This is a genomic window from Actinomycetospora lutea (assembly GCF_028737205.1).
Lineage (GTDB): Bacteria > Actinomycetota > Actinomycetes > Mycobacteriales > Pseudonocardiaceae > Actinomycetospora > Actinomycetospora lutea.
Window position 1 is genome coordinate 111,702 of record NZ_JAQZAL010000010.1, and the last position, 56,292, is coordinate 167,993.

Genomic DNA, 56,292 nt, shown 5'->3' on the forward strand with positions numbered 1-56,292 from the left:
CGGTGGCTCTGCTCGTCCGCAGGGCGGGGGCTCGGTGGCGCCGTCGTCTCCGTCCGCACCTGCGAGCTCGACGGCGCCGTCGTCCAGCGCCGACCCGGCACCGAGCTCGCCGTCCGCCGCACCGACCCGCGACGACCCGCCCCCGCGCGCGAACGCCTCGACCGGAGGCCGCGGCGGCGGTCGCGATGACCGTGGCGAGGCCGGACGCGAGCAGGGGCGCGGCGGGGGCGACGCCGGCCGCGGCGAGGGTCGCGGTGGTGGCCCGAGCGGCGAGCGGAGCGGCGGTCGCTGAGTCATCGTCCGGGGCGCCGGTCGACCACCTCCTCCCCGGCGAGGGACGGTGGCGAGACGTCGTCGACCAGGCGGAGATCGGCCACGTAGATCGCGTCGTCGGTGACCTCGGCCGGCTCGGGCACCGCGTCGAGGCGCATCGCGTCCGCCGGGCGGTGGGTCGTGCGCCGGTACCGGCGGATCTCGCGCACGCGGTAGCGACGCCGGCACAGGGCCACGGCCTCGCCGTGCTCGGTGCCGGCCGCCAGCTCCGGTTCGAGATAGAGCGCGCCCTCGATCCACAGCCGCCCCTCGCCGGGCTCCGCCGCGGCCCAGTTGACGGGAAAGAGCCTGCCGTCGACGTCGAGGACGTCCACCCGGCAGCTGCACAGGTCGCTCTCGAGCGGGGCCGTGAGCAGCGAGCCGCGGCCGTCGAAGCACCCGAACTCGTCGACCTTCCACGTCTCGGTCTCCGAGAGCGCCGGCAGGTACCCGGCGGCGTAGATCGCGGGCGCGACCTGCAGCTCCTGCCCGACGGCGATGGTCGACAGCTCCCCGGCCGCGAGGTGGTGCGGGAGGAGCTGGACCGTCACCTCGCCGTCCCACCGCTCCTCGCGCACCGCCCGCCGCCCGAGCGTGCGGCGCACGAAGTCGTCGCTGCCCTCGTGGTGGCGCCCGGCCACCGTCCGTTCCCTGCTCCGCCGCGTCCGCGGGGGTTTCGCCATGTCTGCCTCCTCGGCTCTCCCTGAATTGGAGAGCGGGGAGGTCCGATCGGTTCCCTCGGCATGGGGGCCTGTGGACAACTCGGGGCCTCAGGTGGTGCGGACCTCTTCCGGCAGCGCGAAACTGCAGGGCTCACCGGGTACGAGGACGAGGTCGCCGTCCAGCGCGCGGCGCACGTGGTCCTCGACGACGGCGGCCGCCTCGTGGGCGCCGGCGGACCAGGGCGTGAAACCACCCTCGGCGTCCGGCTCACCGCAGACCAGTCGGCCCTCGCGCACCAGCCCGACGAGCAACGGTCCTGCCCGGCGGAGGAGCGGCAGCCGACCCTCCCCTCCCTCGACGATCTTCACCACGGCGATCGCACCGAACAGATCGAGCCAGTCCCCGCGCGCTTCGTCGAGGAGGTCGCTCTCGAGCTCGCTGTCAGTGGCCATGGGGCGACTACGCGTCGAGACGGTCGAGCAGCTCCGGAGCCGCGAACCAGCACACCTCGCCGAGTGGGATGTACCCGTGCTCCCGAATGACCTCGTCTGCGGTCCGGCGGACACGGAGCGCCAGCTCGCCGCCCGCGCCCTCCCACCTCAGGAACCCACTCGTCGTGAGATCCCCGGCCACCAGCCTGCCGCTCGCCACCAGGTGGGCTGCGACCTCCACGGATCGTCGGGACCGGGCGGGCTCCCCCTGCTCGAACCCCTCGTACACGCCGACACACTGATTGATGAACGCGAAGCTGACCCAGTCGCCCCGACCCTCCTCGAGGATCTCCGTCTCGATCGTCATCTCCGTCAGGAAACTCACCTCTTCGGCAGATGGACCTTGAAGGACCCGTTGTCGGGACTGTGGACCTCGGTGACGGGCAGCTGGGTCGAACCGGCCACCGGTCGGTACATGACCCGCGTCCCGTCCGGCAGCAGCACCATCTCACCGGGCAGTGACGTGTCCTCGATGCGCTGGCCCCCCGCCGACAGCTCGTCGAAGACTTGACGCACCTCTTCGGGCGTGTCCATCTCGCGCGGCACGATGCGCCGCCCGGGCGAGACGCCGGGCCGGCCGATGTGCGCACCGCCGGTAGCCGCATGCTCCGCCGCTGTGCGCCCTCGGTAACGGCCTGACGAGGGCGTCGAGCCTTCGACAGAGTCGGGTGCGCCCGAGCCCACCGCATCGGCCGCGTGGACGGTGCGCTCCACGCGCCCCGCGACACCAGCTCCACCGACGGCGGAGAGACCGGCACCCGTGAGCGCCTCGCCCGCCCAGCGCGTCGGGTTGGTGGCGGCCTCGCGCGGGCTCAGGGCCTGGGCGATCGTCTCGACGGGATGCGTGACGGTGTGGGCGACGCCGGTGGCGAGGTCCCCCCAGCCCTCGACGGCGGTCGCGGGCTCGACGAGGAAGCGGGTCGGGTTGACCTGCCACAGGAACTGGCCGGTCGACGAGAGCTCCGACCACACGCCGCCGGCGAAGTCGCCCAGGAAGCCGCCGACCTGCTGCGCCACCGACGGCGCGGGCGGCGCGAGGTCCCGAGCGTGGCCGACGATCGGCGCGGCCCGATCACCGGCCTCGACCACCGCCGCCCGCGCCGCGTGCAGGCGCTCGACCGCCGCCGCCCGCCCCATCTCACCGGGATCGGCCTGATCCAGGGGGCGTGGGTGCGCACTCAGCGCCTGCGCCGCTGCCCAGTCCGCCGCCGCGACCTCCGCCTCGCCCCGGGCCCACTCGAGGACCTCGACGTAGTCGCCGATCGCGTCGGCGGCCCGGAGGAACGCCTCGCCGGTCCCGGTCCACTGCACCGGTACCGGCGCGAAGACGCGACGGAAGGACTCGGCGGCCTCGCCCTGCCAATCGCCCGTGTCGATGCGGCGCAGGCCGTCCCCCGCCCCGACGAGCGCCGCGCCGAGTCGCGACACGGCCGTCCGGGTCGCCCGCACGGCGTCCGGGTCGCCGGGGACGAGCGCCGTCGGGTCGGCGGTCTCTCCCAGCCCCGGCACGGGTCGTCACCGCCCCCACCGGAACTCGTCGACGACCAGACCCTCGGCCTCCGCGTACGCACGCGCCGCCTCATCGAGTCCCCGGGCCAGGGCGTTGCCGTCGTCGGTGAGGTTGGCCAGACCGTGCGACCAACGCTCGCCGAAGTCGGCCGCGACGGCTCCCAAGGACCGGTGGCCGAAGGACGACCGGGACGTCACCAGCTCGTCGACGTCGTGCGCGGCGAGCTCCGCCATGACCGCGTCGACGCCGTGGGCGGCGTCCAGCAACGCCTGGAGCACCACCCGCACGTCGGCCACGGGCGCGACGGTAGGCAGTCCGCGCGTCGTCGAGGTGCGGTTCCGCGCAGAATCGCGTCCCGATGAGCAGAGCCGCGCGGACCGAGGACTACACGCGCGCGGTCCTGCGCGTCCCCGACCTGTCCCTGACCCTCCGACCGCGCCCGGCGGGCCACCTCGCCGGGACGTTCCCCTTCGAGGCGCCGGTCCACGTCGTCACCGCCCACAACCCGGGCGCCGAGCGTCCCGGCGCGACGGAGAACGCGGCGCGGCAGGCCCGTCTCGAGGAGGACCTCGATGCGCGGGGCCTGCGGTGGTGGCGCACGGTCGCCGGCGCCGAGGACGGATCGCACGCCGAGGAGGGCGCGCTCGTGGTCGGACTCGACGACGTGGCCGCGTGCGCCCTCGGCGCGGCGTGGGGCCAGGACGCCGTGTTCCGGTGGAGCAGCACCGCCTGGACCGTCCTCGCCTGCGACGGCTCACCGCCGGTCGATCTCGGGTGGGCGACCGCATCCTCGGCCCGAGCACCCCGCCCAGGGGCAGGATGGTCGTCGTGAGCGACTGGAATCAGCAGATCATCGAGGAGTTCCGCGCCAACGAGGGGCGCGTCGGCGGACCGTTCGAGGGTGCGCCGTTGCTGTTGCTGCACCACACCGGCCGGAAGTCCGGAGCCGAGCGCGTGACGCCGATGATGTACCAGGCCGTCGGCGACGCCTACGCGGTCTTTGCCTCCTACGCCGGCGCCGACGTCCACCCCGCCTGGTACCACAACATGCTCGCGAACCCCGACGTCAGCGCCGAGATCGGCACCGAGACCGTGGCCCTCCGCGCGCGCGACCTGCCCGCCGACGAGCGCGATCCCATCTGGGAGAAGCAGAAGAAGGACTACCCGGGCTTCGCCGACTACGAGACCAAGACCGACCGCACCATCCCGGTCGTGCTGCTCGAACGCCGCTGATGACGCGCCCGGTGTGGAACAAGCTCGCCCACAAGCGGGGCGAGCTGCTCAGCCGCGACCTCGCCCCCGAGGTGCACGCCGAGCGCTGGGCGCAGCGGTTCGACGGCATGGTCGGCGAGCTCAACCGTTGGGTCGACCATGTCCGGGACACGACCTACGAGAACCTCCCCTACTTCGACCCGGCAGGCGGCGGCGCGGGAGCGCGCGTGCTCGTGCTTCTCCAGGACCCGTCGGGCGAGGCGGAGGAGGGCTCGGGGTTCGTCAGCAAGCACAACAACGACCCCACCGCGCACAACACGTACATCGCCGCCGAGCGCGCCAAGCTCGGCTACGACATCTCGCTGCACTGGAACGTGGTGCCGTGGTGGGTCGCGAACCCGGCGAAGCCCGTGCGATCGCTGGAGAAGGAGGCCGTCCGGGCGCAGCCATATCTCGTCGCGCTGCTCGAGATGCTGGATCCGCCGCCGTCGGAGGTCGTGCTGCTCGGCAAGCCGGCCGCCCGGGCCTGGACGCGGCTGGTGCGGGCCGGACTGCCGGAGAGGTTGCGCGACGCAACGGTGGCGCGGGCTCCGCACCCGAGCCCGCTGGTCTTCCCGCGCGTCGACCCCGCCACCGGGCGGGGCAACAGCGACATGATCGTCGAGGCGATGCGGCTGGCCGGCCAGCGCGCCCGCGGGGAGAAGGTGCGGCCGGCGGCGGGCGGCCCGGCGGGGCGGCGGCGTCCGTTCTGAGAGGGCGGGGACTCTCCGTGAGGATGCTTCGGTTCCCGAAGCACGTCCACCGACGTCGCCCGGTTCTCGCGTCCCGCCCCTACGGCGGCGGAGATCTCGCTAGCGTCTCGGCGCGAGACGGTCGGGCGAGCGGGAGGACGGCGCGATGACCGAACAGCCCCTGCCCCCGCCGCTGCAGGCGGACTCGCCGGTCACGCTGCCCGATGGCCGCACCGTCCCGCGCTACCGGCCGCCGGAAGTCGGGGGCGGCTCGTTCACGGTGGACCTGGCCCGTGCGCCGGAGGCGATCCGGGAACTGGAGACGGCACGGGACGAGCTTCTCGACATCAAACGCGAAGCCGAGAGGCTCGGCCGTGTCGAAGCGCCCACGAGGGACCTGGTGAGCATCGACGCAGCACAGCTCCTCGGCACCGTCGCCGTCGGCGGTCCGGGTTCCCTCCTGGTCGCTCTCGACCAGGGCATCCAGCAGATCGAGCTGATGCTCGAATCCCTGCGATCGAGCCTCGAGCAGTATCGGGACTCCGACGACCACGTGCGTGCGGACCTCAGCTGACGATGAGCCTGCGACCCGCGGCGCCGGCGCTGCTGCTGGCGATCGTCCTGACCTCCTGTTCCGCGCAAGATTCACAAGTACCCGCTCCCCGACCGATGAACGAGCGCCATGGCGCCCCGCCGATCTCCTCGCCGAGAGACGTCACGGGCTTCACGACTGACCCGTGCAACGCCCTCCTGACCGAGGCACAGCTCGGGGCACTCGGGTTCGATGACGTGGGCCGCACCTCGGCGGTCGAGTCCACCGGCGAGCCGTCGTGCGAGTGGGGCGGGAGGAACTCGAGGCAGGCGCTCGACGTGGTCGTCGTGAGCAGGCGAGACGTCCTGGTCGATACGTATCGTGTCCGGCTGTTCGCCGTGTTCGAGCCGGTCGAGATCGGCGGTCTGCCGGCCGTCCGCGAGCAGTCCTACATGGGTTCGATCTCTTGCACGATCACCGTCGGAACAGCTGACGGGCAGGGACTCGTGACGAACTACTCGGAGCTCGACGGAGGGCAGGCCGACGACCCGTGCGGACGAGGCCAACGCGCCGCGGAGCAGATGGTCGCGAACCTCCCGCCCCTGCAGAAGTGACATCCATCAGCATTTTCACCTCCACCCTGACCTCGCTCCCCGCGTCGGTCGGGTCCACCGTGCTGGTCGGGATCGACGGGTTCTCCGGCGCCGGGAAGACCGCGCTGGCCGAGGACCTGGCCGCGCACGACGACATCACCGTCTTCTCGATCGAGGAGTTCTACCTCGGGTGGGCGGGTCTCGCGGAGGGTCCGGGGCGGGTGGTCGCGGGGCTCGTCCAGCCGCTGCGCCGCGGCGAGCAGCCGCGGTGGCGGGCGTGGGACTGGGAGCGCGGCGCAGAGGGCCCCGGGCGGGAGCGGCCGGTGAGCACGCGCGTCGTCGTCCTCGAGGGGTGCGGCGCCGGAGCGCGGGTGCTGCGTGGGCACGAGGCGCTGACCGTGTGGGTCGACGCCGACCCGCAGGAGCGGGAAGGCCGGCTCCGGCGCCGCGAGGATTGGCCGCTCTACGCGCCGCACCGGGACGCCTGGCGACACACCGAGCACGCGCTCGCCGAGCGTGAGGGGCTGCCCGGTGCCGCGGACCTCGTCGTGCGACGTCACGCGGACGGATCGCTGGAATCGTCTCCGTCACCTCGTCGATGAGACTGTGTGTCCTCGCGGTGGGTACCGTCCCGGCTGTGAGCACGACGACGGACGATCCTGCACCGACGACGCCGGACGTCTCCCCCGCCGACGCCGAGCGCTGGCGCGAGGTCGTGCAGTGGAAGGACCGGGAGCTGCAGAGCTCCACCGGGATGTTCAGCCCGGTGCTGAGCGGTCTCGCCGGGGTCCGGTCCGAGGTCACGTCGTTCCTGCGCCGCGTCCCCGGTGTCTCGCAGGTCGACGACGGCGTGCAGACGGCGCTCCACCAGCTCGCGGCCGCCGGCGCCGGGGCGGGCGCGGCGACCCTGCGGCGCGACGCGGTGTTCGCCGACTTCCGCGCGCAGGGCCACGACGTCACCGACTTCAAGGACATCCGCGACCTCGACATCACCGACATCGAGACGGCGATGCCGCGCCTCGACCTCGGCTACACGGTGTTCGCCGGGGTCCAGGGCGGCGTCACCGGCATCCTGACCACGACGGGCGTCACCGCGGCGGCCGGCGGCACGGGCGGCGCCGGGCTCGGCAGCCTGCCGGGGATCGCGGTGATGGTCGCGGCGCTCACCGGCGACACGCTGCTCACGGTCGCATCGTGCACGCGGGCCGTCGCGCACGTCGCCGCCTACCACGGCTACGACGTCACGAAGCGCTCCGAACAGATCATCGCGCTGGCGGTCCTCGCGGTCGGGCTGTCGTCGGACGAGGACGCGCCGCAGGCGTACCAGGACCTCTCCGAGCTGATCACCGCCAAGACCGAGGAGAACCAGAAGCGCAAGCAGCAGCAGGCGCAGATCAAGCGGCTCGGCCAGGCGGTGTACCAGCGTCTGCTGGGTCAGATCGGGCAGCGGGAGCTCGCGCAGCTGGTGCCGGTGCTCGGCGTCGGCGTGGGCGCGGTGCTGTCGGCGCGGCTGCTGGCGAAGGTGGTCGACACCGCCGAGCACCTCTACCGCGAGCGCTTCCTGCACGACAAGTACGAGCTGCCCTTCGGCGTCGAGCTGCCGTTCGACCCCGCGCACTACGCGCCCTACGTCGACGGTGAGCCCGACGACGGCGGCGACGACATGGACGACGAGGGCGACGAGATCTTCGCGGGCGCCTGAGCCGGGCGCCGGCGTGCCGCGCCGGCGAACATCAGCCCTCCCCGGACTCCGCGAGGTGGGCGCGGACGTCGGCGACCGAGGTGAGCACCTTGTAGCCGAGCTCGCGGAGGCGGTCGCGGGCCGGGTCGGCGACGTCGGGATCGAGCACGACGGGCGGGGCGAGGGCCCGGCGGCTGATCCCGGTCGGCCAGAGCGCGGCGGCGTCGGTGAGCACGCCGCCGCCGCGCGGGTCGTGCACGCGGGCGTCGCGGCGCGGGGGCGGGAAGCCCTGGGCGGCGAGGTCGGCCACGAGGTCGTCGAGCGTCTCGGGCACCGCACCCCCGAGCACCGCGCGCCCCGAGCGGCCGCGCCGCGGGCGGTACTCGGTGTGGTCGCCGGGCGCGGACTCGACGACCGCGAGCGGACCGGTCGGCGCCTGCGGTGTGATCCCGGCGGCCGACGCCGCGTCGAGCACCGGGGTCAGCGCGCCCTCGGGGTCGGCGACGTACCGGGACTCGGCGACACGCACCACCGGCCAGCCGCAGCGGCGCAGGTCGTGCTCGGCCTCGACGTCGGCGCGGGTCACGGCCCGGCGCTGCTCGTCGCCGTCGCAGAGCACCGCGAGCCTGCCCGTCGCGCCGGTGACGACGAGGTCGAGCACGCGCCCGTGCACCTCGACCTGCGGGACCACCGCGAACCCCCGCTCGGACAGGTCGGCGAACACCCGCTGCGCGAACAGGCTGCCGAACGCGGGGTGGCGGTGCTCGCGGTCGACCTCGGCGGGCGCCGGACGGTTCTCCGGCGCGCCCGCGGACCCGACCGGTTCCACCGCCGTGACGTGCTCGAGGAGCTTGCGCCGCAGGTCGGCCTCGCTGAGCTCCTCGGCGCCCACCGAGTGGAAGAGCCACATCTGGTCGCGGGCGCGCGAGGCGGCGACGTTGAACGCCTGCCGGTAGCGCTCGGCGGTCAGCGCCACGAGCCGATGGCCCGGCGCCACGACCATCGACAGCCACACGACGTGGCGCTCGTCGCCCTGGAAGTCCGCGGCGACGCCGACCCGCAGGCGGCGGCGCTCCCACTCCGGCACCGGCAGGCGCGCGCGGAGCATCCCGTCGATCAGCTCGACCTGCCCGTGGCCCTGCAGCACGACCACCCCGAACGTCGCGCCCGCGTAGGCCGGGTCGTCGGCGCAGCGCGCCACGGCGTCGACGAGCGCGCGCGCCTCGGCGTCGTTGGCCAGCGACGACCCCTGTCCGCGCACCGCGGCGTCCGGCACGAACGTCGCGCGCAGCGGCGGCAGGCGGTCGGCGCCGAACTGGCGCAGCGGCACGAGGGGGGCGTCACCGTCCCCGGGCCCGCGGTAGAACTCCCGCGACGACCAGCCCACGATCTCGGGCATCGAGCGGAAGTGCTCGCGTAGCCGTATCGGCGGCCCGAACGTCGCGCGGAACACCGAGAACACGCTGGCCCGCGGCGTGAACTGACTGCGCAGGTAGAACGGCACCTCGGGCAGGTCGGTCTCCAGCCGCGCGAACGCGGGCTCGAGCGAGCCGACACCGACGTCGGCGGGGGTGCACTGCCGGTCGTCGCCGACGACGATCACGCGCGGCGCCAGCCAGAGCAGGAACAGGCTGGTCAGGTCGGCCTGGCTGGCCTCGTCGACGATCACGACGTCGAACGCGTCCGGGCGGGCTTCGACGGCGGCGAGCACCTCGCGGATCGGCATCACCCAGGCGGGGACGGCGTCCCGGGCGACCTCGACGGCCTCGCGGGCGGCGGCGCGGTAGCGGTCGGCGTGGCGCCCCGTGCCCTTCCCCACCGCGGCGACCGACGCGCGGTGGCTCTGCAGCGCGCGCATCTGCTCGGCGGTGATCCGGGTCAGCGTCGCCCGCCACGCCTTCGCCGCCGCCAGCCGGGCCGTCACGCCGGCGAGCTCGACGTCGAGGTCGGCGAGCCGGTCCGGCGCGTCCTGCACGGCCGCCCACCGCCGCGCCCGCGCCGCCGCCCGCGCGTACGCCCAGGCCTGCTCGAAGCGCTCCTCGCGCTCCGGCCAGGGCTCGCCGGCGTGGGCCCGCAGGAGCGCGGCGGCACCGGGCGCGGCCTGGTCCAGACGGTCGCCGAGGGCGTCGGCGCGGCGCTGGTCGCGGGCCTGCGCGTGCGCGGTCTCGACCGCGAGCACGGCGTCGGTGTAGGCGTCGGGGTCACGACGGCGCAGGGCGTCGAGCACCGCGACGAGCTCCGGGGCCTGACGCGCGGGCGGCACCCCGGCCTGCACGCGCTCGACGACCTCGTCCAGCTCGCCGCGCGCGAGCTCGGCGGCCCGGGTGTCGTCGACGTCGAGGGTCAGCGTGGTGAGCACGCGCAGGCGGGCGAGGGAGTCGATGCGCGGGCGGTCGTCGGGCGGCAGCGCGGCGAGCAGCCGGCGCACCCCCATCGCCGCGGTCAGCACCCGGCCCACCGCCCGGCACGTCGCCCGCAGCGCCAGGGCCTGCTCGACGAGCAGCGCGCGGTGCTCGGCGCGGCGCAGCGGGTGCCCGAGCGGGCCGAAGCCCTCGGAGAGCCGGTCGGTGAGCTCGAGGATGCGCAGGTGGTGGGCGATCGCGGATGCCCCGGAGACGGTGGCGGGGTCGGCGCCGTGCACGTGGATGCCCGCGAGGTGGGGCTCGACGGCCTTCTGCTCGTCGGGCTTGAACACCCGCCGGGTCGTGCCGCCGTCGGCGAGGAAGGCCGCGAAGCGCTCGACGACCGGCGCGGCCGCGGCGACGTCGACCCCGTCGTCGACGCGGACCTGCGCGGGGCCGGCGCGCCGGTCGTGCTCGAGCACCGCGTCGACCGCGCGCAGCCCGTCGGTCGCGCGCGCCCACAGGTGCCCGGCGCGCCCGGAGAGCACGGCGTCGGCGACCCCGTGCGCCCACCCTCCGTCGACCCCGGCCTCGTCACCGGTCTCGTCGAGCTCGGCGAGCGCGTCGGCCACCCGCCGGCTGACCTCGGGCAGGTGCGCGGCCGCGTCGGGGGGCAGGCCGCCGAGCGCGGCGACGATGTCGCCGACGTCGCCCGAGGTGGCGTCCAGGCCGCGCAGGACGGCGACGGCGAGCTCGGCGACGTGGTCCTCGGGCGGCAGCTCGACCGGCTGCGGCAGCACCAGCCGCGTCCGCTCGCGACGCTCCGGGGTCTCGCTCGCGAGCAGGCCCCGCAGGGTGCGGAACTCGGCGGTCGACAGCGGCGGCGCGGCCGGCAGGTCGACGTCGGGGCCGACGACGTCGGCGAGCCACCCGTCGCGCCCGTGCGCCGACCGCAGCCGGCGGGCGACCTCGGGGCGCGTGCCGGTCATGCCGGGACCGAGGTCGCGCTGGACGGCGGTCTCGGCGGCGCGCTCGGCGACCACGGCTTCGAGCGCCGCCTCGCGCTCGGCCCGCAGCCCGTCGCGGCGCTCGACGAGGTCCGCGATCGTGCCGTCGGTCTCGTCGGGGTCGACCTCGGTGCTGCGCGCGGCGAGGCCGGCGATGCCCGGGTCGTCGTCGTCCGCGTCCGCCAGGGAGAGGCACAGGTCGCGCATCTCGGCCGGCAGCTTGTCGCGCAGCACCCGCAGTGCCTGGGCTTTCTCGCTGGTCACGAGCACGCGACGGCCCTCGGCGAGCAGGGCGCAGAGCAGGTTGGCGATCGTGTGGGTCTTGCCGGTGCCCGGCGGGCCCTCGACGACGACCCCGGAGTCGCGGCCCAGCCGACCGAGGATGCGGCCCTGCGCGGCCCCGACGGGCAGCGGGAACAGGGGGTCGGTGACGGGCGGCTCGTCGTGGCCGGTCCGCGCGAGCCACGCGGCGCGGTCGGCGGGCTCGATCGCCGCGACGAGCTGGGCGAGGCCGACCGGGAGCGGGCGTGTGTGCTCGGCGAGGTCCGCGACCATCGCGTCGTAGAACGTGCGCAGGGCGGCGGCCCCGCGGCGCCGCGCGACCAGCGTCGGCGCGGGCACGAGGACGGTGCCGGGTCCGGTCGGGCCGATCCAGTCGTCGCCGCGGCTGTGCTCGACGCGCAGGCGGCGGTCGGCCCACCCGGCGAGGACGTCGACGAGGTCGGGGTCGAGCGGCGAGGCGGGCGCGGGCGCGTCGGCGGCGACGGTGTCGTCGACGAGCCCGGTGCCTGCGAGCAGCTCCTCGTCCTCCCAGACGGTCGCGTCGCCGGCGAGGGTCACGACCATGTCGTCCCCGTCGTGCGCGATGCGCACCGGGCGGGACAGGAGGTGCACGCGGACGTCCTGGTCGGGGGCGTGCAGCAGGCCGCCGGCCAGGACGAGCTCGACGGCCTCGGGCTGGTCGGCGGCGGCGCGCATGAGGTCGAACAGCGCGTCGAACGTCGCCCGCATGGGGCCTTCGGCGGGGGCGCGGAGGATCTCGTCTCCGGCCGCGCGGGGGCGGCGGACCGCGGACTGGTCGGCGACGTCCACCAGCGCGAGCTCGCCGACGTGATGGCGGGTGTGCCGCACCGGACGGGCGCGGGCGAGCGCCACGCGCCGCAGGACGCCGACGAAGCGCTGGACGCGGTCGCGCAGGGCGGGGTCGTGCTCCGGGGTGGTCGAGGCGGGCACCTCGGCGCGGCCGTTGGTGCGGGCCGCGTCGTGCGGGCGGGCGGGCGGTGCCTCGACCGGCTCCTGCGGCACGCCCACGCGCACGCTCCCTTCCTGGCCCTGCATCAGCCCCCGCTGCGACGGACCACGATCGCATCCCGCCCCCGGCCCGACCACGCACGCCCGGGCTCGACGAGGATCCGACCGGGGGAAATCCGTCGGCTCCCGGGTGGAACCGTGCGGGACCCGCGCCCGTCGAACACCCTGACGGACCGGGCAGGGAGGGCGGATGGTGACGAACGCAGGGTCGGACGACCCGCAGGAGGCGGCGCGCTTCCTCGCCGGAGTCGCGGCGGCCGGGGGACGCGGCGAGCAGGTCACGGCGGTCCTGCGGGCGCGCTACACGTCGCGGACGCTGCTGGCGGGCGCCGAGCTGGCCCTGCTCGACGCGGCGGACGCGCTGCACGCGCGGGGGTGGGGCCCGCGCGACGTCGGCGAGGTGGTCCGCCGCCGGCTGTCGGCGGGGCGGGTGGTGCTGGCCGTCGACGTGCTGAGCGCGGCGGCCGCCCGCCGTCCGCGCGGTGACGCGGCGCTGGACGCCGACCTCGCGGACCTCGCGGCGACGCCGCCGGCGCGCGACGTGCCGCTGGTGGCGCAGTGGAGCTCGGTGCGCGGCCTCGACCCCGACGACGCGCTGGCCGCGAGCGTCGCGCTCGTGGGCCTGCTGCGCTCGCTGCCGACGCTGCCCTGGCTCGGCGCCCAGGAGCGGGCCCCCGAGGGGGTCGACGCCCGGGTGCTCGCGCGGGTGCGGGCGCTGCTGGCCAAGGCCGAGTCCACCGAGTACCCCGAGGAGGCCGAGGCGCTCTCCGCCAAGGCCCAGGAGCTGATGGGCCGGCACGCGCTGGAGCAGGCACTGGTCGCAGGGCCGGCCGAGGCGGAGCCCCGGGCGGCGGCGCGGCGGTTGTGGCTCGACCCGCCCTACGCGAGCGCCAAGTCCAGCCTCGTGCACCAGGTGGCGGGCGCCAACCGGTGCCGGGCGGTCAGCCTCGCCGCGCTCGACATGGTCACCGTCATCGGGCACGCCGCCGACCTCGCGACGGTCGAGCTGCTGGTCACGTCCCTGCTGGTCCAGGCCGACCGGGCGATGCTGGCCGCCGACGACAGGTCGGTGCCCCGGTCACGGACGCGCTCGTTCCGCCACGCCTTCTTCCTGGCGTACGCCACGCGGATCGGCGAGCGCCTCACCGCGGCGGCGCACGAGGCCCAGGCCCACGCGCGCGCCGAGCTGGGCGAGGGTCTGCTGCCGGTGCTCGCCGCGCGGGCCGAGGTGGTCGAGCGCACGGTCGGCGAGCTCTTCCCGCGGCTGACCCGCCGGCGCTTCAGCGTCGGCAACGGCGCGGGCTGGGCCGCCGGGCGCGCGGCCGCCGACGCCGCCAGCCTGACCCCGGGCCGCGACGCGCTCGCCGAGCGGTAGGCGCGAGGATGCACCCGTGCCCGGCAACCGCGAACGACGCGCCGCCAAACAGCGTCGCCGCGACGCCAAGCGGGGCTACACCCCCGACGCCGGGTCCGCCGCCGGCCCGACCGACCCCGGACTGCCGCCCGAGACGCTGCAGGCCCTGCTGCGGCGCGCGGCGGCGGACCTCGCCGCCGGTGACGAGGGCGCGCTCACCGAGCTGCGCCGCGTCCTCGCCGAGCACCTCGCACGCCGCCGCGGCCGCGTGCTGGCCGCGTGCGACGTGGTGACCGCGGAGGTGGGCGGTCCTCCGGACGGCGACCTCGGGACCGCGCTCGCCGCCGGGGAGACCGTGTCGGCGTGGGCCGAGCGCACCGGCGCGCGCACCGAGGAGGCGGCGGTCGCGACCGTCCGCCTGCTCGCGTCCTTGACCTGAACAATGGTCGAGGTTCTACCGTCGACGACATGACCGAGACCGTCCGCCTCGCCGTGGTGATCGGCAGCGTCCGCGAGGGCCGCTTCGGTCCCGTCGTCGCCTCCTGGTTCGCCGAGCTCGCGCGCCGGCGGCCCGCGTTCTCCGTGGACGTCGTCGACCTGCTCGAGACCGGCCCGGACACCGGCTTCGCCCCACGGATCGGGGCCGCGGACGCCGTGGTGATCGTGACGCCGGAGTACAACCACAGCTTCCCGGGCCCGCTGAAGACCGCGATCGACGCGACCGGCGGCGAGTGGCGCGACAAGCCGGTCGGGTTCGTCGCCTACGGCGGGCTCTCGGGCGGGCTGCGCGCGGTCGAGCACCTGCGCCCGGTCCTCGCCGAGCTGCACGCCGTCGGACTGCGCGACACCGTGAGCTTCCACGGCGCCGCCGGGGCCTTCGACACCACCGGGCGCCCGCGCGAGGAGGTCGCCGACGCCGCCGCGACCGTGCTGCTCGACGCGCTGCAGTGGTGGGCGGGCACCCTGCGCCGCGCCCGCCTCGACCACGCCGCCGGGAGCCCGACGTGACCGACCACCAGCACCCCCGCCCCTACCCCGGCCAGGAACTCTCGGTCGGCGAGGTCGCCCAGCGCAGCGGGGTCCCCGTCTCCGCCCTGCACTTCTACGAGCGCGAGGGTCTGATCCACAGCCGCCGCACGCCCGGCAACCAGCGCCGGTTCCGCCGCGAGGTGCTGCGCCGCCTGTCGTTCATCCGCATCGCCCAGCGCGTCGGCATCCCGCTGGCGGAGATCCGCGCGGCGCTCGACGGCCTGCCCGACGGGCGCACGCCCAACCGCCAGGACTGGGAGCGGCTCTCCGCGCAGTGGCGCGAGGAGCTCGACGACCGCATCCGCCGGCTCCAGCAGCTGCGCGACGACTTCACCGGCTGCATCGGCTGCGGGTGCCTCTCGCTCGACCGCTGCGGGCTCGCCAACCCGCACGACCGCCTCGCCGCCGACGGGCCGGGCCCGCGCAAGCTGGTCAGTTGAGCGCGCGTATCCGGCCCGGCGGGGGCGCCGGCACGGCGCTGTCGGGGTGCAGGGCGTGCGCGATGGCCTCGACCCCGTCGATCAGCCGCGGACCGGCGCGGACCACGTAGGACGCCGAGTCGACGGCGATCAGCGGGACGCCGGGCAGGCGCTCGCGGACCGTCGCCGCCTGGGCCACGGCGTCGTCGAGCCCGAAGCCGCAGGGGGCGACGAGGACGACGTCGGGCGCCTGCTCGGCGATCTGCTCCCACGTCGTCGCGACGCTGCGCCCGCCGTCGATCCCGGCGAGCGGTTCCCCGCCCGCGCGCCGCACCATCGCCGGCACCCAGTGCCCGGGCTGGAACGGCGGATCGACCCACTCGAGCGCGAGCACGCGGGGGCGGGGGCTCGCCCGGACGGCGCGGTCCACGGCGTCGAGGCGTCCGCGCAGGGCGGTGACCAGGCGCTCGCCCGCGTCCGGCGCGCCCGCCACCCGCGCGACGGTCCCGATGGCGCCGAGGACCTCGTCGAGCGTGTGGGGGTCCACGGTCAGCACGGTGGCATCGAGGTCGAGGGTGTCCAGCGCCTCGGCGACGGTGGCGGCCGGCAGCGCGCACACCCGGCACAGGTCCTGGGTGAGCACGAGGTCGGGCGCGGCGCCGCGCAGGGCGTCGCGGTCGAGCTCGTACTGCGGCAGGCCCCGGGCGGCGCGGTCACGGACGACGGCGTCGATCTCACCGGGCGTCAGACCGGCCGGCAGCGCGGTGTCGACGACGACCGGTCGCGTCGCCCGGATGCCCTCGGGGCGGTCGCACTCGAAGGTGACGGCCACGAGGTCCTCGGCGAGCCCCAGCGCGCCGACGATCTCCGTGGCCGCGGGCAGCAGCGACGCGATCCGCACGTGGTCGACCCTATGTGAGCGAACTTCGGGGCTATAGCACCGAAGATCGCTCACGTACCCAGCAGCGGGCGCGGATCGAAGATCGCGCGGATGGTCCGCGCGCGGCCGTCGACGACGTGCGCCCAGTTGACCGTGAGCATCGGGGCGTCGGTCGCGGTGGTGTGCAGGTCGTAGACGGTGCAGACGTCCGGACCGTCGACGAAGACGTGCTTCACGTCGACCCCGGTGACGGTGCCCAGCAGGCCGTGCAGGCTCGCGACGTTGTCGTCGACGCCCTCGACGTGGCCCATCGGGCCGTCGAAGACGACGTCGTCGGCGAGGACGTCGCGCAGCGACTCGGCGTCGTGGCGCCGCCAGCCCTCGAAGTAGGCGGTCATGGTCTCGGCGGGGGTGCGCATGCCGTCCACCCTGGGCGCGGCGGCGACAGAAGTCGAAGAGCTGATGGGCCTCGCTGCTACAACTGAAGGTTATGGAGCTGCACCAGCTGCGCTACCTCGTCGCGGTCGCCGAGGAGGGCGGGTTCACGCGGGCGGCGGCGCGCGAGCACGTCGCCCAGCCCGGCATCAGCGCGCAGATCGCCCGGCTCGAGCGCGAGCTCGGCCAGGTGCTGTTCGACCGGTCGGCGCGCGGCGTGCGCCTGACCCCGGCCGGCGAGGCGGTGCTCCCCCACGCCCGCGCGGCGCTCGCCGCCGTCACCGGCGTCCGCGACACCGCCGACGAGCTCGCCGGCCTCGTCCGCGGGCGCGTCTCGGTCGGAATGGTGCGCGGCGGCGGGGTCGTCGACCTCCCCGGTCTGCTCGGGGCGTTCCACCGCGACCACCCGGGCGTCGAGATCCGGCTGGTGGAGGCCGCGACCGACGCGCTGCTCGACGGCCTGCGCGCCCACGACCTCGACCTGGCGTGGGTCGGCCGCGACGGCGACCCGCCCGCGGATCTCGACGTCGACGTCGTGCTCGACGTCCCGCTGGTCGCGGCGATCCCGCCCGACGGCCCGCTCGGCGACACGGTCACGGTGGCCGAGCTCGCCGAGCACCCGGTGATCGCGCTGCCCGTCGGTGCCGGAGTGCGCGCGGCGCTCGACCGGGCGGCGGCCGACGCCGGGGTGACGCTGCGCCCCGCCCTGGAGGCGGGCTCGCCGCCGGTGCTCGCCGACCTCGCGCGCCACGGCCTCGGGATCGCCGTCGTCCCCTCGCCGGCCCTCGCCGGTCGCGACGACCTGCGGCCCGTGCCCCTCGTCCCCGAGGTGCGCGCGCAGATCGACCTCGCCCGGCGCCGCGACGCGCCGCTGAGCCCGGCCGCGCGCGCCCTGCTCGCCCGGGCCCGGGCCTGGATCGCCTGATCCCGCCCGGCCGGGACAATCGCGACCGTGGACCTGGTGCTGGGGCTCCGGCTGTTCGTGCGCGGCACGGTGACGGTGCTGCGCTCCCCGCGCCTGCTGCTGCTCGGCGCGATCCCCGCGCTGATCGTGTCCGTGCTCTACCTCGGCGCGCTGGGCACGCTCATCGCCTGGCTGCCCGACATCGCGGCGACACTGACCCCGTTCGCCGACGGGTGGTCCGAGGCGCTGCGGACCGGCGCGCGGGTCGCCGCGGGCGCGGCGGTCGTGGCCGCCGCCGCGGCGGTCGCCGTCGTCACCTTCGTCGCCGTGACGCTCGCCGTCGGCGGCCCGTTCTACGAGAAGCTCGCCGAGACCGTCGACGAGGCCGTCGGCCCGGTACCGGGCGCGGTCGAGCCGTCCTGGGTGCGCTCGGTGCTCCGCGGGGTGCGCGACGGCCTGCTGCTGATCGGGCTCTCGCTGCTCGCGGCGGTCCCGCTGTTCGTCCTCGGGTTCGTGCCCGTCGTCGGGCCGGTGCTCGCGCCCGTGGCGGCGGCGCTCGTCGGCGGTCGCCTGCTGATGATCGAACTCATCGCGCCGGCGCTGCAGCGCCGCGGCCTCGACTTCGGCGCCCGCCGCCGGGTCCTGCGCACCCGACGCCTCGCGACCTGGGGCGTCGGCGTCCCGACCTACCTGCTCGCGGCGATCCCGTTCGTCGCGGTCCTCGCCATCCCCGCGGCCTCGGCCGCCGCGACGCTGCTGGCCCGCGAGCTGCGCGGCGAGCCGACGAGCGCACCGGCCCGTGATCGTGGGGTCTGTCCGGACGCCTGACGCCCGACGTCGGTCAACCGCCTCCGGCGCGGCAGCTCCGCGTCGCTGCGTGCCGCAGGTGGCCCCCAGGCCGGCTCACCCCGTGGGCTCGGGCGCGTAGGCGGACCAGTCGGGCATCGGGGTGCCGGCGAGGGTCGCGCCGAGGCGGTCGAGGTACCAGCGCCAGCCGGCGTCGACGTCCTCGGACGACTGGCCCTCGACGAGACGCTGCGCGAAGACGAGCACGGCGCCGGTGGCCCGTGGTTCGACGGTGAGGTCGAGGTACCAGGACTGGTCCTCGGTGGCCGGGAACTCGATCGCGAGGTGGCGGGGCGGCTCGCAGGCGAGGATGCGCACCTCGGTGGGCTCGTCGACCTCGCCGCCCGCGTCGACCTCGCCGGTCATCGTGAACGTGACCGTGCCGCCGACGCGCGGCTCGCCGGTCCAGGTGCCGATCCAGCGCCCGAGCCGCTCGGACTCGGTGATCGCGGCCCAGATGTCCTCGACAGGATCGGGGTACTCGCGGCGCCACACAGCGGTCGTGGCGCCGTCGGGGTCGGTGCGGACCTCAGCCGGCGGCGTGCTCATCGGTGTCTCCGTTCTCGGCGGCACGGCGGGCACGTCGGCCCCGCGCCATCTCGGTGTCGAGGGCGTCGAGCCGGCTCGCGGGACCCGGCGGCGACGAGGCGGGCAGCGGCCGGAACCGCTCCAGCCAGGCGTCGAGCTCGGCGAGCGGGCGGCGGTCGAGCGCGTAGATGCGGTGCTGGCCCGCGACCCGCGAGGTCACGAGCCCCGCCTCGCGCAGCACGCGCAGGTGGCGGCTGATCGCGGGGCGGCTGACCGGGAAGCCGGCGGCGATCTCGCCCGCCCCGACCTCGCCGTCCGCGAGGCGCTCGACGATCGCCCGGCGGACCGGGTCGGCGAGCGCCTCGGCGGGGAACACCCGTGCTATGTAACCAGAGCTTTCATTAACCGGCAAGTTATAGGAGCGTCGGCTGCTCGTCCTCGTCGTCGCCCTCGGCCACCGTGACCGCCGGCGCGTAGCGGGCGGCCGCGGGCAGGACGCGCAGCGAGCCCTCCGCCTCGCGCGCCACCAGGCCCATCGCCTCGAGCAGCCCGACCACGTCGGCGGCGAAACGCTCGGCGTCGGCGATCGCCGCTTTGGACCAGTACCGCCCGTACTCGCCGACCAGCTCCGCGAGCACCTCGCGCACCGACGGCCACGGGATCGGATCGGGGTCCTCGGCCGGGCGGAACTGGTAGATCAGCTCGCTGACCAGCAACAGCGCCCCGTGCGCCACGGTGCCGCTGCCCGGGAACGCGAGGTCCGAGCAGCCGCCGTCGACATCGAGCGCGGCGAAACCCTCCTCGCGCGCCTCGACCACGAGCCCCGTGCGCGCCTCGATCCGGCGCGCCTCGTCGCAGGCATGGCGGCGGAGCTCGGCGAACCGTGCGGGCTCGAGGTCGCCGGCGAGCACCACGGGATCCTCCACCAGCCGCCGACGCGCGGCCGTCGACGCCGACCCGCGCTCGCGCGCCCGGACGAGCAGATCGTCGGCGGACTCCGCGCCGACCACCGCACCGGTCGGCAGCAGCGCCATCCGGTCGTTGCGGACCTCGAGCAGCGCGTCGGCGTCCGCGTCGTGCTCGTAGAGGCCGACCCCGCGGTCGAGCTCGCGGACCATCCCGTGCGCGATCAACCAGCGCAACGCGGTGACCAGCGCCCGGCGCGAGGCCGTGTCGGTGTCCATGACGATGCCCGCCTCGGCCGCCGCGGAGTGCACGGCGTTGACGAGGTCGCGCAGGCTCGTGCGATCGGGGCCCGACGTCGTCGCCGCGAGGACCAGCGCGAGTGCGGTGTACTCGGCGGGCGTGAACGCGCGCGGCGTCGTCGCGACCGTGCGCAGCGGCCGGTCGGCGGGGACGTGCCCGACCTTGACCAGGCGCGCCGTGTCGGCGGTGACGACCAGGCGGTAGTTCAGCTCCTGCGTGAACCACGCGTCCAGCGCGTCGGCGTGCCGGCGGACCAGCGCGACGATCTCGGGGTCCTGCTCGACGGTGCGCCAGGGTCGCGTCAGCAGCGCCCGCGTCGCGGTGACGAGCTCGCCCTCGCGCTGCGGATCGCTCCGGGCGGCGCTCACCGTGTGCGCCCGCCCGACGAAGGCGATCACGGCGCCGGCTCCACGGTCAGGGTGAGGTCGCGCACGCGCAGGGCGCCGGCGTGGGTCGGCACGGTCGTCGACGTGCCCGGCGCGCGGGCGACGGTGCACCGGACGCCGTCGAGCGCCACGGTGCCCTCGGCCGCCGCCGGCCCCAGGTCGGCGACCGCGCGGGCCAGCACGCGCTGCAGCTCGCGCAGGGCGGGTTCGGACAGGCGCGCGGTGAAGCCCTCGGCGCCCGCCTCGAGCAGTTCGGCGCGGGCGGCGGCGGCTCGCTTCTCGGCCTCCGCGCGCCGGGCCAGCAGGTGGCGACGCTCCTGGCTGCGGTCCTGCACGCGGCTGGTGCGCCCGCGGCTGGTGGCGTCGCCGCGCTCGCGCAGGCTGATCGGCACCTGGGCGCTCGGCGCGTCCCACCACGACACCGACGCGTCGACGGGGTCGGTGTCGTCGCCGCCCGCGCCGCCGAGGTGCCGGGCGCCCGCCAGCCCGAACGCCGCCGCCGCGAGCTCGTGGGTCGCCGAGGGGGCCGACCGGTCGAAGAACAGCGCCAGCCGCAGGTAGTCGGCCCGGCGCGAGGCGCCCGCGGTGCCGGTGCGCGAGAGGCGGGTGAGGTTCTGGGTCAGGGTGCGCACGGCGTCGACGGCGTCGCGCTCGAGCACCTGGATGCGGCTCGGGCGCCCCGTACCGCCGACGAACCACGACGCGAGGTTGGCCCAGTCGGCGCTCGACGCACCCGGCTCCCGACGCACGCGCACCGACGACAGGCCCGCCGCCGCGACCCGCGCCGCCAGCCCGTCCGCCGCCCGCTCCACGATCACCGGCACGCGCGGCAGCACCGTCTCCAGCAGCGCCGCGAGCGGTCGCGCCCGCCGGCGCAGGGCCTCGAGACGCTCGCCGACGTAGCCGACGAGCACCTCGGAGAAGAACGCGAACTCGTCCTCGTCGAGGTCGAAGCGCGACTGCCACTGGTTGATCGCCGCGAAGAACTGGGTGATCTCCGCGGAGAACGCGACGTGGGGGTCGAACACCGCCCGGACCGCCTCGGCGAGCCGGTCGGGGGGCGCGGTCGCGGGGTCCAGGGCCACGACCGCCTCGAGCCCCGCCCGCAGCTGGTCGAGCCGGCCGAGCGACACGTCGCGGACGTCGTCGACCTGCGCGAGCACGCCCTCGACGAGGTCGTGCACCTCCTGGCCGACGCGCGTGATCAGGTAGCGGTTGCGGCGCCGGTAGTAGTCCTCGACGGTGCCGACCTGGCCCACCGACGCCGACACCTCGAGGTTGCCCCAGCCCCGCAGCGCCTCGAGGCGGGCGGTCACGGTGGCCTCGTCGAGGTCGCCGTCCAGGCGCGCCGTCACCTCGGCCGGGGTCAGCTCGGCGAAGAACGTCCCGGCGAACACCGCGAGGATCGCCCGGTACTCCGGGGACTCGGTGACGTAGGCGAAGACGCTGGTGCGCACGCCGGCTCGATGGGTCGAGCTCCGCTGCTCGTCGTCTCCCGTCACGCGCGCACCTCGAGCGCCGCGCCGTCCCACCGGTACTGCACGAGCGCGATCGCGCGCAGCTCCGGGTCGCGCAGCACCTCGGTGATCGCCAGCGCGGGGACCGTCGGGGTGCGTGCCCCACAGCCGCTCCGAGGTGACGACGAAGTCGACGTCGAGGTCCACGAGCAGCCCGAACAACTTGGCGTGGTTGTCCTCGGACACCTTGGCGAACGCGTCGTCGAGCAGCACGAGGCGCGGCGCGCCCACGTGGTGCGGGTCGTGCGCGGCGGCGCTGGCGGCGGCCGCCGCGGCCATCGGCAGCACCGTGACCAGCTTCTTCTCGCCCTCCGACAGCGTGGTCCGCCGGGTCAGCAGCTCGTCGCTGCGCCCCGGGCGGCGCAGGTAGAGGCGCATCTCGTGCCACGTGCGGTAGTCGAGGACCTCGCCGATGACCGACCGGTACGACGCCTCGGGGTCGCGGACGCGCGCCTGCTCGACGAGCGTCTTCACCGCCTCGCGGACCTGGTCGTCCTGGTCCGCCGACCGGAGGTCCGGGTGCACGCCGAGCAGCTCCAGCGCGGTCGCCGTCGACGGGTCGAGGTCGCCGCGGGGGCGCCAGTCGAGCCGCACGCCGATGCCCTGGCTCGACGTCACGCCCTGCAGGATGCGGTTCATCCGGTCGACGAGCTCGCGCGCGGCGAACAGGGCGTCGGCCACCTCGCGGGCGATCCGGCCGTGCAGCAGGTTGCGCAGCGCCTGGTCCTGCTGCGCGGAGAGCAGGCTGGTCGCGCGCCGGCGCTGGACCGCGACCCGGTGCACCATCTGCGCGAGCACCGCCCGCGACGGTCCGCTGACGTGCACCGCGAGCGGCATCCCGTCGGCGCCGCGGCGGCTCTCGATGTCCCAGCCGCTGGCCAGCTCGTCGCGCGCGGCGCGCAGGGCCTTCTCCAGCGCGTCCTCGCTGACCGCTCTCCGCGGCGCGGGCAGCCGCTCGCGCAGCGCGGCGACGAGCTCCTCGGCGCCCTCGACGGTGTCGGCGACCGAGGGCAGGGGCTCGGGCGCGGCGTCCTCGTCGTCGGGGTCGTCCGCCGGCTCCGCGGCCTGCAGCAGCCCCGGCACCGCGGCGGCGTCGGCGAGCCGGGCGCGCGCCGACCGCGCCGCGTGCTGCTTGTCGTCGAGGGCCCGACGGGTCTCCTCGAGCGTCATCTCCGCCTGGGACAGCGCCACCGCCGCCGCGGTCTGCGCCTCGCGGGCCTCCTCGAGGCGCCCGGCGATCGTGCGCAGGCGCTCGTCGAGCTCGCCGACGCGCGCGGCGACCTTGGCGGGCTCCTCGCCGAGCGACTCCTCGATCGTGGTCAGCTCGGTGCGCACCGAGGCCGCGCGGCCGCTCGCCTCGCGGTGCTCCGACACCGCGGTCGTGTGGTCGGCGGCGTCGCGCTCCCACGCCGCGATCGCCTCGCGCCACGACCGGGCCGTGCGGGTCACGCGGTCGCGCGCGGAGTCGACGGCGGCGAGCCCGCGCTCGGCGTCGACGACCGCCTCGAGCAGGCCGTCGAGCCGCTCGGGGGCGGTCGGCACGCCGGCCTCCGAGGCCGTGCGGGACAGCGCCGCCCAGGCCTCGTCGGCGCGGCGGCGGGCGTCGGCCGCCGCGGTCGTCAGCTCGCGGTGCCGGGCCTGCGCGCCCTCGGCGTAGCGGACCGCGCCCGTCGCGGCGGCCACCGCGTCGTCGACGCCGCGCGTGCCGGGCAGCTCGGCGACCAGCCGGCGCCACGCCGCGGCGTGGGTCTCGAGCGCCTCGGCGACCGCGCCGGCGCCGTCCCGCCGGGCCTGCGCGTCGGCGATCCGCGCGGCCAGCTCCGCGAGGCGCCGCTCGCGGGCCTGGGCCCGTGCGCCCGCGCCGACGTGCTCGGCCGCCGCCTTCGCGTGCCGGCCGCGCAGCGGGCCGGCGGCGAAGCTTCCGTCGGTGGCGACGCGGACGGGACCGGCCGTCGTGCCGAGGGACGACAGCACCCCGGCCACCGCGTCCACCGGCACCGCCCCCGTGTCGACCGGCGCGAGCAGGGTGTCGAGGGCCGGACCGGCAGCAGGGTCCGACGCCGCCACGACGAGGTCCCCGACGCGCAGCGTCCCGTCCCCGTCGACGTGGGCGGTGAGCAGGCCCGACGCCTCCAGGGCGGCCTCGAGCCCGGCGCGCTCGGCGTCGTCGAGGTGTTCGCGGAAGTCGACGAGCGAGGCCAGCAGCACCCCGTCGGCGGCGTCGTCGTCGGCGCGCCACGACGCGCGGGGCAACGGCAGCTCGCCGGCGGACGCCACGCGCGTGTGCTCGGCGCGACGGCCGGTCAGCTCCTCGTCGATCTCCTCGAGGCGCGCGGCGGCCCGCCGGCGGGCCGCGTCGAGGGTGCCGGTGACGTCGTCGGCCACTTGGTGGGCGCGGGCGCGTCGGGCGTCGGCGGCGTGGCGCAGGTCGTCGCCGGGCTCCTCGCCGGTCGCGGCCGGCACGGTCAGCCAGCCGAGCGCGCCCCCCGGCTCGGCGGCCGGCGCGTCGGCGACGTGCGCGGTCAGGCGCCGGGTCCAGCCGGCGATCGCCTCGGCGTGCTCGTCGGCGGCGGCGCGCGCGGCGCGGCGGGCGGCGGCGGCCTGCTCGGCGGCGGCCTCGTGCGCGGCCCGCGCGTCGCCGGCGGCGGACTCGGCGGCGTCGGCGGCCTCGGTCGCCCGGCGGACGCCGCGGGCGTGCTCGGCGACCTCGCGCACGGTCCTGCGGTGGGCGCGCAGGGCGTCGCCGGCGGAGGTCGGGTCGAGGTCGCCGGCGGGGTCGTCGTCGGGGTCGGCCGGCACGTCGACCGCTGTCTCGCCGGCCTCGTCGCGGCGGGGCTCGGTGGCCGGGACCGGCGGGTCGGGCAGCTGCGCGACCACCCCGGGCGCCGAGGCGGCGCGGGCCGCGTCGGCGACCGCGCGGAGGTGCTCGGTGACCCCGGCGAGGTCGGAGTCGAGCTGCCCGCGCGCCGCGGTGACCGCGGCGGCGGCCGCGACCACGCGCTCGCGGGCCCGGGTGCGGTGGCCGTCGAGCGTGGCGACGTGGGCGCCGGCGCGCGCCACCTCGTCACGGCGTCGCACCAGGTCGGCGTGCGCGGTGTACTCGGGCAGCGCCGCGAGGCCGGCGCGCTCGGCGGTGGACTCGGCGTGCTCGTCGGCGAGGTCGGCCACCGCGGCGACGGCCGTGTCCCGGGCCGCGGCGGCCTTGTCGACCCCGCCCCGGTCCCGGTCGACCCGCCGGGCCGCGGTCCGGGCGGCGTTGACCGCGCCGGCCGTGTCGTCGACGGCGGCGGTGAGCACGCGGCGGGCGTAGTCGGTGTAGACCTCGACGGCCCCGTCGAGCGCCTCCGCGGTGCGGGCGAGGTCGGTGACGTTGCGGCGGTGGTCCTCGAGGTCCTCGAGCGGCTGGGCCGCGTCGTGCACCGCGTCCTCGGGCACCGGCGGCAGGGCCTCGCGCAGCGTGCGGGGCAGGTCGGTGTCGATGCGGTCGCCGACGCGGGGGTTGCGGACCTGGTGCAGCAGCCGGAAGTACGCCGTCGGGTCGACGCCGCCGAAGAAGCGGCGGGCGATCTCGGCGCAGTACTCGGCGGTGGACGTGAACACCTGCCCGCGGGTGCCCAGCTCGGAGCGCAGCACGTCGACCGAGAACGGGATGTCGGCCTCGGTGAGCCGCAGGTCGATCCGCACCCGGCGGTCGGTGGAGAACCACCAGGTCGCGACGCGGTCGGTGCTGCGGTTGGCGCGGATGCCGCAGCCGACGGTGCGGTACTCGCCCGCTCGTTCGAACTCGATCCACAGGTAGCCGGTGCGCTGGGTGTCGTCGTGGTCCGACAGCATCCAGCTGCGCAGCACCCCGCGCTGCTCGCCCGCGGCGTCGATCTTGCGGACGTCCGCCTCGAGCAGGAACGGCAGCAGCATGTTCATCGCCGTCGACTTGCCCGACCCGTTGACCCCGCGCAGCAGCAGGCGTCCGTCGGCGAAGTCCAGCACCTCGTCCTGGTACTGGTAGACGTTCAGGATGCCGGCGCGGGAGGGCTTCCAGCGCTGCTGGTCCTCTCCCTGATCCACTCCTGGCACCCGGACGAGGGTACGGAGCGGGGTTCAGGTGCCCGCCAACCAGTCGGGGTCGCCCACGAGGCCCAGCACCTCCCGGGGCGTGTCGGCGAAGCGCGGGTCCGCGGCGGCGCGCTGCCACGTCAGCGCGCGGGCCACGACGCCGGCGCGGCAGGCGGTCCGGGTCCAGCGGACGAGCTCGTCGTGCGGGGCGAGGTCGTCGAAGACCTCGAGGTAGGCGTCGCGGGGCCGGGTGATCGCGGGGTCCTCGGCGTCGACCCCGAGCGTGCGCCGCAGCGACCCGAGCGCGACGAGCAGGCTCGCGAAGGGGTGGGCGAGCACGGCGTCGCCCCAGTCGGCGAAACGCCCGTCGCGCAGGACGTTGCCGACGTGCAGGTCCTGGTGGTCGACCGTGCTCGGGACGGTGCCGGCGAGCTCGTCGGACCAGTGCTGGACGAGGTCGCGGCGAGGGTGAGCGCCGATCGTCGCCAGGGCCTCCTCGTAGCGCGCGGGGAGCGCGGGCGGGGTGGCGTCGGGCACGCCGAGCTCCCGCATCGCGGGGAGGTGGGGCGCCGCCCGGCGCTGGAGATCGGCGTAGCGGGGCAGCGCCGCGGTCAGGGCGGCGGAGGGCTCGTCGCCCTCGTCGCGGACGCTCGGGCCGGTGTCGGGCAGCAGCAGGCGGTGCTGCTCGACGTCGACGGCCAGCGGGATCGCGACGGCGTCGGGCGCGATGCGGGCGAGCAGCGCGTGCAGCCCGACCTCGGGGGCCATCCCGGCCGTCGGCTCCTTGAGCCACACCGGCCCGTCGGCGGTCGGCACGCGCAGCACCGTCGACCAGGCGCGGTGACGCTGGACGACCTCGCCGGTCGGGTGGCGCCCGGTGACCGCGGCGATCCACGCGAGCACCTCGTCGCGCCAGGCGTCGGTGCCGCGCTCGCTCACCCGGCCATGGTGGCCGACTACCGTCGCGGGCGTGCTCGTCGTCCTGCCCCCGTCCGAGACCAAGGCGCCCGGCGGTCGCGGGCGTCCGCTCGACCTGGACGCGCTGTCGTTCCCGTCGCTGAACGCGACGCGCAAGGTGCTGGTCGACGAGGTCGTCGCGCTGGCCGCGGACCTGCCGGCCTCGCTCGCGGCGCTGGACATCTCCGAGCGCCAGGACGACGAGATCGCGCGCAACGCGGCGCTGTGGACCTCGCCGACGGCGCCGGCGCTGCGCCGCTACACCGGCGTGCTCTACGACGCGCTCGACGCCCGGTCGCTGACGCCCGCGGCCCGGCAGCGGCTGGTCGTGTGCTCGGCGCTGTTCGGCCTGGTCGGCGGCACCGACCCGATCCCGGCGTACCGGTTGTCGGGGACGAGCGCGCTGCCGGGGCGTGACGGGCTGCGGGTCACGTGGCGCCCCGAGCTCATGCCGCTGCTCGCCGACGTCGACGATCTCGTCGTCGACCTGCGCTCGGGCCCCTACATGGCGCTGGGGCCGGCGCGCGGTGCCGTCACCCTCGACGTGCACAGCGAGGCGGCCGACGGTGCGCGGACGGTCGTGAGCCACGCGAACAAGTCGCACAAGGGCCACGCGGCGCGCCTGCTCGCCTCGTCGCGGCGGCGCCCGAAGGACGCGAGCGGGGTCCAGGCGCTCCTGCGCGACGCCGGTCTGCGCGTCGAACAGGCCGGGGAGAACGCGCTCGTCCTCGTCGTCCCGCGCTGACCCCGGCGTGTCGCGCCGGCGAGGATGTGGCGATCCTGGCGTCAGACGCCAGCGATGCCGCATCGCTCGCACGAGCGCGCCGGTTGAGAACCGCTAGCGGTCGGCGAGGACGGCGTCGGCGAGCGGGGGCCAGGCGGCTTTGGCCCAGTCGCCGAAGTCGCGGTCGGCGAGGGCGACGCAGGCGACACCGGCGTCCGGGTCGACCCACAGGAAGGTGCCCGACTGGCCGAAGTGGCCGAAGGTGCGTGCCGAGTTGGTCGCGCCGGTCCAGTGCGGCGACTTGCCGTCGCGGATCTCGTAGCCCAGGCCCCAGTCGTTGGGCTTCTGGTGCCCGAAGCCCGGGATCGTGCCGTCGAGCCCGGGGAACTGCACCGAGGTCGCCTCGTCCAGGGTCGAGCGGTGCAGCAGCTGCGGGGTCTGCAGCTCGGCGGCGAGGCGCAGGAGGTCGTCGACGGTCGAGGTCGCGCCGTGCCCGGGCGAGCCGTCGAGCGTCGTCGCCGTCATCCCGAGCGGCGCGAGGACCGCCTCGTGCAGGTAGTCGGCGAACCCGATGCCGGTGGCCTCCTCGATCGTCGCCGCGAGCACCTCGAACCCCGCCGACGAGTACAGCCGCCGGGTCCCCGGCTCGGCGACGACGCGGTGCTCGCCGAACGCCAGCCCCGAGGTGTGGGCGAGCAGGTGACGCACCGTCGACCCCTCGGGCCCGGCGGGCTGGTCGAGGGTGATCGCCTCCTCCTCGATCGCGACGAGCGCCGCGGTCGCCACGATCGGCTTGGTCACCGACGCGAGCGGGAACCGGCGGTCACTCGGCCCGTGGGTGCCGCGCACCGTGCCGTCGGCCGCCACCACCCCGGCGGCGGCGTGGTCGACGGGCCAGTCGTCGATCTGGGCGAGGCTCTGCACCCCCGCGACCCTAGGGGTCAGCCGCCGAGCGCATCGCGGGCCGCCGACGCCGCGTCGTCGAGCAGCGTGCGGGCGGCGTCGTACCCCCGCGGCTGGTTCGACAGCAGCACCACGACGTAGCGCCCGTCCGCGTCCGGGAAGCCCGCCGAGTGCAGGTCGACGCTCGACCCGAAGCAGCACAGCCACCCCTGCTTCGCCGCCGCCGTGCCGCGCCGCGACGGGTCGAGCAGGCCGAAGCCCTGGTCGAACCCGTCGGCCGCGGTGGCCGGGGCCGCCGCGAGCGCCTGCAGGAGGAAGTCGCGGTCGGGAGGGGCCAGCTGGGTGGTGACGTAGCCGTAGAGGGTGGCCACGTCCTGGGCCGAGGTCCGGACCTCGCCCCACTGCGACGAGTCCGGGGGCGGGCTGGTCTGCGCGAGCCCGAGCGCGGCGGCCACCCGGCGGATGCCCTCCGGCCCGCCGTAGCTCGACCACAGCGCGTTCATCGCCTCGTCGTCGGACAGGCTCAGCGCGCGACGGAACCGCTGCTCGTCGGCCTCGGTCGTCTGCAGCTGCCCCGCCTCACGCCGGGTGAGGATGTCGACGATCGTGAAGAGCTTGGCCACCGACGCCGCCCGCAGCGGGGTGCCGCCCTCGTCGTTGGCCACCGTCTGCCCGGTGGTGCGGTCGAGGACGGCCACCCCGAGCGTCACGCCGCTGCGCTCCTGGGCCGCCGGTGCCGTGGCGTCCACGGCGGCCTGGGCCCGCGACGGCTCCGGCGCCGGCGCCGGGGCCGGGGCCGGCGCCGGGACCGTCGTGGTGGTCGGCGCCGCGGTCACCGGCGGGGGTGCCGGCGCCGGGGCGGGCGCGGAGCCGCCCGTCGAGCAGCCGGCCACCAGGGCCGCGACGACGAGCGCGCCGGCCAGGCGGCCGCGACGGGAGATCACGTCTCGATCGTGCGCCCGCCGGGACGGGATCCGCGCGACGGAAGGCCCGTCTCCGGCTGACGTCACAGCGGCGATCACGCCGCCAGCATCACCTCGTCGGCGCGCAGCGCGGCGACGACACGCTCGGTCATCGCGCGCTGGACGGCCCACTGGCGACCCGGCTTCGTACGAGCCGTCAGTCGGAGGGTCATACCGGACGCGGACAGCGACTCGACGCCGAGGACCTGGGGCTTGTCCAGGACGTCGCCGCGGTGGCCGTTCTCGTCGATCGCCGCGTCCGCGGCCTCCTCGGCGAGCGTGGCGGCACGCGTGACGTCGGTGTCGAGCGCCAGCGGGATGTCGAGGACGGCCACGGCGTGGTCCTGCGAGCCGTTGCCGACGCGCTCGATCGTGCCGTTGCGCACGTACCAGACCATCCCGGTGACGTCGCGGACCGTCGTGGTGCGCAGGCCGACGCGCTCGATCGTGCCGACGGCGTCGCCGAGGTCGACGTGGTCGCCGACGCCGTACTGGTCCTCGAGGAGCATGAAGATCCCGGACAGGAAGTCCTTGACGAGGTTCTGGGCGCCGAACCCGATGGCGAGCCCGACGACGCCGGCCGAGGCGAGCACGGGCGCGAGGTTCACGCCGAACTGGCCCAGGACCATCATGAACGCGGTCCCGAAGATCAGGATGCTGGCCGCGTTGCGGATCACGGAGCTCACCGTGCGGGCCCGCTGGGCGCGCCGGGCGGAGCCGAACGCCTGGATGCGGTCGGCGTCGGTCACCCCGCGCCTGCGGCGCAGCAGCGAGAGCAGGCCCGGCACGCCGGCGCCGTTGGCCACGTGGCCGATGACGCGGTTGATGACGAACCGCAGCAGGACGGCCACGACCACGATGACGGCCACGGCGACGCCGGTGTGGACCAGGGCGTCGAGGGTCAGGGCAGGGGTGAAGGGCACGGCAACCACCTCGGGGAGCGGGGAGCGGTGAGCGGGGTGACCGGCGCGCCACCGTGCCGGATGATCCGGACCCCTCGCAAACCCCCTGGGCACGCGCCCGACGAGCGGGCCGCGTCGACGGCGGGGGCCGGGCGGGTGTGCAACCCGGATGAGGGGTAGACAACCGGGCATGGCGACCTCCAGCGCTGGCACGACCCGGCGCGGCGACCGTTCCCCCCTCGTGGTCGCGCTGGCCGTGGCCGTCGCGGTGCCGGGTCTCGTGCTGCGCGTCGGCGGCCTGCACATCTCGCCACCGCTCGACGCGCTGCTCTTCGGGCTCGCGATCGTCGGCGCGGCGTTCCTGCTCTCCTGGGCCGCCGAGGCCGCCCAGGTCGACATCTCCGCCGGGCTCGCGATCGCGCTGCTCGCGCTCGTCGCGGTGCTCCCCGAGTACGCCGTCGACTTCGTCTTCACGATCCAGGGCGGCAACGCCTACGCCCAGTACGGGCCGACGTGTCTGCCACCGGGCTCCACCGAACAGTCGCCGTGCGGTCTCGCGCTGGCCAACATGACCGGCGCCAACCGGATCCTCGTCGGCGTCGGGTGGGCGCTGGTCGTGCTGCTCGCCGCGATCCGGCTGCGCCGCGGGGGCGCCGACGCGGGCCGGGAGGGCGGGGCCGGGACCTCGCACCAGCCGGGCCGCCCGACGCGCGTGACCCTGCAGCGCACCGACTCCGTGCCGCTGGTCTTCCTGCTCATCGCCACGCTCTACTCGTTGACGCTCCCGCTGCGGGTCAGCATCACGCTCGTGGACACCGTCGTCCTCGTCGGGATCTTCGTGGCCTACAGCATCCGGGTCGCCAAGGCCCCGGCCGAGGACCCCGACCTCATCGGCCCCTCGGCCTGGGTCGGGCGGATGGACGCCCCGAAGCGCCGCACCGGCTACATCGGGCTCTTCGTCGTCGCCGCCGTGATCATCGTGCTCTGCGCCGAGCCGTTCGCCGAGTCGCTGGTCGAGACCGGCACCGAGCTCGGCATCAGCCAGTTCTTCCTCGTGCAGTGGCTGGCCCCGCTCGCCTCCGAAGCCCCCGAGCTGCTCGTCGCCGGCCTCTACGCCTGGCGGCTGAAGACCACTGACGCGCTCGCCACCCTCGTCTCGTCGAAGGTCAACCAGTGGTCGCTGCTCGTCGGGACGCTCCCGATCGTGTTCGCGCTGTCCGCGGGCTCGCTCAACGGCCTGCCGGTGGACGCCATCCAGCGCGAGGAGCTCCTGATCACGGCCGCGCAGTCGCTGTTCGCGGTCGCGCTGCTCGTCACGCTCTCGATCAACGTGATCGGGGCACTGAGCCTGTTGCTGCTGTTCGTCGGCCAGTTCGTCCTGGCCGCCGTGCTGCCGCCCGCCCTGCAGGAGGCCGAGCTGCTGATCCTCTCCGGCGTCTACATCGTCGCCGCGCTCGTGATCTTCGTCCGGAACCGCCACGAGCTCGTCCGGCTGGTGCGCGACGGCCTGCGGACGCCCTACGACGAGCTCGTCGAGGCGAAGTGAGCGACCGCAAGCTCGCCGTCATGCTCGTGCACGGCGTCGAGAGCGCGGGCGACCAGTACGCCGCCCGCGCCATGACGCTGCTGCGCGAGGAGTTCACCCGCATCGCCGGGGTGCCCGGTGAGGACGCCCTGGTGATCAAGCCCGCCTTCTGGGCGCCGGTGTTCGAGCGCGGGCAGGAGGAGCTCAGCGACCGGATCACCGGACGCGGCGCGCGCTGGCTGGTCGAGATCCTCGACGGCCTCGCCGCCCGGGCCAGCCAGGGCTCCACGCCCGCCCTGCTCGCCGCGGCCTCCACGGCCGGCCTGCGCTGGCTGCCCGGCCTCGGCGACGCGCACTTCCCCACGCTGCGCTGGCTGATCGTCCACTACCTCGGCGACGCCGTGGCCTACCAGTCGGGCGCCGACGGCACGGGGCACTACCAGGAGGTCCAGGGCGTGCTCGCGCGCACGCTGCACGAGCTCGCGGTGGAGGCCGGCGGCGACGCGCCGCTCGCCGTGCTCGGGCACAGCCTGGGCAGCGTCGTCTCCAGCGACTTCCTCTACGACCTGCAGGGCGGTGCTCCCCTGGCCCCGCCCGCCGCCCGGGCCCTGGGTGACACGCCGATCGAGCGCGGCGAGACGTTCGGGTGGTACTACACGCTCGGCAGCCCGCTGGCGCTGTGGGCGCAGCGCCACCCCGACTTCGGCAAGCCGCTGACCGTGCCCCACCCCGGATTCGCCGACCGGCACCCGCGCCAGCGCGGGGAGTGGGTCAACGTCTACGACCCCGACGACGTCATCGCCTCGCCCCTGCGCCCCCTCAGCGACGCCTGGGCGGACGCGGTCCACGAGGACCGGCGCGTCCGCGTCGGCCCCTGGTGGCTCGGCTGGACCCCGCTCGCGCACCCCTACTACTGGAACGACCGCCGCGTCGTCACCCCGATCGCGTCGTCGCTCGCCCAGGCCTGGCACCGGCTCTGAGCAGCGACCTCCCTGGGGTGTCGCCGGGACACCCCGGGGAGCGCGTCAGACCTTCGCCCGCTCGACCTGCTCGATGCGGTCCTCCGCGGCCATCTCGGTCAGCTTGCGGCCGGCCTCGGCGTCGCGGGTGAGGTTCTCGCCGGTCTTGGGGTCGAACACGTGCACCTTGCGGGTGTCGAGCCAGAACTCGGCCTCGTGACCCTCGCGGATGCGGCTCGTGGAGTCGATCGACACCACCGCCTGCGTGCGCAGCTGGTCGGAGTCGAGCTCGCGCGAGAGCTGCTTGAGCTGCTCGGCGATCTCGGCGGGCGCCTCGTACGGGATGTAGGCGTACTGGGCGTCGCCGAGCCACTCGGTGACGTCGACCCGCGCGGTGAACGTCGACCCGTACGGCTTCTTGGCCTCGTCGACCAGGCTCGCGTCCTCGAAGTACTCGGGACGGATGCCGACCAGCAGCAGGTCGTAGCCCTTGACCTTCTCGGCGCGCTCCTCGCCCAGCTCGACCTTGCCGAAGGGCGTCGAGAGGCTGGTGCCCTCGACGCTCGCGGGCAGGAAGTTCATGGGCGGCGAGCCGATGAACCCCGCGACGAACAGGTTGACCGGCTGCTCGTAGAGCTCGCGCGGCGAGGCGACCTGCTGGATCACGCCCTTGCGCAGCACGCAGACGCGGTCGCCGAGGGTCATGGCCTCGGTCTGGTCGTGGGTGACGTAGACCGTGGTGATGCCGAGCCGCCGCTGCAGGCGCGCGATCTCGGTGCGCATCTGGCCGCGCAGCTTGGCGTCCAGGTTGGACAGCGGCTCGTCGAAGAGGAACGCGTCCGCGGCGCGCACGATCGCCCGGCCCATGGCGACGCGCTGGCGCTGCCCGCCCGAGAGGTTGGCGGGCTTGCGCTCGAGGTGCTCCTGGAGCTCGAGGACCGAGGCGGCCTCCTCGACGCGCTTGCGGACCTCGCTGTCGGGCACCTTCGCCAGGCGCAGCGGGAACGCGATGTTCTCGTACACGCTCAGGTGCGGGTAGAGCGCGTAGTTCTGGAACACCATCGACAGGTTGCGGTCGCGCGGGGCCTTGTCGTTGACCCGGTCGCCGGCGATGACCATGTCGCCCGAGGTGATGTCCTCGAGGCCGACGATCATGCGCAGCAGGGTCGACTTCCCGCACCCCGACGGCCCGACCAGGATCATGAACTCCCCGTCGGCGATGTCGAGGCTCACGTCGTTCACGGCGGGGTAGCCGTCGCCGTACTGCTTGACGATGTGGCTCATCTCGATCGAGGCCATTGGTTATCCCTTCACGGCGCCGTTGGTGAGACCGGCGACGATGCGCCGCTGGAAGAGCAGGACGAGGAGCACGACCGGGATCGTGACGATCACCGCGGCGGCCGCGATCGGGCCGTTCGGTGACTCGAACTGCGAGGCGCCCGAGAACAGACCGAGCGCCGCGGGCACCGGGCGGGCCGCTTCGGTCGATGTCAGCGAGATGCCGTAGACGAAGTCGTTCCAGGCGAGGAAGAACGCGATGATCGCGGTGGTGAACACGCCGGGCGCCGCCAGCGGCACGATCACCTTGCGGAAGGCCTGCCACGGCGTCGCCCCGTCGACCTGGGCCGCCTGCTCCATCTCCCACGGGATCTCGCGGAAGAAGGCCGACAGGGTCCAGATCGAGATGGGCAGCGTCAGCGACAGATACGGGATGATCAGGCCGGGCCAGGTGTTGTAGAGCCCGATCTGCCGCCAGAGGTTGAACAGCGGCGTGACGATCGAGATCACCGGGAAGATCGCCACCGCCAGCGCGGTGCTCAGGATGAGCTTCTTGCCCGGGAAGTCCAGGCGGGCGATCGCGTACGCGGCGAACATCGAGAGCAGGCACGAGATGAACGTCGCGATGAGGCAGATGCCGAACGAGTTCACCAGCGCCGGCAGGAAGAGCCCCGCCGCGTCGCCGACGAGGATCTGCTCGTAGTTCGCCCCGGAGAACACGGTGGGCAGGAACTGCCCGTTCGAGATGTCGTCCGAGGACTTGAACGACAGCGAGATGATCCACGCCACCGGGAAGAGGCAGTAGATGATGATGATCAGGCCACCGATACCCCAGCCGACCTTTTCGCGGGTGGACACCGGCTACTCCCCTCGCGCCTGGGACAGGTCGACCTTGAAGCCCTTGATGAACAGGGCACTGATCAGCACCACCGACAGGAACAACAGCACCGACACCGCCGAGCCGAGCCCGATCTCGACACGTTCGATCGTCTGGCGGTAGGCCAGGAACGACACCGTCTCGGTGCCGTTCGCCCCGGCCGTCATGACGAACACCGAGTCGAAGACGCGGAACGCGTCCAGGGTGCGGAAGAGGACGGCGACCATGATCGCGGCCTTCATGTTCGGCAGCGTCACCCGGCGCAGGCGCTGCCACCACGTCGCGCCGTCGACCTTCGCCGCCTCCTGGAGCACGTCGGGCACCTGGGCGAGGCCCGCGAGCAGCAGCAGCGAGATGAACGGCGTGGTCTTCCAGATCTCGGCCAGGCAGATGACGAACAGCGACGCGCCCTGCGTGCCGAACCAGTCGGTCTCCGCGGTGACGCCCGGGATCCACGAGAACCAGGAGTTCACGAAGCCGGACTCGACGCTGAACGCGAACTGCCAGGCGAAGGCGGAGACCACGGTGATCACCGCGTACGGGATGAGGATGACCGTGCGCAGCACCGGCCGCAGACCCCGCAGGGCGTTGAGCATGACCAGTGCGAGCGCGAAGCCGAGGACCAGCTCGACCGCCACCGTGACCACGGTGATGAAGACGGTGACGCCGAACGAGGTCCACCACACCGGGTCGGTGAGGATCACGCCGTAGTTGCCCAGCCCGACGAACGAGGAGTTCTCGGGGTCGGTGAGGCGGTAGTCGAACAGCGAGTCGTAGACCGCCTGGATGATCGGGTAGGCCGTGACCAGCAACATCACCGCGAACGCGGGGCCGGCCAGGTACCACCCGAGCCGCCGCTCGGCCCGCACCTTCTCGTTCAGACGGGCGCCGCGGGTGGGGTCGATCGCACTGGTCGGTCGATCGAGAGTGGCACTCATCAGAGAAGTGCCTCCTTCCTCAGCACCGCGGTGATGAGGGCCGTGGCGGCCTCGTTGGTGGCGCCGGGCACGACCGCGTCCGGCGGGTGGAAGGTGCGCTGGATGCCGCCGGAGACCTCCGCGTAGTACGCGGTCTGCGGCCGGGGCGCGGCCTGGTTCAGCGAGTCACGGATGGTCGGCGCCATCGGGAACTCCGCCAGCACCTCCGGGTCGGAGAACACCGAGATCCGCGAGGACGGGTTGCCGTTCGACACGAAGTAGTACGCCGAGTTCTCGGGGTTCGAGATGCAGGTCGTGGCCTCGTAGGCGAGGTCCGGGTGGTTGCTGAAGGCACCCACGCCGAGGTTGATGCCACCGAGCGGCGGAGCGCTGGGCCGGTCCGGCGTGACGCGCGGGTAGGGCGCCCACCCGTAGTCGTCGGGCACCGACTGCGGGAGCGTGCCCTCCTCGACCGCGGACTTGGCCTTCCCCCAGATGAACGGGTAGTTGACCATGAACGCGGCGGAGCCCGACTGGAACGACTCGGCGTTGGTGTCCTCGTCGGCGGTCGGGAAGCCGGGCGGGGCGACCCCGGCCTGGCCGTAGGTCTGCAGGACGCGGGCCGCCTCGATGCCGGGCGGTGCGTCGAGCCCGAGCTGGACGAGCGCCGGGTTCTCCTCGCCGACATTGGTGATGATCGAGCCGCCGGCCGACTCGACCAGCGCGTTGACCCACACCGTGAGCGACTCGCCCCGCACGCCCTGCGCGGCGATCTGGGTGCGGTTCTGCGCGGCGGCCCGGATGATCTGGTCCCAGGTCACGGGCTGGTTCATGTCCAGCCCCATCGCCGCGACCGCGGACTTGCGGTACCAGAGCAGCTGGGTGTTGGCCCAGAACGGGACGACCACGAGGCGGCCCTGCCAGGTCGAGGCCTCGATCGAGCTGGGGACCCGGTCCTCCCGCGCCGCTGCCTCCACGGCCGGCGGCATGGGGGCCAGGAAGCCCGCCTGCGCGAACTCGGGCACGTAGGGCGGGTCGATGCTCATGATGTCGATCGACGAGTCGTTCGCCGCGAGGCGCCGCACGAGCTGCTGGCGCTGCTCGGAGGCCTGGCGCGGCAGCGTCGAGGTCGCGATGGTGTACCGGCCGCCCGCGGCGGCGGTGCAGCGGGCGGCGATCTCCGCCTGGCCGCCGTCGTCCGGGTTGATGTACCAGGTGAGCACCGGCGGGCCGGGCGGCGCCGAACTGCACGCAGCGGCCAGTGCCGCGATCACCGCGACCGCGAGGGCCGCCGCGGTGAGCCGCCGACGGTGGTGGCGCATCGCTCTCCTTTCGGACACCCACAGGTGAATGGAAGCGCTTGCGGCGTGAGCGTGGTGATGGAGGTCTCACAAGTCAAGCACGAAGAGCGACGGATCGACCGCGCTGGGACGCCGGGAGGCAATGTGTGCGTCCTCCGGAGCAGCCCGCCAGTCGGGCGTTGGAAGCGCTTGCGGAGCGGTGTCATAGTTCCGCTGTGACCGGGGACACGCAGAGTGGGCGTCGGGCCGCGCCCGCGTCCCGGGTCACCCTCGACGACGTCGCGCGACGCGCCGGCGTCTCCCTCGCCACCGCGTCGCGGGCCCTCGGCGACCACCCGCACGTCGCCGCGGCCACGCGCGCCCGGGTCCGCGAGGCGGCCGAGGAGCTCGACTACGTCGCGTCCCCGGAGGCGACGCGGCTCGCCGGCGGGCCGACCGGGCGCGTCGCGCTGCTCGTGCCCCACCCGTCGCGGTGGTTCTTCGGCGAGCTCATCGAGGGCCTCGAGGCCGCCCTGCGCGCCGCCGACCTCGACCTCGTGCTGTTCCGCGTCGGCGGCCCCGAGGAGCGCGCCGCGTTCTTCGACCGCCTGCCGGCGCGACGCAAGGTGGACGCCGTCGTGGTGCTGGCCTTCACCGTCGACGAGGCCGAGCACGCCCGGCTCGCGTCGCTGGGCGTCGACGTCGTGGTCGCCGGGGGGCGGGTCGCGTCCTACCCCTCGGTCGGGATCGACGACCACGCCGCCGGCCGGCAGGCGGTGGACCACCTGATCCACCTGGGGCACCGGCGGATCGGGATGATCGCGGTGGAGGACGACGGGCGGCTCGCGCCGGACCCGGACGGGCGGACGTCGGCGTGGCGCGCCGCGCTCGTCGACGCCGGGATGGAGCCCGCCGACGAGCTGCAGGTCACCGTGCCGTGGGGCGGCGAGGGCGGCGCCGACGGGATGGCGCGCCTGCTCGGGCTGCGCACGCCGCCGACCGCCGTCTTCGCCCACGACGACGAGACCGCGCTCGGCGCGATGCGCACCCTGCGCCGCGCCGGGCTGCGCGTGCCCGAGGATCTCTCCGTGATCGGCGTCGACGACCACCCCCTGGCCGCGCTCACCGACCTCACCACCGTCGCCCAGCCCGTGCGCGAGCAGGGCCGCCGTGCCGGCGAGCTCGTGGCGGCCGCCCTGCGCGGGGAGCTGCGGGAGCGGGTGCCGCCCGCGGAGCTCCTGCCCACCCGGCTCGTGCTGCGCGGCACGACCGCACCCCCGGGAGCACCACGATGACCGCACCGGACCTGCGCCTGCGCGTGCCCTCCCCCGGCCTGCTCGCCCTGCCCTGGGACCGGCCGCTCGGCGCCTGGGACCCGGCGACCGTGCCGCTGCGCGAGCTGCCCGTCGGTCCGAGCCGCCACCTCGTGCGGTTCGTCGAGGTCGACGGGACGCTGTGGGCGCTCAAGGAGCTGCCGCCGCGGATCGCGGGCAAGGAGTTCGACAACCTGCGCCACCTCGAGTCGGCCGGGCTGCCCGCGGTGCGCCCGGCCGGGCTCGTCACCCAGCCCGACCACGACTGCTCGATCCTGCTGACCCGCTACCTCACGGGCTCGTGGCAGTACCGCCGGCTCATCGCGCGGCTGCCTCCGAACCGCCCCGCCCAGCGGGCGCGGCTGTTCGACGCCATGATCGGCCTGCTCGTCGAGCTGCACCGCCACGGCGTGTACTGGGGCGACTGCTCGCTGGCGAACACCCTGTTCTCCCGCGACGGGCAGCTCTTCCAGGCCTGGCTCGTCGACGCCGAGACCAGCGAGGTGCACCCGTCGCTCTCCGACGGCCAGCGGCAGATGGACCTGGAGATCCTCGTCGAGAACGTCGCCGCCGGGATGACCGACCTCGCCGCGAGCCTCGGGCGCCCGCGGGAGATCGAGCCACAGCTGATCGCCGAGGCCATGGAGCTGCCCGAGCGCTACGAGGCGCTGTGGAGCGTGCTGCACGGGCAGGCCCAGTTCGCGTTCGGCGACCGGTACCGCGTCGAGGCCACCGTGCGCGAGCTCAACGACCTCGGCTACGTCGTCGACGAGGTGAGCCTCGCGCCGACCGACGACACCGCGGGCGGGGTCGTGCGCCTGCGCGTGGCGGTCGGCGAGCGCAACCACCACGCGCGCTACCTGCGCGAGCTCACCGGCCTGGAGGTCGGCGAGGGCCAGGCGCGCATCCTGCTGGGCGACCTGCGGGCCCACCAGCGCGCCATCGCCCGCGAGCACCCGCAGCGCCGGGTCACCGAGGAGCAGGCCATCGCGAGCTGGCGCCACGACGTCCTCACGCCGGGCATGCGCCGGGCCCACGCCGCGGTGCGCCACGTCGGCACGGCCGTGCAGGCCTACTGCGACCTGCTCGAGGTCCGCTGGCTGCTCTCCGAGCAGGCCGGGGCCGACGTGGGCACCGAGCGCGCGCTCGAGGCCCTCGCCGAGCGCGCCCCGACCGACTCCGCGGCGCGCTCGGTGGTCGCCGACACCGCCTCGGACATCCCCGTCGTCGAGGCCGACCCGGCGGTGCCGGACGTCCCGCCGGAGTGGTGACCGGCGTCAGCCCACCGCGAGCCAGACCGCCGCGTCGGTCCCCAGCCGACCGTCCTCGAGCGGCACGCTCGTCTGCAGGACCTCGTCGTGCGGGGGCAGGTCGACGGGCTCCTCGCCGAGGTTGACCAGGCAGGCGAAGCCGGGCTCCCGGCGCAGGTGCAGCAGGGTGTCGCCGGGCGCGGAGATCCAGGTCATCTCGCCGTCGCCCAGCGCCGGGTGGGCCCGCCGGCGGTGCAGCACGGCCCGGTAGAGCTCGAGCACGGCGTCCGGGTCGCCCTGCTGGCGGTCGGCGGCGTACGCGGCCCACCACGACGGCTGCGGCAGCCACGGCGCGTCGGCGCCATCCGGGCTGAAGCCGGTCGACGCGCCCTCGGTCGCCGACCACGGCAGCGGCACCCGGCACCCGTCGCGCCCCCGCACGGTGTGCCCCGACCGCTCCCAGGTGGGGTCCTGCAGCGCGGACTCGGGGATGTCCTCCACCTCGGGCAGGCCCAGCTCCTCGCCCTGGTAGACGTACATGCCCCCGGGCAGCGCGGCCTCGAGCAGCAGGGCGGCCCGTGCCCGGCGCAGGCCGAGGGCGAGGTCCGGCGGCGCGTCCGCGCTGGGCGGCACCGCGGAGGTCGGGACCTCCTCGCGCTCGCGCGCCGGGCGGCCGTAGCGGCTCGGGTGGCGCACGACGTCGTGGTTGGACAGCACCCAGGTCGCCGGCGCGCCCGCGGCCCGCAGCAGCCCGCTGGTGACGTCGATCGTCTCGCGGAGGGCGGCCGGGTCCCAGGGCGCGACGAGGTAGTCGAAGTTGAACGCCGTGTGCAGGCGCCCGGCCGCGACGTAGCGGGCCAGGCGCTCCGGCGCGGGGGTCCAGGCCTCGGCGACGAACATCCGGTCGCCGGGGTACTCGTCGGCCACCCGCCGCCAGGCCTCGTAGATGTCCTGCACGCCGTCGCGGTCGACGAACGGGTGCGTACCCGGCTCGTACGTGTGCCCGATGAGGTCGCGGTCGTCGGCCAGGTCGGGCAGCGCCGGGTCCTTGACCAGCCCGTGCGCGACGTCGATGCGGAACCCGTCGACGCCGCGGTCGAACCAGAAGCGCAGGACCGCCTCGAACTCGGCCGCGACCTCCGGGTTGGCCCAGTTCAGGTCGGGCTGGCCGGGGTCGAACAGGTGCAGGTACCAATGGGCCGTCCTCCCCGGCCCGTCGGCGACCCGTGTCCACGCGGGGCCGCCGAAGTGCGAGCGCCAGTTGGTGGGCGGCTCGGCGCCGTCGGGGCCGCGGCCGGGCCGGAACACGTACCGGTCACGCGCACCCGGCTCGTCGGCCAGTGCCGCGACGAACCACGCGTGCCGGTCGGAGGTGTGATTGGGGACGATGTCCGGGATCAGCCGCAGACCGTGCTCGTGGGCGTCGACGATCAGCTTCTCGGCGTCGCTGACCGTGCCGTACGCGGGCTCGATCATCCGGTAGTCGGCGACGTCGTAGCCCGCGTCGGCCTGCGGGGACAGGTACCAGGGGTTGATCCACAGCGCGTCGACCCCGAGCTCGGCGAGGTAGGGGAGCTTCTCGCGGATGCCGGCGATGTCCCCGATCCCGTCGCCGTCGGCGTCGGCGAAGCTGCGGATGTAGACCTGGTAGATGACGGCCTCGCGCCACCAGGCCACGGCGTTCTCGGGCGTGTCGGTCACGCCTCCACGATGCCCGATGACACCCGGCTCAGACGCCGGCCGTGGCGCGCCCCTCGTCCTCGTACTCGTCCTCGAGGTCGTCGTCCTCGTCCTCGTACGCGTCGTACTCGTCGTACTCGTCGTCGAGGTCGTCGTCCTCGAGGTCCTCCGGCGGGCTGATCTCCTCCGGCGCGGGCGCCTCGTCGATGCCCTCGGGCGCGCGGCGCTCGCGCAGGCGCTCGGTGGCGCGGCGCAGCATCTCCAGGGCCTGGGACGCCAGGCGCACGACGAACGCGAGGAACAGGCGCGCCTGCTCGACGAGGAACGCGAAGGCCGCGCCGACCCGGCTCTCGCCCTCGGCGGGGGCCGGGGTGCGCGGTTCGCCGCCGGTGCGCTCCTGGAGGCGGTCGGCGAGCTCGTCGACCTTCGCCACCGCCCGGTCGGTCACGGCGGCCAGCACGCGGCCGGCGAGGACGGGGAGCATGCGCCGGGCGGCCTCGCCCAGGATCGGGCCGGTCACCTGACCGGCGACCTGGGAGGGACGGGGGACGGTGCCGTTGGTGGTCATCGCACCTGACGCTAGGCGTGGATCACCGCCGGGACACTCCGCCGTCGGCACCCACCCCGGCGGGCACATGCCGGGCCACCGTCCGCATCCGGTGGCATCCTGGACAGGATGCGACAGCCCGGACGCCGTGAGCGGCTCGACGCCGCGCGCGACCGCGACGGCGACACCTGCCTGTGGTGCTCCCGCCCGCTCACCGGTGCCGTCGCGGCCACCACCGACCACGTCGTGCCCAAGGTCAAGGGCGGGCCGTCGTGGCTGGAGAACGAGGTGGCCGCGTGCCGCCGCTGCAACGGCGAGCGGGGCCATCGCGGCGCCGTCGAGTGGCTCGAGGAGTGCGAGCGGCGCGGGTGGTCGCCCGACGCGCGGCGCCTCGAGCGGGTGCTGACCTCGCTCGTGGCGGCGATCGCCGAGCGCGGCGGCCAGCGGCGCGCGCGGCCCCTCCTCCACGCCCAGCTGCGGCGGCTGCGCAAACGCCTGCCGGCCGCGGCCTAGGGAGACGCCTCGGAGTAGGCGGCGTCGAAGAAGGCGAGCTCGAGGTCGACGGTGCGCCGGAACAGCTCGCCCATGCGCTCGCGGGTCGCGGCGTCGGCGTCCTGCGCGACCCGGTCGGTCTCGGTGCGCAGCAGCTCCACCCAGGCGGCGAAGGCCGATCCCCGGTGCAGGTCGATCCACTCGCGGTGCAGCCAGTCGCGGGGCGAGGGCTGCGGGCGGGCGGCCCAGTCGAGGTAGAGCCACTCGGCGACGAGCAGCACGGTGAGCACCTCGGGGTACGACCCCGAGCGCCGCGCCTCGTCCATGATCTCGAGGAAGCCCCGGGTCGGCGCGAGCGGCTCGACCGGGGCCGTGGCGCCGAGCCGGTGGAGCGCGCGGCCGAAGTAGTCGTCCTCCTCGCCCGCGACGGTCCCGAGCTGGCGGGCGATCGCCAGCCGCGGCCCGGTGCGGTCGGCGGACGCGACGGCCGCGCCGAGCAGGGCGACGAAGCGGTCGAGGAACAGGGCGTCCTGGACGAGGTAGCGGGCGAGGACGGCGTCGTCGATCGTGCCGGCCCACAGCTCGGCGACGAACCGGTGCCCGGTCGCGGCCTCCCACGTCGGCGCCGTGGCGGCGCGGAGGTGCTCGGAGAAACCCACGGGACCTCCTCCTGCCCTCGGACGTGGCGCGGCCCGGTCATCGGCGGGCGGGGGCTTCCGCCGATGACCGGGCCGCGTTCGGGCATCCCGGTCGCGCGCGGGGTGCGCCGGCCGGGAGACGTCGATCAGCGCGCGAACGTGTCCGGGTCGGGCCCGAGGCGCTCCGCCTTCTCCATCCCGTCGATCTTCTGCATGTCCTCGTGGGACAGCTCGAAGTCGAAGATGTCCATGTTCTCGCGGATGCGCTCGGGCGTGACCGACTTCGGGAAGATGATGTTGCCGATCTGGATGTGCCAGCGCAGCACCACCTGGGCGGCGCTCTTGCCGTGCGCCTGGGCGATCTCGCCCAGCTCCGGGGCGTCGAGCAGGCCCTTGCCCTGGCCGATCGGGCTCCACGCCTCGGTGCGGATGCCGTGACGCTCGTGGTACGAGCGCAGCGCCGCCTGCTGCATGTGCGGGTGCAGCTCGATCTGGTTGATCGCCGGCACCGTCTCGGTCTCCTCGAGGAGCCTGTCGAGGTGGTGCGGCTGGAAGTTCGAGACGCCGATGGTGCGCGCCTTGCCGTCCTGGTGCGCCTTCTCCAGGCCCTTCCACGTCTCGACGTAGAGGTCCTTGCCGGGCAGCGGCCAGTGGATGAGGTAGAGGTCGACGGCGTCGAGGCCGAGCTTCTGCAGGCTCTCGTCGAGGGCGCTCCGCGCGTCGTCGTAGCCGTGGTTCGAGTTGTTGCACTTCGTCGTGATCCACAGCTCGTCGCGCTGCAGGCCCGACTTCGCGATCGCCTCGCCGACCTCGGCCTCGTTGCCGTACATCTGCGCGGTGTCGATGTGCCGGTAGCCGGCCTCGAAGGCCGTCAGGACCGCCTCCGCCGTGTCCGACGGGTCGATCTGGAACACGCCGAAACCCAGCTGCGGGATCACCGTGCCGTTGTTCAGCTCGATACCGGGGACGTCGCTCATGGCAGGCGGTTTCCCCTGTCGTCCCGCCCTCAACCTCTCGGCGAGCCGCCGTGTGGGCGCCGGGGCAGCGGCGCCCACACGGCGGTCGGATCGTGGGTCAGGCCGTCGCGAACGCGCCCAGCGTGCGGTCGGGCCGGACGCCGGAGAACGACCGGTGCCAGGTGCGGTAGTACGCGATCTCCTCGTCGCTGCGCAGCTCCCAGCCGTGCTCGACCGTCGGGGGCTCCGCGTCCTGCGCGCCCTCCTTGGCCTTCTCCTTCTCGACGAGCGCGGAGAGCACGTCCTTGGCACCGGAGCCGTCGCCGAACTGCTCCTTGCCACGCCAGATGATGTCGTAGGGCACCATCCCGTCGAACGCCTCGCGGAGCAGCTGCTTCTCCACGCGGTCGTGGATCTTCAGCTTCCACTCCGCGGGCAGCGCGAGCAGCTCGCGCATGACCGTCGCGTCGAGGAACGGGACGCGGGCCTCGAGGCCGTAGTTCATCGTGGTGCGATCGCAGCGCTGCAGGTTGAGCTCGTGCAGGCTCTCGATCGACCGGACGAGCTCGGCCTGCAGGGCGTCCGGGGTCGAGAACTCCTCGGCGTGCACGTACTCGTAGCCGGCGAAGAGCTCGTCGGCACCCTCGCCGGTGAGCACCACCTTGACGTGCTTCACGGCCTCGCGGGCCAGCAGCAGGTTGGGCACCGCCGAGCGCACCAGCGCCGGGTCGAAGTGCTCGATCACCGTGACGGCCTCGTCCAGCGCCTCCTCGAGGTCGTCCGCGGTCGGGACGATCTCGTGGTGGTCGGTGCCGAGGAACTCGGCGACGGCGCGCGCGGCGAGCAGGTCGGCCGAGCCCTCGGTGCCGACCGCGAAGGTCGGCAGGCGCTCGCCCTTCTCGTCGGCCACCTTGGCGGCGACGGCCGCGACGATCGCGGAGTCGAGCCCGCCGGAGAGGAACACGCCCACGGGCACGTCGCTCATCATGTGGCGCCGGATCGAGTCGGTGAGCACGTCGCGGATGTGCCCGAGGTCCTCCTCGGTCCACTGCTTGTCCGGCGCGTTGCGCGCGGGCCGCACCTCGACCGGCACCGCGTCGGCGAAGCGCACCATCGCGCCCTCGGCGACGTCGGTGCCGGCGATGCCGGGCGTCCACACGTGCCCGGGAGGGAAGGCCTCGACGAAGGGCTGGTCCTCGACGTCGAAGGCGCGCAGCTCGCTGGCGAAGATGGTCACGCCGTCGAGGCGCGCCCAGTACAGCGGCTTGATGCCGATCGGGTCGCGGGCGACCGCGCCGCGCCCGTCGGTGTGGGCCATCGCGAGCGCGAACATGCCGCGCACCTCGTGCAGCGCGGCCGAGCCGTCGCGCAGGACGAGCCGGAAGGCCGATTCGGTGTCCGAGTCGGTGGCGAACCGGACCTCGGAGAGGACGTCGCGGATGTCCTCGTGGTTGTAGATCTCACCGTTGCCGACCACGTAGGCCGAGTCGGTGTCGTCCGCGATGGGCTGCTTGCCACCGCTGACATCCATGATCGACAGGCGCTGGTGGCCGAGCCACGCGTTCTCCAGCTGCACCCGTCCCGTGTCGTCCGGTCCGCGGTGGTGGATCCGGGCGAGCATCCGCTCACACTTCTCGGGGTCGATGACGCCATAGGCGGCGACGATTCCGCACACGTGTGTTCACGTTCCTCGTATCGGGGTCCTTTCCAGGTAACCACGATGGATGCAAGGCACGCACCGTAACGGGGTCTGCGTCACGTGCCCTTAACGGTCAAGCACCGCGATCTCCACGCGCCGTGTTTGATCCGTCACTTCCAGGCGAAGAGCGGTTGCTCGAGATCGTCCACGCGGGTCGAGCGGCCGTGGAGGGCGACCTCGCGGAACTGGAGCAGCACCGCACCGGTCGGGGCGTGGATGAAGTGACCGACGAGCGGCATCTGGACCACGGGCCGCGGCGACTCCTCGATCGTCAGGTAGCGCGGGTCGACGTCGAGCTCGGCGAACGTGACGTGGAAGAGCTCCGACACCTCGTCCGGCGAGGGCACGAGGTCGGCGAGCGCGCCGGTGGTCGCCATGACGACGGGCGTGATCACGAAGCCGGAGCGGGTCGGGTAGTCGTCGAGCAGCCCCAGCACGGCGTCGTCGCCGAGGCGCAGGCCGAGCTCCTCGTCGAGCTCGCGGCGCGCGGCCGTGACGACGTCCTCGCCGGGGTCGACTGTCCCGCCCGGCAGGGCGAACTGGCCGGGGTGGTCGCGCAGCCGCGACGTCCGCCGGGTGAGCAGCACACCCGGGCCGAGGTCGGGGTCGTCGAGCACGACGACGGCGACGGCGGCGGCCCGCAGGTCGGGGCGCTCGGCGACGCGGCGCTCGTCCCGGTCGTGGTCGCGGACGCGCGCGGCCACGTCGGCCGCGGTGGCAGGACTCATCGGGTGGGCTCATCCCCAGAAAATGCCCGTCGGGTCGGCGTCGACGATGTCGAGCAGCGGGGCGGGGGAGCTCGCCTTGGTCTCGTCGGGGTAGCGGTGCCATCGCCCGCTGGAGTCCGGCCAGAGCAGGATCCAGCGCTCCTCGTCGGGCACGAGGCGCAGCTGCGCGATCGGCTCGGTGGTCCAGCCGGTGCCGAGCTCGGGGAACACCGGGGCGCGGCGCGCCGAGATCGTGATGCGCCCGGCCCGCTCGGTGTAGGAGATCCGGACCTGGTCGCGCTGCCCCTCGGGCACGCGACGCGCGCACCACTGGCGCACCAGCGCGCGGTGTTCGTCGGCGACCTCCACGTCCCTCACTCTGACACGCGGGGCCCGCGGGCCGGGAGTGCCCCGCGCCACGAAAAGTCCGATGGCGTCCGACCACCACCCGGTCCGGGACCGCGCGCCGGGTCCTGCCAGCATGCTGACGAGCTCGGGGGCCGGATCGGGATGAGGGGGCGATCAGTGATCGCGGGAACAGCGGGACGGGCCCTGGCCGGGACGGTGGCGGGCATCGGACTCGTGCTCGGTGTCGCGGCGTGCGGCGGCGGGTCCTCGGAGGCCCCGGCCCCGGCGGGCGCGAGCGTGCCGGCCGGCTCGGGCGCGCCCGCCACGCCGGACCCCGCGGTGAAGCCCTACTGCGACGCGATCACGCGCGTGCAGGCCGAGCAGACCGCACCCGGGGCCGGCGGGGCCGGTGTGCACCCGTCCTCGGAGGAGGCCCGGCGGCAGGTCGCGGACCTCGTCCGCACCGCGCCGCCGGAGATCGCCGCCGAGTGGCGCACCGTGCAGGGTCTCACCGAGCAGGCGCTCTCGTCGCTCGCCGAGACCGGCGGCGACCCCTCGCGCATCGACCGCGCCGAGCTCGAACGCCTGCAGCGCGAGGCCCAGCCCGCGGTGACCCGCATCCAGGAGGTCACCCAGCAGCGCTGCGGCATCTCGTTCCGCCCGCCGGGCTGACTTCGGTGCCCGGAGCAGCGAGGGCGTCCCTCGCTGCCTCCCACGCGGCCGGGGAGTCCTTCGCACCACCACGACGCGCACCACCGACGACGCGGACGCTGGCCGCGCGGGCGTGCTGGACCTAACGTGCGCGGGCGTGACCGACTCCGTGAGCCGCTTCCCCGTCGTCGAGCTCGACGACCTCCCCGACGACCTGCGTGAGCGCGTCGGCGCGATCGCCGAGCGCTCGGGATTCGTGCCCAACATCTTCCGGGCGCTCGGGCACCGCCCGGCGGAGCTGCGGGCGTTCCTCGACTACCACGACGCGCTCATGGAGCGGGAGTCGCCGCTGTCGAAGGCCGAGCGCGAGCTGGTCATCGTCGCGACGTCCGGCGCCAACCACTGCACCTACTGCGTCGTCGCGCACGGCGCGATCCTGCGCATCCGCAGCAAGGACCCCGAGATCGCCGACCAGGTCGGCATCAACCCCTACGGCGCGGCGCTCGACCCCCGCCGCCGCGCGATCGTCGACCTCGCGCTCGCCCTCGCGCTGGACTCCGCGTCGCTGTCCGAGGACGACCTCGAGGCCGCCCGCGACGCCGGCCTGTCCGACGAGGAGATCTGGGACGTCGGCGCGATCACCGCGCTCTTCGCCATGTCCAACCGCCTCGCACACCTGACCGCGCTGCGCCCCAACCCGGAGTTCTTCGGCATGGGCCGCGAGCCGCGGGGGTAGGCGGCGGGCATGACGTCCGTCGCAGTCCTCGGCACCGGGATCATGGGCGCGGGGATGGCCCGCAGCCTGCTCCGCGAGGGCCACGAGGTCACGGTCTGGAACCGCAGCACCGACAAGGCGAAGCCCCTCGCCGACGACGGCGCCCGCGTGGCCGAGACGGCCGCCGACGCGGTCGCCGGTGCCGACGTCGTGATCACCATGCTCTTCGACACCGACGCGGTGGCGCAGACGATGGAGCCGGTGCTCGCCCAGGTCCGCGACGGCGCGGTGTGGGTGCAGGCGAGCACGGTGGGCATCGAGGGCACCGACCGGCTGGCCTCGCTGGCGCGCGACGCCGGCGTCGCCTTCCTCGACGTCCCGATGCTCGGCACCAGGGCGCCTGCCGAGAACGGGCAGCTCGTGGTGCTCGCGTCCGGCCCGTCGTCACTGCGCGAGCGGGTGCAGCCGGTGTTCGACGCGATCGGCACGCGGACCCAGTGGGTCAGCGAGACCGTCGGCGACGCGAGCCGGCTCAAGCTCGCGATCAACGCCTGGATCGGCGTCATGGTCAACGGCATCGCGCAGTCGGTCGCGCTGGCCCGCGGGCTGGGGCTCGACCCGCAGCAGTTCCTCGACGCGGTGGACGGCGGCGCGGTGAACGCGCCCTACGTGCAGCTCAAGGGCAAGGCGATGATCGACGGCGACTACACGCCCTCGTTCGAGCTCGACGGTGTCATCAAGGACACCGACCTCATCACCGCGGCGCTGCGCGAGGCAGGCGTCGACACGACGCTCGCCACCGCGGTCCGCGACCGCCTCGCCGCCGCGTCCTCCGACGGCCACGGGAGCGAGGACATGGCCGCGGTCGTCCACGCGTACTGGTCGGCCTCCATGTGAGCGAACTTCGGGGCTATGGCCCCGAAGTTCGCTCACATGGGGTCAGGCGCCGGGCGTGTTGTTGGCGAGGTCGAGGGCGTACTGCGGCCAGAAGTCGCCGGCCGCCGGGGCGCCGCGGCACTCGCCGTCGGAGTCGCCCGGCTCCTTGACCCACAGGTACGCGGCGACCTGCGGCGAGCCGGTGTCGCGGGTGGGCGGGGTGCCGAGCGCGCGGCCCGGCGGGTTGCACCACGACGGCTGCTCGGGCCCGTCGTAGCTGCCGTTGCCGTTGCGGCTGGTGTCGATGACGTAGCGGGCACCGCCGAGCTGGTCGGAGACGCGGTCGCCGTAGGCCTGCACCTGCTGGGTGTTCATGAAGTTCGAGACGTTGAGCGCGAAGCCCGCCGCCTGGTCGACCCCGGACTTGCGCAGCCCGTCGACGAGCTTGCCGGTGTCGGTGACGAAGCCGGGGTTGCCGGCGTCAATGTAGACCTCGCCCCCGGCGCGGGTCAGGGTGCGCACCGCCTCGGAGAGCAGCTCCTCGCGGCCCTCCTGCTCGCCCTCGCCCTCGCAGTTGGTCAGCGTCTGGGGCAGCGCGTCGGGCTCGAGGACGACGACCGAGCGCGTCCCGCCCATACCCCGGGCGAACGCGTCGAGCCACTCGCGGTACTGGTCCTCGTTCTCCGCGCCGCCGCTGGAGTACAGGCCGCAGTCGCGGTTAGGGATGTTGTACGCGGTCAGCACGGGCGTGCGACCGGCCGCACGCGCCTGCGACACCACGCCGGCCACCTCGCCCTCGACGCCGCCGGTCTCGCCGGTCGGCCAGATCGCGACGGGCTGGCGCGCGATCTTCTCGAGCGCGGTCGCGTCCTCGGTGCGTCCCTCGGCGCGCCACTGCTCGACCTGGCGGGCCGCCGAGGACGCCGGGTCGACCCAGAACTCGGAGGCCGCCGGGGGGACCGGCCCGCCGCCCTCGGAGCCGCCCTCACCCGAGCCGCCGGAGCACGCCGACAGACCGAGCGCGGCGATCGCGGCCAGCGCGCCCGCCGCGAGCCGTATCCTCGTCATCCGTCCGGCCCCGCGGTGCGTGTCCTGCTTCATCGATCCCGTCCTGCTCCGTGTCTCGTGCAGCGTCTCGTGCAGCCGTGTCTGGCGGCCCTGTCACCGTGCCGTGTCACGCCCCGGCACTCGTCCGTACGGAGTCAGGCTCCCAGGCCACCCCGTGGAGCCCGTGTGGGGGTCGCGACCGCCCGCCGCCGCCCGGCGGCCGCTCGGCGGCTCGGCCGCGACGACGGGCCGCACGACGGCCCGCCCACCGGGTGCGGACGCGACCGACGTCACGCCGCCTCCGCGCGCCCCGGCTCCGGGACCTCGATCCAGCGACCGACCGAGGGCACGCCCCGGTCGTCGAGGAGGAAGAGCATGTAGCGCCCCGGCGGGGCGATCGCGCGGTCGCGCGGCAACGTCACCGACACCCCGTCGCCCTGCTTGGTCATGTCCAGCGCGATCGAGCGCTGATGGGTGTCGGTGACGTGCGTCGACGCCATCGGGGCCATCAGCCGCGCGCTCTGGATGCGCGCCGCGTCCGGCGTGCCGACCGTGATCGTGTCGCCGAGCGCGGCCCGCGGCGGCGCGTCCGAGACCTGCGGCTGCGGGCCCCGGAACAGGTACGGCGGCGTGTAGATCTCGATGCGCTGCTCGAAGGTGCCCGGGATGGTGTTCGCGGCGTCGTTGAACAGCGGGTCCGAGCCCACGACCATCACGCGCCCGTCGGGCAGCAACATGCTCGCCGAGTGGTAGTTCCGCCCCACCGCGGGGTCGGCGGCGTAGTCGAGCGTGTTGGTCTGCGGCCGGTAGATGCGGGCGTTGTGGTTGTTCGTGTCGCCCTTGCCGCGGTAGTCCCGCGACCCGTTGCTGATCAGCATCGAGTCGTCGGGCAGCGTCGTGAGGTTCGGGTACCGGGTGCCCTCGGGCAGCATCGGTCCCGGCTGCCACGTGGGGTTCGGGCTGTCGAGGTCGATGGTGTCGATCCGCCCGGTCGAGCGCGGGCTCTCGCCGACACCGCCGCCGCCGACCACCGCGATCCGCTGGTCCTGCACCGGGCCCGCCCACGCCGAGCCCGCCGTCTCCAGCAGGTCGGGGTCACGCATGCCCGGGATCGGTGTCAGCAGGTTGTTCTTGAGGTTCCAGAACCCGGGGACGCGGCCCGCCTCGGCCGGCCCGTAGCCGGAGTTCGCGCCCGAGTAGAACAGCACGTCGTCGCGCGAGGTCTGGAACAGCGCGGGGTAGGTCGGGAAGTACTGGGTGAGGTCCTTGCGCTCGGTCCAGAGGCGCGTCGCCGGGTCGTAGATCTCGTTCTGCCCGTTGAGGACCTCGCCGGTGCCGTCGAGGCCCGACACGGCGATGACGCCCCCGTCGGACAGGCCCGTCAGCGTCGGGTACCAGCGCTTGAACACCATGTCGCCCACGCGCTCGTAGGCCTCGGTGTACGGGTTGAACTCGTAGGTCTGCTCGATGCCCTGGTAGTTCTGCTTCTTCAGGGTCATCGCCTGACCCAGCGCGTAGATGTTCTGCGCGTCGGCCGCGGGGACGCCGCCCACCGCGTACTGGCGCGGGCCCTCGAACACGTAGCCCGGGCCGGGCTCGACGGCCTCGGCGAACACCGTGGTCTCGCTGGCGGTCACCGTCGCGCCCCGGCGGGTCGCGACCTTGGTGGCCGGCTCGATGACGAACGGGTGCGTGGCGCGGTAGACCAGGCCCTCGGGGGAGCGGAACTCGGTGCCTGCCGGCAGCGGCAGCGGCGCGGCGTCCGGGTCCTCGTTCTTGACGGTCAGGCCGCCGCCGGCGTGGGTGACCGCGCCGTCGAGACGCTCGTAGCGCTGGGTGCCGCCGGCGACGAGCAGGTTGCCCGACGCGAGGAACGTGTGCCCGGAACAGAACATGTCGTCCGGGGTGGGGACGATGCGGCTACGCCCGGTCGCCGGGTCGTACACGAGGCTCTTGAAGGTCCCCGCGTTGAACATGTCCTCCTTGTTGCCGGATCCGGCGATGAGGAGGATCCGCCCGGTCGGCAGGACCGCGGCGTGGATCGCGTTGACCTTCTGGTCGTCCGGCAGCTCGAGGACGTCCCACTTGCCGAACTTTTCCTTGTACTCCTGGCTGTTGATCAGCCGCTGGTGCCGGAGCTCGGAGAACCACGCCCAGGCGGGCGGGACGTTCACGCCGAGCATCACGGCGGGGACGATGACGAGGAGCAGGAATCGCTTGACCCGTCTGGTCAGTCCCTGCCCGATCAACTCGCCTCCGTTCGTCGCCCTTCGATGTCCGGCGGCAACCCGGCACCGGAGTGCTGGGCGGGTCCGGCCACCGCGGCCAGTGCCACCACACGGACCGCGACCGTCGGGGCGTTCACCGAGACAGCGTCGGACGTGCGGGTCCCACCGTCTCGTCCGTCGTGTCGCTTTGCCGTTTCGTTACTGATGTTAGACCCCGCCGAGACCGGGATCACCGGCCGGCCGCCGTCGGCCTCGACGTCGGCCGCCGTGGACAGCAGCAGCGGCGGGTGCTCGCGGCGCGGACCGGGGCGCGGACCACGGGTCCGCGTCTCGTCCGGACGGGGCGTCGGGGACGGCGTGGGCGACGGCGTGGGGGACGGCGTGGGGGACGGCGAGGGCGGGGTCGGACGGCCGTGCCGGCCGTCCGGACGCGGACCCTGGTGCTCCGCCGCGGGCGCCACGTAGCGGCCGCCCTGCTCGGCGGCCGCGGGACGGTCGCCGGGCCGCTCACCGGGCCGCTCACCGGGACGCTGCCCCGGCGCGGCGAACGGGCTGGGACCGGGGCGCGGCGTGGGCGTCGGGCGGGGACGCGATCCGGGCGGGGTCGGTCCGGGTGGTGCGGCGGGCGGCGGGACCGCCGCCGGCGTCGGCATCGGCGGGCGCCCGGTGGGGCGCTGACCCGGCTGACCCGGTTGCTGCGGGCCCGGCTGGCCCGGCTGCTGCGGACCCGGCTGCGGTGCCGCGCCCGGCTGCGGGTGCGGCGTCGGGCGGGGTGCGGGCGACGGGCCGTGCTGGCCCGGCTGCTGACCCGCGGCCGGGACCGCCGAGCGGCGCCGGTCGCGCGGCACCGGGGAGGGCGCCGGGTCGATGCCCCGGCCGTCCTCCGGCGCGCGACGGCGACCGGGACGCGGCTCGGGACGCGGCTCGGGACGCGGCGACGGCGACGGCACGGGCGCGGCGTCCCGCTGCCGGTTCGCGAGCGAGGAGGTCCGCACCCAGCCCGGGGGCAGGTCGCCCTCCAGGGACGCGCCGGCGTGGGCCGGGACGGGGGCGGGCTCGGTCTCCGGACGGGGCGAGCGGCGCGTCGCGCTGCCCGCCGCGAGCAGCGCGTCGAGGGCGGCGCGCTCGAGCGACTCGGTGGTGACCCCGGACCGGCCGTCGGCGAGCACCGGCGCCGACTCGATCGCGGGCTGGCGCCCGACGATGCGCTCGACGAGGCACAGGACCGGCGGCGCGAGGCAGGAGGCGAGGGCCACCGCGGGCCAGAGCAGCACCGCCGGGGTCGCGTAGCCCTGGATGATCGCCAGGACGATCGCGCCGATGAGCAGCGCCGCCCACTGCAGGTGGCGCCGGAAAGTCAGGATGTGGTCCGCGCTCGACGACAGGCCCTTGGGCGTGACGACGAACCGCGCGGGCAGGCGCAGCACCGTGGCGATCAGCGACGCCGCGAAGATCGGCGCCGCGAAGATCGACATCAGCATGCCCTTGACGCCGGAGCTGCCCTCGGCCTCGTAGGGGCTGACGTTGTAGCGGCGGTTGCGCAGGTAGACCCAGAGCTGGAACGCCGTCGCGTCGATGTACAGCGCCAGCCAGAGCTGCACCGGCACGACCACGCCCTGGACGCCCAGGGCGAGGAAGAGGCAGGCGTTGACCGCCCCCAGCACCCACCCGATCGCCATCGACGGGTAGAAGGTCGTGATCAGGATGTAGTGCAGGGCGCGGCCCGGCGACAGGCGCGGCAGGCGCAGCCACATCTCCTTGAGCAGCACCTCGAACGTGCCGCGCGACCAGCGCATCTGCTGGCTGAAGAAGTCGCCCCAGGACGACGGGCCCTCGCCGACGGCGAGCACGTCGGGCGTGTAGACCGACTTCCACCGCCGCCGCGACGCCGGGTTGCGGCGCGTGTGGAACTTCAGACCCGTGGCCATGTCCTCGGTGATCGAGTCGGACAGGCCGCCGATGCCCTGCAGGGCGCTGATGCGGATGGCGTTGTTGGTGCCGACCAGCATCGCCGCGTTGTAGCGGTTGGCCGCGCGCTGGATCAGCGAGTGGAACGGGAACTGCTGCGACTCCGCGGCCCGGGTCACGAACGTCTCGTCGTTCGCGTAGCACTGCGGGCCGACCACGTAGGCGACGTCGGGGTCGCGGAAGTACCCGAGGATGCGCTCGGCGTAGTTCGGCAGCGGCACGTGGTCGGGGTCGACCGAGAGGAAGACCTCGTAGGAGTCGCCGTGCTCGGCGACCCAGGCGTTGTAGTTGCCGTGCTTGGTCTTCGCCTTGAAGGCGCCCTTGCGCTGGTTGTACTTCCCGATGCCCTTGCGGGTGAAGTGGTTGACCCCGAGCTCGCGGCACATGGCCTTGACCTCGTCGTCGTCGCCCTCGTCGAGGATCCAGACGTCGAGGATGCCGTCGTACTGGATGCGCAGCGCGGCCTGCAGGGTCCCGCGCACGACGTCGATCGGTTCCTTGCTGGGGACGATCGTGGTGAGGAAGGCGATGCGTCTGTCCGGCTCGGGCGGCACGGGCACGGGGTCGCGCGCGATGACCGAGGCCAGCGACAGCGACAGCACGTTGATCAGCCGCAGGAGCTCCATGAGCCCGATCGACCCGATCACGATCCAGTTGGCGTAGATCGCGAAGTCGGACCCGATCACCGGCGGCCGGTGACTGGGGTGCAGGAGCCAGAGGAAGAACAGGGCCTCGAAGGCGAAGTTCAGGCCGGCGACGAGCAGGGAGCGGGCCACCCGGCCACGGCCGTGCACCGCGTCGACGCCCCGGTAGGCGACGCGGTAGGGACCGTCGGCGGGATCCGGTTCACGGATCGGCCCCGCCAGCTGGGAGAACTCCTGGATACGACGGCCGACGACGAGCTCCGACTCGTCGACCTCGTCCGGGGGTCGCTCGGCAAGAAGGGTCATCGGCCGTTTCGTCTCGATCCTCGCGACTGCACCGACCACACCGCACCGGCGATCGTCACGAGCCTCCCGTCGTCGTCCTGCCCCTCGCGGGCCCGCGAGGAGGCGGTACCGCCGACGCGCCGTCCTCCTGTCCGGTCATCGGGCGTCCCGGACGCCTGGTGCTGTTCCGACCGCCCGGGAAACGGTAAGGGCATCACCCACCGTGCTCATCGAGGGGGACGGTTGTTCCTCCATCCCGTGGTCCGCGACCAGCAGCATCACCGACAGTTCGCCCGACCGGGGGACACGGAGCGACCGTCACGCCCACGATCACCCGTCCGGACACGATGACGCACAGTAGTACGTCAGGGACGCCGCGCGGTTGCGGGTGGCAGGTCGTGTCGCCGCACGGCGGTGAGCGTGCCGTCGCGGACCTCGGCGGTCATGTAGGTGCAGGCGGGCTGGCGCCGCCGCTCGGTGGGCGAGCCCGGGTTGAGCAGCCGCACCCCGCCCGGGGTCGTCGAGTCCCACGGGATGTGGCTGTGCCCGAAGACGAGGACGTCGACCGGGGTCCCGCTCCCGGGCCCGAACCGGGCGTCGCAGCGGCGCTCGCGGCCGTCGGCCGCGCCCGTCTCGTGCGTCACGGCCAGGCGCAGGCCGTCGAGCTCGGTGACGGCGGTCTCGGGCAGGCGGGCGCGCAGGACGTCGCCGTCGTTGTTGCCCCAGCAGGCCACCAGCCGCGCGGCCCGCCGCTCGAACGCGTCGAGCAGCGCGGGGTCCATCCAGTCGCCGGCGTGCACGACGACGTCGGCCGCCCCGATCGCGGACCAGAGCTCGTCGGGCAGGCCGCGGTTCGGGTAGCGCGGCGTGAGGTGGGTGTCGGCGGTCAGGAGCAGGCGCACGCCTCAGCGCTCCAGGAGCAGCGAGTGCAGGGCGACGAGCGCGAGCGGGGCGTAGGGCAGCACGACGAGCCCGGGACCGGTGGTGCGCAGCCACGTGCGGGCGCCCACGTGCGGCCCGTC

At 74.8% G+C, this 56,292-nt stretch carries 55 protein-coding genes (2 of these 55 running past the window's edge); 23 read left to right on the forward strand and 32 right to left on the reverse strand.

The features are described 5' to 3' along the window. Nucleotides 1–292, forward strand: partial view of a sigma-70 RNA polymerase sigma factor region 4 domain-containing protein gene (locus tag PHK61_RS13095; protein ID WP_274281421.1) — the end only. 914 nt of this gene lie to the left of the window's left edge; 292 of the gene's 1,206 nt are visible here — the last part of the coding sequence; its start codon lies off the left edge, out of view; its stop codon occupies nt 290–292. A gap of 1 nt (nt 293) precedes the next feature. On the opposite strand, the gene PHK61_RS13100 is transcribed toward PHK61_RS13095, so the two are convergent. From PHK61_RS13100 to PHK61_RS13120, 5 genes are all read right to left on the reverse strand, one after another. Next, nucleotides 294–995, reverse strand: coding sequence for a hypothetical protein (locus PHK61_RS13100; RefSeq protein ID WP_274281422.1), 702 nt, complete (start codon nt 993–995; stop codon nt 294–296). An 87-nt stretch (nt 996–1,082) separates the two neighbouring features. Further along, on the reverse strand, nt 1,083–1,427 hold the full coding sequence (locus PHK61_RS13105; protein WP_274281423.1) for a hypothetical protein: 345 nt from the start codon (nt 1,425–1,427) through the stop codon (nt 1,083–1,085). Between the two features lie 7 nt (nt 1,428–1,434). After that, the gene (locus PHK61_RS13110; RefSeq protein WP_274281424.1) at nt 1,435–1,791 is read right to left on the reverse strand and encodes a hypothetical protein; all 357 of its coding nucleotides are present in this window, start codon (nt 1,789–1,791) and stop codon (nt 1,435–1,437) included. Then, nucleotides 1,788–2,975: a WXG100 family type VII secretion target gene (locus PHK61_RS13115; protein WP_274281425.1), complete on the reverse strand. Its 1,188-nt coding sequence runs from the start codon at nt 2,973–2,975 to the stop codon at nt 1,788–1,790. Before PHK61_RS13115 ends, PHK61_RS13110 begins: the two co-directional genes overlap by 4 nt. A 6-nt stretch (nt 2,976–2,981) precedes the next feature. Continuing rightward, the gene (locus tag PHK61_RS13120; RefSeq protein ID WP_274281426.1) at nt 2,982–3,272 is read right to left on the reverse strand and encodes a hypothetical protein; all 291 of its coding nucleotides are present in this window, start codon (nt 3,270–3,272) and stop codon (nt 2,982–2,984) included. 62 nt (nt 3,273–3,334) lie between these two features. Between PHK61_RS13120 and PHK61_RS13125 the strand changes: the two genes are divergently transcribed. The 7 genes from PHK61_RS13125 (at nt 3,335) to PHK61_RS13155 (ending at nt 7,746) form a co-directional block, all read left to right on the forward strand. Beyond that, on the forward strand, nt 3,335–3,808 hold the full coding sequence (locus PHK61_RS13125; protein WP_274281427.1) for a DUF3293 domain-containing protein: 474 nt from the start codon (nt 3,335–3,337) through the stop codon (nt 3,806–3,808). Then, complete coding sequence (locus tag PHK61_RS13130; RefSeq protein ID WP_274281428.1) at nt 3,796–4,209, forward strand: nitroreductase family deazaflavin-dependent oxidoreductase; 414 nt, start codon at nt 3,796–3,798, stop codon at nt 4,207–4,209. Before PHK61_RS13125 ends, PHK61_RS13130 begins: the two co-directional genes overlap by 13 nt. Beyond that, a complete protein-coding gene (locus PHK61_RS13135; protein ID WP_274281429.1) occupies nt 4,209–4,940 on the forward strand; it encodes a uracil-DNA glycosylase in 732 nt (243 codons plus the stop codon). Before PHK61_RS13130 ends, PHK61_RS13135 begins: the two co-directional genes overlap by 1 nt. Before the next feature lie 145 nt (nt 4,941–5,085). Beyond that, complete coding sequence (locus PHK61_RS13140) at nt 5,086–5,493, forward strand: hypothetical protein (protein ID WP_274281430.1); 408 nt, start codon at nt 5,086–5,088, stop codon at nt 5,491–5,493. 2 nt (nt 5,494–5,495) lie between these two features. Beyond that, nucleotides 5,496–6,065 carry a DUF3558 domain-containing protein gene (locus tag PHK61_RS13145; protein WP_274281431.1) on the forward strand — a complete coding sequence of 190 codons (570 nt, stop codon included), beginning with the start codon at nt 5,496–5,498 and terminating at the stop codon, nt 6,063–6,065. Beyond that, nucleotides 6,062–6,646: a uridine kinase family protein gene (locus tag PHK61_RS13150; protein WP_274281432.1), complete on the forward strand. Its 585-nt coding sequence runs from the start codon at nt 6,062–6,064 to the stop codon at nt 6,644–6,646. The genes PHK61_RS13145 and PHK61_RS13150 overlap by 4 nt, the downstream gene beginning before the upstream one ends. A 35-nt stretch (nt 6,647–6,681) precedes the next feature. Next, entirely contained in the window at nt 6,682–7,746 is a 1,065-nt protein-coding gene (locus PHK61_RS13155; protein WP_274281433.1) for an EcsC family protein, read from the forward strand. Between the two features lie 31 nt (nt 7,747–7,777). Here PHK61_RS13155 and PHK61_RS13160 read toward each other — a convergent pair whose 3' ends face one another. Further along, nucleotides 7,778–12,385 carry an AAA domain-containing protein gene (locus tag PHK61_RS13160; protein WP_274281434.1) on the reverse strand — a complete coding sequence of 1,536 codons (4,608 nt, stop codon included), beginning with the start codon at nt 12,383–12,385 and terminating at the stop codon, nt 7,778–7,780. 190 nt (nt 12,386–12,575) lie between these two features. On the opposite strand from PHK61_RS13160, the gene PHK61_RS13165 reads away from it, so the two are divergent. From PHK61_RS13165 to soxR, 4 genes are read left to right on the forward strand one after another with little or no spacing between them, the layout of a single operon-like run. Next, complete coding sequence (locus PHK61_RS13165; RefSeq protein ID WP_274281435.1) at nt 12,576–13,760, forward strand: DUF2786 domain-containing protein; 1,185 nt, start codon at nt 12,576–12,578, stop codon at nt 13,758–13,760. A 16-nt stretch (nt 13,761–13,776) separates the two neighbouring features. Beyond that, nucleotides 13,777–14,178 carry a hypothetical protein gene (locus tag PHK61_RS13170; RefSeq protein WP_274281436.1) on the forward strand — a complete coding sequence of 134 codons (402 nt, stop codon included), beginning with the start codon at nt 13,777–13,779 and terminating at the stop codon, nt 14,176–14,178. A gap of 29 nt (nt 14,179–14,207) precedes the next feature. Continuing rightward, nucleotides 14,208–14,747, forward strand: a complete 540-nt coding sequence (locus PHK61_RS13175) for an NADPH-dependent FMN reductase (protein ID WP_274281437.1) — start codon at nt 14,208–14,210, stop codon at nt 14,745–14,747. Then, a complete protein-coding gene (gene soxR / locus PHK61_RS13180; RefSeq protein ID WP_274281438.1) occupies nt 14,744–15,208 on the forward strand; it encodes a redox-sensitive transcriptional activator SoxR in 465 nt (154 codons plus the stop codon). Before PHK61_RS13175 ends, soxR begins: the two co-directional genes overlap by 4 nt. Here the strand turns inward: soxR and PHK61_RS13185 are convergent. Together PHK61_RS13185 and PHK61_RS13190 are read right to left on the reverse strand one after the other, a co-directional pair. Beyond that, nucleotides 15,201–16,088: an ABC transporter substrate-binding protein gene (locus PHK61_RS13185; protein WP_274281439.1), complete on the reverse strand. Its 888-nt coding sequence runs from the start codon at nt 16,086–16,088 to the stop codon at nt 15,201–15,203. The genes soxR and PHK61_RS13185 overlap by 8 nt on opposite strands. Nucleotides 16,089–16,138: 50 nt before the next feature. Then, the gene (locus PHK61_RS13190; RefSeq protein ID WP_274281440.1) at nt 16,139–16,486 is read right to left on the reverse strand and encodes a nuclear transport factor 2 family protein; all 348 of its coding nucleotides are present in this window, start codon (nt 16,484–16,486) and stop codon (nt 16,139–16,141) included. Between the two features lie 71 nt (nt 16,487–16,557). Between PHK61_RS13190 and PHK61_RS13195 the strand changes: the two genes are divergently transcribed. Continuing rightward, complete coding sequence (locus PHK61_RS13195) at nt 16,558–17,427, forward strand: LysR family transcriptional regulator (RefSeq protein WP_274281441.1); 870 nt, start codon at nt 16,558–16,560, stop codon at nt 17,425–17,427. 27 nt (nt 17,428–17,454) lie between these two features. Then, nucleotides 17,455–18,234, forward strand: a complete 780-nt coding sequence (locus tag PHK61_RS13200; RefSeq protein WP_274281442.1) for an EI24 domain-containing protein — start codon at nt 17,455–17,457, stop codon at nt 18,232–18,234. A 75-nt stretch (nt 18,235–18,309) separates the two neighbouring features. On the opposite strand, the gene PHK61_RS13205 is transcribed toward PHK61_RS13200, so the two are convergent. From PHK61_RS13205 to PHK61_RS13225, 5 genes are read right to left on the reverse strand one after another with little or no spacing between them, the layout of a single operon-like run. Continuing rightward, nucleotides 18,310–18,801 (reverse strand): SRPBCC domain-containing protein, encoded by a 492-nt coding sequence (locus PHK61_RS13205; RefSeq protein WP_274281443.1) that lies wholly within the window; start codon nt 18,799–18,801, stop codon nt 18,310–18,312. Beyond that, nucleotides 18,782–19,156: an ArsR/SmtB family transcription factor gene (locus PHK61_RS13210; RefSeq protein WP_274281444.1), complete on the reverse strand. Its 375-nt coding sequence runs from the start codon at nt 19,154–19,156 to the stop codon at nt 18,782–18,784. Before PHK61_RS13210 ends, PHK61_RS13205 begins: the two co-directional genes overlap by 20 nt. A 37-nt stretch (nt 19,157–19,193) precedes the next feature. Further along, nucleotides 19,194–20,384, reverse strand: a complete 1,191-nt coding sequence (locus tag PHK61_RS13215; protein WP_274281445.1) for a TIGR02678 family protein — start codon at nt 20,382–20,384, stop codon at nt 19,194–19,196. After that, nucleotides 20,381–25,963 carry a TIGR02680 family protein gene (locus tag PHK61_RS13220; RefSeq protein ID WP_274281446.1) on the reverse strand — a complete coding sequence of 1,861 codons (5,583 nt, stop codon included), beginning with the start codon at nt 25,961–25,963 and terminating at the stop codon, nt 20,381–20,383. Before PHK61_RS13220 ends, PHK61_RS13215 begins: the two co-directional genes overlap by 4 nt. A gap of 24 nt (nt 25,964–25,987) precedes the next feature. Further along, nucleotides 25,988–26,881, reverse strand: coding sequence for an aminoglycoside phosphotransferase family protein (locus PHK61_RS13225; protein WP_274281447.1), 894 nt, complete (start codon nt 26,879–26,881; stop codon nt 25,988–25,990). A gap of 31 nt (nt 26,882–26,912) precedes the next feature. On the opposite strand from PHK61_RS13225, the gene PHK61_RS13230 reads away from it, so the two are divergent. Beyond that, entirely contained in the window at nt 26,913–27,644 is a 732-nt protein-coding gene (locus tag PHK61_RS13230) for a YaaA family protein (RefSeq protein WP_274281448.1), read from the forward strand. A 93-nt stretch (nt 27,645–27,737) separates the two neighbouring features. On the opposite strand, the gene PHK61_RS13235 is transcribed toward PHK61_RS13230, so the two are convergent. The 3 genes from PHK61_RS13235 to PHK61_RS13245 form a co-directional block, all read right to left on the reverse strand. Continuing rightward, entirely contained in the window at nt 27,738–28,547 is an 810-nt protein-coding gene (locus tag PHK61_RS13235; RefSeq protein WP_274281449.1) for a serine hydrolase domain-containing protein, read from the reverse strand. Nucleotides 28,548–28,564: 17 nt separating this feature from the next. Beyond that, nucleotides 28,565–29,470, reverse strand: coding sequence for a serine hydrolase (locus tag PHK61_RS13240; protein ID WP_274281450.1), 906 nt, complete (start codon nt 29,468–29,470; stop codon nt 28,565–28,567). 74 nt (nt 29,471–29,544) lie between these two features. After that, nucleotides 29,545–30,411, reverse strand: a complete 867-nt coding sequence (locus tag PHK61_RS13245; protein WP_274281451.1) for a mechanosensitive ion channel family protein — start codon at nt 30,409–30,411, stop codon at nt 29,545–29,547. Between the two features lie 169 nt (nt 30,412–30,580). Between PHK61_RS13245 and PHK61_RS13250 the strand changes: the two genes are divergently transcribed. After that, on the forward strand, nt 30,581–31,936 hold the full coding sequence (locus PHK61_RS13250; RefSeq protein ID WP_274281452.1) for a sodium:proton exchanger: 1,356 nt from the start codon (nt 30,581–30,583) through the stop codon (nt 31,934–31,936). Beyond that, a complete protein-coding gene (locus tag PHK61_RS13255) occupies nt 31,933–32,895 on the forward strand; it encodes a hypothetical protein (RefSeq protein ID WP_274281453.1) in 963 nt (320 codons plus the stop codon). Before PHK61_RS13250 ends, PHK61_RS13255 begins: the two co-directional genes overlap by 4 nt. A gap of 45 nt (nt 32,896–32,940) precedes the next feature. Here PHK61_RS13255 and PHK61_RS13260 read toward each other — a convergent pair whose 3' ends face one another. From PHK61_RS13260 to PHK61_RS13275, 4 genes are read right to left on the reverse strand one after another with little or no spacing between them, the layout of a single operon-like run. Continuing rightward, entirely contained in the window at nt 32,941–34,173 is a 1,233-nt protein-coding gene (locus PHK61_RS13260; protein ID WP_274281454.1) for an ABC transporter ATP-binding protein, read from the reverse strand. A gap of 3 nt (nt 34,174–34,176) precedes the next feature. After that, entirely contained in the window at nt 34,177–35,010 is an 834-nt protein-coding gene (locus PHK61_RS13265; RefSeq protein WP_274281455.1) for a carbohydrate ABC transporter permease, read from the reverse strand. Nucleotides 35,011–35,013: 3 nt separating this feature from the next. Further along, nucleotides 35,014–35,967 (reverse strand): carbohydrate ABC transporter permease, encoded by a 954-nt coding sequence (locus tag PHK61_RS13270; protein WP_274281456.1) that lies wholly within the window; start codon nt 35,965–35,967, stop codon nt 35,014–35,016. Continuing rightward, nucleotides 35,967–37,268 carry an extracellular solute-binding protein gene (locus tag PHK61_RS13275; RefSeq protein ID WP_274281457.1) on the reverse strand — a complete coding sequence of 434 codons (1,302 nt, stop codon included), beginning with the start codon at nt 37,266–37,268 and terminating at the stop codon, nt 35,967–35,969. Before PHK61_RS13275 ends, PHK61_RS13270 begins: the two co-directional genes overlap by 1 nt. 194 nt (nt 37,269–37,462) lie before the next feature. Between PHK61_RS13275 and PHK61_RS13280 the strand changes: the two genes are divergently transcribed. Together PHK61_RS13280 and PHK61_RS13285 are read left to right on the forward strand one after the other, a co-directional pair. Then, nucleotides 37,463–38,521 carry a LacI family DNA-binding transcriptional regulator gene (locus PHK61_RS13280; RefSeq protein WP_274281458.1) on the forward strand — a complete coding sequence of 353 codons (1,059 nt, stop codon included), beginning with the start codon at nt 37,463–37,465 and terminating at the stop codon, nt 38,519–38,521. Beyond that, on the forward strand, nt 38,518–39,810 hold the full coding sequence (locus PHK61_RS13285) for a DUF4032 domain-containing protein (RefSeq protein ID WP_274281459.1): 1,293 nt from the start codon (nt 38,518–38,520) through the stop codon (nt 39,808–39,810). Before PHK61_RS13280 ends, PHK61_RS13285 begins: the two co-directional genes overlap by 4 nt. A 6-nt stretch (nt 39,811–39,816) precedes the next feature. Here the strand turns inward: PHK61_RS13285 and PHK61_RS13290 are convergent, their stop codons facing one another. Both PHK61_RS13290 and PHK61_RS13295 read right to left on the reverse strand, forming a co-directional pair. Continuing rightward, complete coding sequence (locus PHK61_RS13290; protein ID WP_274281460.1) at nt 39,817–41,490, reverse strand: glycoside hydrolase family 13 protein; 1,674 nt, start codon at nt 41,488–41,490, stop codon at nt 39,817–39,819. A gap of 28 nt (nt 41,491–41,518) precedes the next feature. Continuing rightward, a complete protein-coding gene (locus PHK61_RS13295) occupies nt 41,519–42,037 on the reverse strand; it encodes a hypothetical protein (protein ID WP_274281461.1) in 519 nt (172 codons plus the stop codon). Nucleotides 42,038–42,145: 108 nt separating this feature from the next. Between PHK61_RS13295 and PHK61_RS13300 the strand changes: the two genes are divergently transcribed. Continuing rightward, the gene (locus tag PHK61_RS13300; RefSeq protein WP_274281462.1) at nt 42,146–42,529 is read left to right on the forward strand and encodes an HNH endonuclease; all 384 of its coding nucleotides are present in this window, start codon (nt 42,146–42,148) and stop codon (nt 42,527–42,529) included. Here the strand turns inward: PHK61_RS13300 and PHK61_RS13305 are convergent. The 5 genes from PHK61_RS13305 to PHK61_RS13325 all read right to left on the reverse strand — a co-directional run bounded on the left by PHK61_RS13305 (nt 42,526) and on the right by PHK61_RS13325 (nt 46,877). Continuing rightward, nucleotides 42,526–43,167 (reverse strand): TenA family protein, encoded by a 642-nt coding sequence (locus PHK61_RS13305; protein WP_274281463.1) that lies wholly within the window; start codon nt 43,165–43,167, stop codon nt 42,526–42,528. The genes PHK61_RS13300 and PHK61_RS13305 overlap by 4 nt on opposite strands. Before the next feature lie 125 nt (nt 43,168–43,292). Beyond that, nucleotides 43,293–44,123, reverse strand: coding sequence for an aldo/keto reductase (locus PHK61_RS13310; protein ID WP_274281464.1), 831 nt, complete (start codon nt 44,121–44,123; stop codon nt 43,293–43,295). 97 nt (nt 44,124–44,220) lie between these two features. Then, nucleotides 44,221–45,777 (reverse strand): asparagine synthase (glutamine-hydrolyzing), encoded by a 1,557-nt coding sequence (asnB, locus tag PHK61_RS13315; RefSeq protein WP_274281465.1) that lies wholly within the window; start codon nt 45,775–45,777, stop codon nt 44,221–44,223. 134 nt (nt 45,778–45,911) lie between these two features. Continuing rightward, complete coding sequence (locus PHK61_RS13320; RefSeq protein WP_274281466.1) at nt 45,912–46,529, reverse strand: NUDIX hydrolase; 618 nt, start codon at nt 46,527–46,529, stop codon at nt 45,912–45,914. 9 nt (nt 46,530–46,538) lie between these two features. Further along, on the reverse strand, nt 46,539–46,877 hold the full coding sequence (locus PHK61_RS13325) for a DUF3024 domain-containing protein (protein WP_274281467.1): 339 nt from the start codon (nt 46,875–46,877) through the stop codon (nt 46,539–46,541). A gap of 156 nt (nt 46,878–47,033) precedes the next feature. Between PHK61_RS13325 and PHK61_RS13330 the strand changes: the two genes are divergently transcribed. From PHK61_RS13330 to PHK61_RS13340, 3 genes are all read left to right on the forward strand, one after another. Then, nucleotides 47,034–47,528 carry a hypothetical protein gene (locus PHK61_RS13330; RefSeq protein ID WP_274281468.1) on the forward strand — a complete coding sequence of 165 codons (495 nt, stop codon included), beginning with the start codon at nt 47,034–47,036 and terminating at the stop codon, nt 47,526–47,528. A gap of 136 nt (nt 47,529–47,664) precedes the next feature. Further along, nucleotides 47,665–48,243 carry a peroxidase-related enzyme gene (locus tag PHK61_RS13335; RefSeq protein WP_274281469.1) on the forward strand — a complete coding sequence of 193 codons (579 nt, stop codon included), beginning with the start codon at nt 47,665–47,667 and terminating at the stop codon, nt 48,241–48,243. Between the two features lie 9 nt (nt 48,244–48,252). After that, nucleotides 48,253–49,119, forward strand: a complete 867-nt coding sequence (locus PHK61_RS13340; RefSeq protein ID WP_274281470.1) for an NAD(P)-dependent oxidoreductase — start codon at nt 48,253–48,255, stop codon at nt 49,117–49,119. Between the two features lie 42 nt (nt 49,120–49,161). Here the strand turns inward: PHK61_RS13340 and PHK61_RS13345 are convergent, their stop codons facing one another. From PHK61_RS13345 to PHK61_RS13365, 5 genes are all read right to left on the reverse strand, one after another. Continuing rightward, nucleotides 49,162–50,199 (reverse strand): glycoside hydrolase family 6 protein, encoded by a 1,038-nt coding sequence (locus PHK61_RS13345; RefSeq protein WP_274281471.1) that lies wholly within the window; start codon nt 50,197–50,199, stop codon nt 49,162–49,164. A 236-nt stretch (nt 50,200–50,435) separates the two neighbouring features. Further along, the gene (glxA, locus tag PHK61_RS13350) at nt 50,436–52,394 is read right to left on the reverse strand and encodes a radical copper oxidase GlxA (protein ID WP_274281472.1); all 1,959 of its coding nucleotides are present in this window, start codon (nt 52,392–52,394) and stop codon (nt 50,436–50,438) included. After that, nucleotides 52,391–55,291, reverse strand: coding sequence for a glycosyltransferase family 2 protein (locus PHK61_RS13355; protein ID WP_274281473.1), 2,901 nt, complete (start codon nt 55,289–55,291; stop codon nt 52,391–52,393). Before PHK61_RS13355 ends, glxA begins: the two co-directional genes overlap by 4 nt. A gap of 344 nt (nt 55,292–55,635) precedes the next feature. Then, nucleotides 55,636–56,172 carry a metallophosphoesterase family protein gene (locus tag PHK61_RS13360; RefSeq protein ID WP_274281474.1) on the reverse strand — a complete coding sequence of 179 codons (537 nt, stop codon included), beginning with the start codon at nt 56,170–56,172 and terminating at the stop codon, nt 55,636–55,638. Nucleotides 56,173–56,175: 3 nt separating this feature from the next. Further along, a protein-coding gene (locus PHK61_RS13365) for an SRPBCC family protein (RefSeq protein WP_274281475.1) crosses the window boundary here: on the reverse strand, nt 56,176–56,292 show its 3' portion. The gene runs 336 nt beyond the window's last position; the window shows 117 of its 453 coding nt (coding positions 337–453); the start codon falls outside the window, past its right edge — the gene reads right to left on this strand; its stop codon occupies nt 56,176–56,178.

Excerpts from the sequence above, each read along its gene's own strand:
- PHK61_RS13145 (WP_274281431.1), top strand. The coding sequence starts at position 5,496 with ATGAGCCTGCGACCCGCGGCGCCGGCGCTGCTGCTGGCGATCGTCCTG.
- PHK61_RS13250 (WP_274281452.1), top strand. The coding sequence starts at position 30,581 with ATGGCGACCTCCAGCGCTGGCACGACCCGGCGCGGCGACCGTTCCCCC.
- PHK61_RS13100 (WP_274281422.1), bottom strand. The coding sequence starts at position 995 with ATGGCGAAACCCCCGCGGACGCGGCGGAGCAGGGAACGGACGGTGGCC.
- PHK61_RS13125 (WP_274281427.1), top strand. The coding sequence starts at position 3,335 with ATGAGCAGAGCCGCGCGGACCGAGGACTACACGCGCGCGGTCCTGCGC.
- PHK61_RS13130 (WP_274281428.1), top strand. The coding sequence starts at position 3,796 with ATGGTCGTCGTGAGCGACTGGAATCAGCAGATCATCGAGGAGTTCCGC.
- PHK61_RS13195 (WP_274281441.1), top strand. The coding sequence starts at position 16,558 with ATGGAGCTGCACCAGCTGCGCTACCTCGTCGCGGTCGCCGAGGAGGGC.
- PHK61_RS13345 (WP_274281471.1), bottom strand. The coding sequence starts at position 50,199 with ATGAAGCAGGACACGCACCGCGGGGCCGGACGGATGACGAGGATACGG.
- PHK61_RS13320 (WP_274281466.1), bottom strand. The coding sequence starts at position 46,529 with ATGAGTCCTGCCACCGCGGCCGACGTGGCCGCGCGCGTCCGCGACCAC.
- PHK61_RS13165 (WP_274281435.1), top strand. The coding sequence starts at position 12,576 with ATGGTGACGAACGCAGGGTCGGACGACCCGCAGGAGGCGGCGCGCTTC.
- PHK61_RS13140 (WP_274281430.1), top strand. The coding sequence starts at position 5,086 with ATGACCGAACAGCCCCTGCCCCCGCCGCTGCAGGCGGACTCGCCGGTC.
- PHK61_RS13300 (WP_274281462.1), top strand. The coding sequence starts at position 42,146 with ATGCGACAGCCCGGACGCCGTGAGCGGCTCGACGCCGCGCGCGACCGC.
- PHK61_RS13190 (WP_274281440.1), bottom strand. The coding sequence starts at position 16,486 with ATGCGCACCCCCGCCGAGACCATGACCGCCTACTTCGAGGGCTGGCGG.
- PHK61_RS13260 (WP_274281454.1), bottom strand. The coding sequence starts at position 34,173 with ATGGCCTCGATCGAGATGAGCCACATCGTCAAGCAGTACGGCGACGGC.
- PHK61_RS13355 (WP_274281473.1), bottom strand. The coding sequence starts at position 55,291 with ATGACCCTTCTTGCCGAGCGACCCCCGGACGAGGTCGACGAGTCGGAG.
- PHK61_RS13310 (WP_274281464.1), bottom strand. The coding sequence starts at position 44,123 with ATGAGCGACGTCCCCGGTATCGAGCTGAACAACGGCACGGTGATCCCG.
- PHK61_RS13270 (WP_274281456.1), bottom strand. The coding sequence starts at position 35,967 with ATGAGTGCCACTCTCGATCGACCGACCAGTGCGATCGACCCCACCCGC.
- PHK61_RS13175 (WP_274281437.1), top strand. The coding sequence starts at position 14,208 with ATGACCGAGACCGTCCGCCTCGCCGTGGTGATCGGCAGCGTCCGCGAG.
- PHK61_RS13285 (WP_274281459.1), top strand. The coding sequence starts at position 38,518 with ATGACCGCACCGGACCTGCGCCTGCGCGTGCCCTCCCCCGGCCTGCTC.
- PHK61_RS13205 (WP_274281443.1), bottom strand. The coding sequence starts at position 18,801 with ATGAGCACGCCGCCGGCTGAGGTCCGCACCGACCCCGACGGCGCCACG.
- PHK61_RS13135 (WP_274281429.1), top strand. The coding sequence starts at position 4,209 with ATGACGCGCCCGGTGTGGAACAAGCTCGCCCACAAGCGGGGCGAGCTG.
- PHK61_RS13105 (WP_274281423.1), bottom strand. The coding sequence starts at position 1,427 with ATGGCCACTGACAGCGAGCTCGAGAGCGACCTCCTCGACGAAGCGCGC.
- PHK61_RS13275 (WP_274281457.1), bottom strand. The coding sequence starts at position 37,268 with ATGCGCCACCACCGTCGGCGGCTCACCGCGGCGGCCCTCGCGGTCGCG.
- PHK61_RS13295 (WP_274281461.1), bottom strand. The coding sequence starts at position 42,037 with ATGACCACCAACGGCACCGTCCCCCGTCCCTCCCAGGTCGCCGGTCAG.
- PHK61_RS13340 (WP_274281470.1), top strand. The coding sequence starts at position 48,253 with ATGACGTCCGTCGCAGTCCTCGGCACCGGGATCATGGGCGCGGGGATG.